This window comes from Streptomyces sp. T028 (assembly GCF_048159505.1).
Classification (GTDB): Bacteria; Actinomycetota; Actinomycetes; order Streptomycetales; family Streptomycetaceae; genus Streptomyces.
The window spans coordinates 104395-160040 of the sequence record NZ_JBLRVZ010000021.1 but is presented as its reverse complement, the minus strand read 5'-3'; the positions used below and the strand labels follow the sequence as shown (position 1 = coordinate 160040).

Below are 55646 nucleotides of genomic sequence, written 5' to 3'. Positions count from 1 at the left end.
GGGCGGGAGCGTCGTTCACACCGTCGCCGACCATGGCGACGGTGCGGCCGCCGGCCTGGAGCTCGGCGACCTTGGCGGCCTTGTCGCCCGGCAGGACCTCGGCGATCACGGTGTCGATGCCCAGCTGTTCGGCGATCCGCTCGGCGGTGGCCCGGTTGTCGCCGGTGAGCATGACCACGTCGACGCCGAGGGCGTGCAACCCGGCCACGGCGCGGGCCGAGGTCTCCCGGGGGGCGTCGGCGATGCCGAGCAGACCGGCGGCCCGCCCGTCCACGGCGGCGATCACCACCGTACGGCCGGTGGCGGCCAACTCGTGCCGCGTCGCCGTGAGTTCCGTCAGGTCGACGTTCTCGCGTTCGGCCAGGCGGCGGTTGCCGACCACGACCCGGCGGCCGGACACGGTGGCGACGGCGCCGTGGCCGGGGACGTTCTCGAAGCCGTCCGCGCGTGCCGTGGCGAGCCCCCTGGCCTCGGCATGCCGTACCACGGCTTCGGCGAGGGGGTGTTCGGACTCCCGCTCCACCGCCGCTACCAGACGCAGCAGCTCGTCCTCGTCGACACCGGGAGTGGTGACCACGTCGGTGACCTCCGGCTCGCCCCTGGTGAGGGTGCCGGTCTTGTCCATGACGACGGTCCGCACGCGGGCGGCGGTCTCCAGACCCATGGCGTTCTTGAACAGCACGCCGCGCTTGGCGCCCAGGCCGGTACCGACCATGATCGCGGTGGGTGTGGCCAGTCCGAGCGCGTCCGGGCAGGTGATGACCACGACGGTGATCGCGAACAGCATGGCGGCGCCGAGCGAGCGGTCGGTCGCCAGCAGCCAGACGGCCAGCGTCACGGCACCGCCGACCAGCGCGACCAGGACCAGCCAGAACGCCGCCCGGTCCGCGAGCCGCTGTCCCGGGGCCTTGGAGTTCTGGGCCTGCTGGACCAGCTTGACGATCTGGGCCAGGGCGGTGTCCGCGCCGACCTTCGTCGCACGCACGCGCAAGGTGCCGTTGGCGTTGATGGTGGCGCCCGCGACCTGCGCGCCGGGCTCCTTGTGCACCGGCAGGCTCTCACCCGTGACCATCGACTCGTCGACCTCGCTGGTGCCCTCCTCGACCATGCCGTCCACGGCGATCTTCGCGCCGGGGCGGACCAGCAGCAGGTCACCGACGACCACCTCGGCGGTGGACACCTCCACCGGTTCGCCGTCGCGCAGCACGAGCGCCTTCGGCGGGGCCAGGTCGAGGAGCGTGCGGACGGCGTCGTTGGCGCCACCTCGGGCGCGCATCTCGAACCAGTGGCCGAGCAGGACGAAGGAGGCCAGCACGGTGGCCGCCTCGTAGAAGACGTCCCCGCCCCCGGTGAGCGTGACGATCAGGGAGTACAGCCAGCCGGAACCCACGGCGACCGCGACCAGCACCATCATGTCCAGCGTGCGGGCACGCAGGGCGCGTACGGCGCCGTCGAAGAAGATCACGCACGAGTAGAAGATCACCGGAAGGCTCAGCAGCAGCGCCCACACGTCCTCCCGCAGCCCGAACGGCACGGGCACGTCCAGCTGGAAGACGTCCTCGCCGATCGGCGACCAGATCACGATGGGGATCGAGAAGAGCGCCGCGACGAGGAAGCGGTCGCGCATGTCGGCCACCATGGCCGCCATCGACATGGCGCCGTGCCCGCCGTGGCCCGTCACCTCGTGAGGCTCACGAGGCTCACGAGGCTCATGGGGCTCATGGGGCTCATGGGGTGAGGGCGTCACCTCGGGCGCGGCTGTCGTCCCGGGCGGATCGGGCTCGGCCATCGGGTCGCAGACGTGCGCCGGGACGGACTGGCCCGCGCAGTGCAGGCCGCACTCCCGCACCCAGTCGCGCAGCTCCACCAGGGACGTACGCCGAGGGTCGAAGACCACCGTCGCCGTCTGCGCCACCGGATTGGCCTCGACATCGAGCACGCCCGGCCGTCGGCCGAGCACGGCGGTGACGGTGCTCTGCTGGGAGGCCCAGTTCAGGCCCCGTACGTCCAGCACCGCGGTACTGCGCTCCTTGGGAGGGTGGGCGTGCTCCGCGTGATGCCCGCGCACGGTCACCTCTTGGTGAGAGGGCCGGAGCGCAGGGCGTCGCTGCGGCGCCGGTACTCCTCTTCGTCGATCTCCCCGCGGGCGAACCGCTCGTCGAGGATCTGCTGCGGTGTGGGTGCGGTGGGTGTGCTGGGTGCGCTGGGGGTGTGGGTGTGTTCGTGGGGCTGGCTTGCGGCACGGAAGATCAGGACAAGGGCTGTGATGATCAGCGCCCAGAACAGGACCATGCCGATCGACATTCCGAACCAGCCCCACCCGCTGACGTCGTGGTCGTACCAGAACATCATCGCTACTCACCTGCTTCGGCTCTGCACGGCGGAGGGCTGCCCTCACCTTCGATTGTTCCCTTCCACGTCCGGTCGTCACGGGGCCGGACGGTCCAGGACGGGTGGGCCGGTCAGCCCGGATGCCGGTGGTCGCAGGTCACCGCCGGCCGACGGCCCACGGCGTCAACTCCCGGGGAACACCCTCGTGCGAAACGCTTTCGGAAACGTGCTCGTGACACGGCGGTACCGCGTCCCAATACTGACTCCAGCCGCCTCAGGACACGCATTGAGCCGCATTCGTCATGCGTGTTCCCCCGTCTTTCCCTGAACAGCGGGGCGCGAAAGGGTTTCGGTATTCATGAAGAAATGGGCGAGAAACTGTCTCGCGGCCGTGACAGCCGGCACCATGGGCCTGGCATTCGCCATGGCCTCCGCCTGGAACGCGTCGGCATATCAGCCGAGCACCGCCAACCTGTACGTCGCGGCGAATCCCGCCGCCTGCAACAAGAACCCCTGTGTGCTCTACCCGAAGTCCGCCCAGCTGCCCAGCGGCCGGATCGCGGCGACCTTCGAGGACAGTGAGAGCGCGCCGGTGGGGCAGACGATGCCCGTCTACAAGAGCGACGACCACGGCACCAGCTGGTCGAAACTCGCCGACTTCGAGGCACCCGCGTACATGTCCGGTGACTCGCAGTACGCGAAGTACACGAGCAACTGGACGAACCCCTGTCTCTACGTCCTCCCGCAGAAGGTCGGGAACCTCGCCGAGGGCACCCTCCTGCTCGCGAGCGTCGTCTCCGGCGACGACTACTACTACCAGGAGCAGAAGGCCGCGAACTCCAGCTGGACGCCCTCCGGCGACGGCGACCGCAAGGACGTCGCCCTCGCCCTGTACGCGCTGTCCGGCGGGGGAGTGGGGGATCTGCACGGGCAGCTTTCCGCTGAAGTTCGCGGTGTCCGCCAGGAGTTCGGCGACCGCCCGCCCGCCCTCCTCGCCCGGCAGGAAGACCTGCGCCAGGGCCGCCGTACCGGACGCGAACCGGCCCACGGCGTACGGCCGCCCGCTGCCGACCACCAGCATGACAGGGGTCCCCGTCGCCAGCACGGCCTCCACGAGTTCCTCCTGCACCCCGGGCAGCCGCAGGTCCTCCACGTCACAGCCCTCGCCCGAGGTGCCGATGCCGAACATGCCGGCCTTGTCGCCGACGACCACCACGGCGACGTCGGCCCCGGCGGCGGCCGCGACCGCACCCGCGATCCCGGACCGGTCCGCCTCCCGCACCGGGCAGCCCTGGGCGAACTCCCACCGCACACCCGGGAGTTCGGCGGCCAGCGCGGTGCGCAGCGACATCGCCTCGACCCCGTCGCCGAGGTCCTCGCGGTCGGAGAGGACATGGTTGGGGAAGCTGTAGCAGCCGAACATCGTGCGGACGTCGTCGGCGCACGGCCCGATCAGCGTGATACGCCCGGCGGAAGGCAGCGGCAGGCCCCCGGCGTTCGCCAGCAGCACGGCGCTCGACCGCGCGACCGCGTGGGCCAGCCGCCGGTTCTCCGGCTTGTCCAGCTCCAGCTCCCCCGCGCGCAGCGCGGCCGGCACCGGATCCCAGTCGGCGTCGAGCAGCCCGAGCGCGAGCTTCTGCCGCAGCACCCGGCGCACCGCCCGGTCGACGTCCGCCTCGTCGGCCTTCCCGGCGCGCACGGCCTCCACCAGCGCCGCACCGAAGCCGCGCTGGTCCGGCAGTTCCACGTCCAGGCCCGCCCACAGCGCCAGTCCCCGGCGCCGTCCACGACCATCGCCTCGAACAGCGAACGCGGTACGTCCCGCAGGAAGCTGACCAGGATCATCACCGTGACCGGCAGCGCGAACGCCGCCGAGGGCAGCACGAGGGGTTGCCGACGATCGCCTTCGGGTCGCCCGCGCCGCCGGACACCGCCGGGAAGGCGACATAACCGAGGTCGTTCTTCACGAAGTCCGGCGCGGCCTTGACCAGGTTGGCGTACTCCCAGGTGCCCATCAGCTCCATGCCGGCCTTGCCGGTGTAGAGGAGGGCGGTGGAGGCGCCCTGGTCGTAGGCGACGGAGGAGGCGTTGTCGCCGAACGCGGCCGCCTTCGCGAGCTCCTGCAGGCGGGTGTTGGCCTCGGTGACCGCCGGGTCCTTCCAGGCCGTGGCGTCACCGGCGGCGATCTTCTCGAACACCTGGGCGCCGCCTTCAGGACCTTCTTGTTGTAGTAGAGGACGACCGGGGCCAGCCCGTTGGCCGGTATGCCGTAGACCTTGCTGCTGAACGTGGCGCTCTGCAGCACGCTCGGCGTGAACCGCTCCAGACCCACCTGGGAGTCGGTCAGGGCGTCGACCTTGCCCGCCTTGACGTAGTCGTTCAGCGCGCCGCCGCCCCAGCCGAAGAAGATGTCCGGGGCCTGGTCCGCGCCGAACGCCACGCACAGCTTCTGCTTGTAGTCGTCGTTGGCGAACAGCCGCAGGGTGATCTTCTCGTCCGCCGTCGCGGTGACCGCGGCCAGGACCGCGCGTCGCGTTCTCGGAAGGGAGCGAGTGCCCGAAGGTCCGAGGACCGGGATTCCGCGCATGCTGTGCCTCTCTTCTTCTCGGCATGCTCGGCATGCCCTGTGCGTTCGGCAGGCGGCCGGGCGGCTCGCACGAAAGGTTTTCGATCACCTTCGCCGCGCACGGCCCGCCTGCTGGACCGGGACACTGGCACGGCCGTCACAGCCAGGACAAGGAGGGGAAAACCGCCGGTTACGAAACATTTTCGCGAGACCGGGGCAGACCGGTCGGGGGCAGGAGACCAGGATCACGTCGGCTCGTGCGGTATTGGCCAGTTCGGCCGGGCAGGGTACCTTCACTCTGATATCGACGACGGAAACACGGAAGCCGGTGGAAATCCGGCACGGTCGCGCCACTGTGAACGGTGCGCTCCCCTCCGCGGGGGCGGGCCGCGAGTCAGACCCGGGGCCGTCGTCCTGTGCACCACCGAGATGGGACGCGAACTCCCAGAGGAGGCCCTGCCATGGCGCAGCACGTCGCCCAGCCGACCACCGCCGCACCCGCCGTTCCGGCCGTTCCCGAAAAGCTGCCGCTGAAGGACATCGCCCCCTGGGCCGTCTTCTTCGGCATCCTCATGCTCGTCCTGCTGTACTTCGTCGGCGCCGAGCAGGGCGCCACCTCCGTCGTCTCCGGCGAGGGAGTCCACGAGTGGGTGCACGACGCCCGCCACCTGCTCGGCTTCCCCTGCCACTGACGAGGGACGCCGCACCGCCATGAACTCCGCAACCGTGCGAAACCTTCTCGTGCGGGGCATGCTCGCCGGCCTCGCGGCCGGCGTGCTCGCCCTCGTCGTCGCCTACTTCCTGGGCGAGCCCAGCGTCGACAGCGCCATCGGCTACGAGGAGTCCCACGCCGCCGCCCACGAGCACGAGGTCGAACTCGTCTCCCGCTCCCTGCAGTCCACCGCCGGTCTCGCCACCGGCGTTCTGGTCTACGGGGTCGCCTTCGGCGGCATCGCCGCCCTCGCCTACTGCTTCGCCCTCGGCCGGATCGGCCGCTTCGGCCCCCGCGCCACGGCGCTGCTGCTCTCGGGGGCCGCGCTGCTCGCCGTGTACGTCGTACCGTTCCTGAAGTACCCGGCCAACCCGCCCGCCGTCGGCGACCACGACACCATCTCCCAGCGCACCACGCTGTTCTTCCTGATGATGCTGCTCGGTGTGCTCCTCGCGATCGCCGCGGTGATCACCGGCAAGCGGCTCGCGCCGAGGCTCGGCACCTGGTACGCCACCGTCGTCGCCGTGCTCGGCTTCGTCGCCCTGATCGGTCTGGCGTACGCGTTCCTGCCCGCCGTCAACGAGGTCCCGGCGGACTTCCCGGCCACCGTGCTGTGGCGGTTCCGCCTCTCCACCCTCGCCCTGCAGATCACGCTGTGGACGGGCTTCGGCCTCGTCTTCGGCGAACTGGCCGAACGGCTCCTGAACCCGAGGCCCGCGAGGGTGCCGGCGGTGGCCGTCACGCAGTAGACCGGCCCGACCGGCACAGGGCCCCCGGATCCGTCCGGGGGCCCTGTCATGCGGACTGTCCTTCGGCGGGGTCGGGCCCCAGGGCCTGCCCGAGCCGTACGTTCCACCGGCCGTCGCGCCCGCTGACCGAGGTGGCCGTCAGCGGCGGTACGTCGAGCCGCCAGAAGGCCGCCGCGGGCGCCCCCAGCACCTCCGTCACCACGGCCCGTACGATCTCCGGCTCGACCACCACGACGGTGTGACCGTCCGTCTCCGACGCCGCCCGCAGCCAGTCGCCCACCCGTGCGCACAGGTCCACCACGGACTCCCCGCCGTGCGGCGCCGACTGCGGATCGGCCATCCAGCGGCCCACCTCCTGCGGCTCGGCGGCGCCGGCCTCGGCGAGGGTCAGCCCCCGCCAGCGCCCCACGTCCAGCCCCGCCAGCGGCTCCTCCTCGACCCCGTCGAGACCGAGGGCGGCCGCCGTCTCCCGGCAGCGCGCACTGGGCGAGACCACGACCCGAACGGCGGGAGGCAGGGACCCGGCGGCGGCCCGCGCCCGTGCCCGCCCGCCCGCGTCGAGCGAGCACCCGTCGTCGAAACGGGCCTGACGCAGGGAGTCGTTCATCGCGGGCGAGACGAAGGTGACACGGCTGGTCACGGGAGGGCTCCTTCGCTGTTCGGGGGCGATACCCGCAGACGCGACGGCGTCCGGGTCGACCGCGATGGCCGGCCCGGACGCCGCTCAGCTGCTTACCGGTCGAGCAGAGGTCAGACCAGGTCGAACCGGTCCAGGTTCGAGACCTTGACCCACGCCGCGACGAAGTCGTTCACGAACTTCTCCTTCGCGTCGTCGCTCGCGTAGACCTCGGCGAGGGCGCGCAGCTCGGAGTTGGAGCCGAAGACGAGGTCGGCACGGGTGCCGGTCCACTTCAGGTTGCCCTCGTCGTCGCGGCCCTCGAAGGTGTGCTGGTCCTCCGAGGTGGACTTCCAGGTCGTGCCCAGCTCGAGCAGGTTGACGAAGAAGTCGTTGGTCAGCACGCCCGGGGTGTCGGTGAACACGCCGTGCTTGGACTCGCCGCTGTTGGCGCCGAGGACACGCAGACCGCCGACGAGGACCGTCATCTCGGGGGCGCTCAGGGTGAGCAGGTTCGCCTTGTCGATCAGCAGGTACTCGGCCGGGAGGCGGGTGCCCTTGCCGGTGTAGTTGCGGAAGCCGTCCCAGTACGGCTCCAGCGCCGCGAACGACTCGGCGTCCGTGTGCTCGTCGGTCGCGTCGACACGGCCCGGCGTGAAGGGGACCTCCACGTCGACGCCGGCGTCCTTCGCGGCCTTCTCGATCGCGGCGGCACCGCCGAGGACGATCAGGTCGGCGACGGAGACCTTCTTGGCGCCGGAGTTGAACTCGGCCTGGACGCCCTCGATGACGCTGAGGACGTGACGGAGCTGGTCGGGGTCGTTCGCCTCCCAGCCGCGCTGCGGCTCCAGGCGGATACGGGCGCCGTTGGCACCGCCGCGCTTGTCGCTGCCGCGGAAGGTGGAGGCGGAGGCCCAGGCGGTGGAGACCAGCTGGGACACGGTCAGCCCGGACGCGAGGAGCTTCGCCTTGAGGGCCGTCACGTCGGCCGCGTCGATGGCCTCGCCCTCGGCCTCCGGCAGCGGGTCCTGCCAGATCAGGGTCTCCGCCGGGACCTCCGCGCCGAGGTACAGAGACTTCGGGCCCATGTCACGGTGGGTCAGCTTGAACCAGGCGCGGGCGAACGCGTCCGCGAACTGGTCCGGGTTCTCCAGGAAGCGGCGGGAGATCTGCTCGTAGACCGGGTCGAAGCGCAGCGCGAGGTCGGTGGTGAGCATGCCCGGCGCGATCTTCTTCGAGGCGTCGTGGGCGTCCGGCACCGTGCCCGCGCCCGCTCCGCCCTTCGGCGTCCACTGCTTGGCGCCGGCCGGGGACTCGGTCAGCTCCCACTCGAAGCTGAAGAGGTTCCAGAAGAAGTTGTTGCTCCACCTGGTCGGCGTGGAGGTCCAGGTGACCTCCAGGCCGGAGGTGATGGTGTCGCCGCCCTTGCCGGAGCCGTAGGTGCTGGCCCAGCCGAGGCCCTGCGCCTCGATCGCGGCGGCCTCGGGCTCGGCGCCCACGTTCTCCGCCGGGCCGGCGCCGTGGGTCTTGCCGAAGGTGTGGCCACCGGCGATGAGGGCGACGGTCTCCTCGTCGTTCATCGCCATGCGGCGGAAGGTCTCACGGATGTCGCGGGCCGCGGCGATCGGGTCCGGGTTGCCGTTGGGGCCCTCGGGGTTGACGTAGATGAGGCCCATCTGGACGGCGCCGAGCGGGTTCTCCAGGTCGCGGTCGCCGCTGTAGCGCTGGTCGTCCAGCCAGACCTTCTCGGGACCCCAGTAGACGTCCTCCTCGGCCTCCCAGACGTCGGCGCGGCCGCCGCCGAAGCCGAAGGTCTCGAAGCCCATCTGCTCCAGGGCCACGTTGCCGGTCAGGATCATCAGGTCGGCCCAGGAGATGCTCTGGCCGTACTTCTTCTTGACCGGCCACAGCAGACGGCGGGCCTTGTCCAGGTTGCCGTTGTCCGGCCAGCTGTTCAGCGGCGCGAAGCGCTGCTGGCCGGCGCCGGCGCCGCCGCGGCCGTCGGAGATGCGGTAGGTGCCCGCGCTGTGCCAGGCCATACGGATCATCAGCGGGCCGTAGTTGCCGAAGTCGGCCGGCCACCAGTCCTGCGACTCGGTCAGCACCGCGGCGATGTCCTGTTTGACGGCCGCCAGGTCGAGGTTGTTGAACGCCTCCGCGTAGTCGAAGTCCTCACCGAGCGGGTTCGCCACCGCGGGGTTCGTGGCGAGGATCTTCAGGTTGAGCCGCTCCGGCCACCACTGGCGGTTGCCACCGCCCTGGGTGGGGTGTGCCGCACGGTCGTGGGCGACCGGGCACTTCGCCTCGGACGAGGGGGTCTCAGACATGGGGGTTCCTTCCGAGCTGGGGGAAATCACGGTGCTGCTGCGGGAAATCGCGGTGTTGCTCAGGTACCGGCGGTGGAAGCGGTGTCAGCGGTGTCAGCGGTGGAACAGGCAGGGCACAGGCCCCAGTAGATGACCTCGGCCTCGTCGATGGCGAAGCCGTGGTCGTCGGACGCGGTGAGACAGGGGGTGTGACCGACCGCGCAGTCGACGTCGGCGACGACGCCGCACGAGCGGCACACGAGGTGGTGGTGGTTGTCCCCGACGCGTCCCTCGAACCGCGCGGGGCTGCCGGGCGGCTCGATACGGCGTACGAGTCCGGCCGCGGTCAGCGCGTGCAGCGCCTCGTACACGGCCTGTACGGAGATGTGGCCGACGCGGTCGCGCACTCCGGCCGCGATCGCCTCGACATCGAGGTGATCGCCGCCGCGGACGGTCTCGAGCAGCGCGACGCGGGCGGCCGTCACCCGCAGGCCGGCACCGCGCAGCTCATCGGCGACGGGGCGGGGCTGGGGTGTGGTCATGGGGACAACCTAGCGGGCTAAACACGAAGAGTTCAAGAAAGCGAGGGCGACAAGTTTGGAGTGTCGTTTCGCGGCCCGGGCCGGGCGGGGCCGTGCCAGAATGGGCGTCCATCGTCGACCCTCCGCCGTCCGCCGTCCGCACCGATCCACCGAGGTTCCGCCGTGACCAAGCCCGTGGCCCGCGAGCCGCAGCGCCGAAATTCGCGGTCCAACCGGGCGCGCATCCTCGAGACGGCCCGCCGTGAGCTCGGCCGGAACCCGGACGTCACCCTGGAGGAGCTGGCGCGCGCCTCCGGTGTCGTACGGCGCACTCTGTTCGGGCACTTCCCCGGGCGGGCCGCACTGCTGGAGGCGCTCGCGGAGGAGGCGTCCGAGACGCTGCGCGGGGTGCTGGCGACGACGAGTCCGCCGGAGGAACCGGCCGAGCGGGCGCTCGCGCACTTCGTGCGCCGTATCTGGCCCGTCGGCGACCGCTACCGGCTGCTGCTCTCGCTCGCCCGGCGCGATCTGGGCATGGAGCGCGTCGGTGAGATCCTGGCGCCGGCCCGTGACGAGGTCACGTCCATCCTGGAGCGCGGTCAGCGCGACGGCGTCTTCCACGCCCAGTTGCCGCCCGCCGTGCTGGCCGCGGGCCTGGAGGGTATGCACTTCGCCCTGCTGGAGCAGGTCAACACCGGTGCGCTGGAGGACGACGGTACCCGGACCGCCGTCATCACTCTCATCGCGGCCGGGGTGCCGGCCGAGCGGGCGGGCGCGGTGGTCGCGGAGACGGCCGCCCCGGAGTAAGAGGCGGCGCACATGTGTCGAAAAGGCCCTCCCTGAGGGCCCCTTCGGCGTTTCCGTACCCGCCCGCGACGAGAACCCGCCCCGTTATTTGCACGCGACTGGGCAATCAATTAGTCTGCACATCGGTGGGCAATTATCTCGTCGGGCCCTTCTCGTGCTCTGCCTGCGTCTCTGATTGACTTAGGGACCCCCAGTGTTCCTCAGGGATGTGAGCCAATCGCCTTCGTGTCCTGGTGCTGAACGGCGGGAGCCGTCAGTCCTCGTGACGCGTCCCTCCGGACGCTGGTCGGTGAGGTCTCGCGATCTCGCCGAGGAGGGTGCCCGACGTCGCCTGGGCGCCGAGCGCGCGTGTGACAGTCTGTCACGGTATGGCTACGCATCGCTAATCTGGCTGGTGAGCCTGCTGGTCTTCGCGGGCGGCTCGGTGGCGGGCAGCCTGGTCGACGAGACGTCCCTGGTCATCGCGGCCCGCGCGGTCATGGGTGTCGGCGCCGCGGTGGTCATGCCGGCCACGCTGTCGCTGCTGGTCGCGATGTTCCCCAGGCGGGAGCGGGCGCGGGCCGTCACCGCCTGGACCGCCACCTCCGGTCTCGCCATCGCCGTGGGCCCGCTGGTCGCCGACTGGCCGCTGGAGGACCACGCCTGGGGCTCGACCTTCCTGATCAACGTCCCCATCGCGGTCGTCGCCGTCCCCTCGGCGCCCTCGCCCTGGTGCCGCCGTCGAAGGCGGCGGGCATGGGCCGGATCGACTACGTCGGCGGACTGCTGTCGATCGTCTCGGTCGGCTCCCTGGTGTACGCCACGATCGAGGGCCCGCACTTCGGCTGGGGCGCCGGCCCGGTCACCGCGGCCGTGGTCGCCGCGGTGGGCCTGGTGGCCTTCGTCGTCTGGGAGCTGCGCCACCCGCACCCCATGCTGGACGTGCGCAAGTTCGCCGGGCGGCCGTTCAGCGGGTCGATGCGCGCGGTGCTGTTCTTCTTCTTCGGCACCTTCGGCTCGATCTATTACTCCACCCAGTTCCTGCGGTTCGTCCTCGGCTACGACGCGCTGGAGACCGGCGTACGGCTGCTGCCGCTGGCCGGTATGGCCATCGGCAGCGCGGGCGTCTTCCTGCTCACTCGGATCGAGACCGGCTCCACGTACACCGACTTCCTGCCCTCGCTGCTGCTCGGCTTCGCGATCGGGCTGAGCGTCTCCCCGGCCACCGACACGATCATGGGCTCCTTCCCCGAGTCGGAGCTGGGCGTCGGCGGCGGCGCCAACGACACCGCGCCGGACGGCGGCGGTATCGCGGTCGCCGAGCGGATCGCGACGAACCCGGCCGGCGGACCCCGGCAGGCCCAGGCCCTGATGGACGCCGTCCACGAGGCCTTCGCCCACAGCGTCGCCCAGACCAGCCTGATCGGCGGGATCATCATGGCCGTCGGCACGGTGATCGTCCTCGTGGTCCTCCCCGGCCGCAGGGCCTTCGGCGAGAGCCACGTCGGGGAACCGGCGCGGACCGAGCAGCCGAAGGAACTGGCGGACGCCAGGTAGGCGAGACGCGCCTCAGCCCTCGGTCCTCAGTCGGAAGCGCCGACGGGCTCCGCCTCCCCGTCGGCCCCCGCTTCCGCTCCCGTCCCCGCTTCCGTCCCCGTCCCGGGCACCAGCCCGCTCATCGCCGCGCACTGTTCCGGGCCCATGACATGGCCCAGTGCCGCGGTGACCGTCTCGGCGAGGGCGCCGGAGGCCTCGCGCAGGAGGGTGCGGGCCTTGTCGGTGAGGGCGATCTCGACGCCCCGCTTGTCGCCGCAGACGGAGCGGCGGGTGACCAGGCCGGTGTGCTGGAGGCAGGCGACCTGGTAGGTCAGCCGGGTCTTGGGGCGGCCCAGCAGCTCGGCGACCCGCGTCATGCGCAGGCCTTCCTCGGGATGCTCCGCCAGCAGGCACAGGACCAGGAACTCGTCGTGCGAGACGTCCAGCCGCTCCTTCACCACCGCCCGCAGCCGCTGCTCCACGGCCCCCGTCGCGGCGAGCAGCACCATCCAGGCGCGCAGCTCGGGCGGCAGCAGCCCGGTGCCCCGGGCGGACGGGCATGCGGGCAGGTCAGGGCTGTGCTCCTCGGGGTCGGCCATGCATCGAGTGTAACCGTGGTCCAATTTTGGACGACGGGGGTTGTTCAGTTTTGGATAGTCGGCTAGCGTCGAGTCATCCAAATTTGAATCACCCTGACTCACCCTCTGGAACAGGAAAACGACCATGACCGTCGCCGTGGAAACCGGACTGTGGACGCTCGACACCGCCGCCTCCGCCGTCGCCCTCAAGCACAAGACGATGTGGGGCCTGGTGACCGTGAAGGGCACCTTCGGTGCCGTGCGCGGCGGGGGAGAGGTGGCGGCCGACGGCTCCGCCACCGGCACGATCGCCCTGGACGCGGCCTCCCTCGACACGAAGAACGCCAAGCGTGACGAGCACCTGCGCGGTGCCGACTTCTTCGACGCCGCGAACCACCCCGAGATCACCTACGCCGTGCGGTCCGCCGAACTCCGCGGCGCCGACACGGTCCAGGTGTCCGGCCAGCTCACCGTGCGCGGCATCAGCCGGCCGCACTCCTTCACTGCGAAGCTGACCGGCGCGAGCGCCGACGCCGTCACGCTGGACGCCGAATTCACCGTCGACCGGGCCGAGTTCGGCATGGGCTGGAACCAGATGGGCATGATCAAGGGCCTGGCCACGATCACCGGCACGCTCCGCTTCACACGCGCGACCGCCTGACGTACCGTCACTTCACCGTCGTACGGCAGTCATACGGCAGGAGTCCGCAGGGCCGTCCCGACGTCCGCGCTCGACAGCGTCTGCGGATCCGCCGTGAAGGCGCGCAGCCTGATCCGTACGCTCGGCCGGGGAAGGCGGAACGTCCCCTTCGGCGGCCGGAGTTCGTAACGGGCCGTGGTGTGGGCGGGCAGGATGCGCGGCCCCGCGACCACGATCCAGTACGGGTCCATGCCCTGGCCGGTGGTGAGCGTGAAGTGCGGAGCGAGCGCGCTGCCGCCGGTGTTGGTGACCCGCACGGTCATCAGCGTCACGGCGGTCGCCGAGGCGTGCCGGGCCGCCGTCACCCGCATCCGCGGCGGGGGCGACCCGGTGGCCGCCGCCGTCGCGCTCGCCAGGGCGGGCAGCAGTACCAGAACGGCCGCGGCGACCCGCGCCGGATGCCGCCCCGGACCCGCGAGCATGCGGCGCGGTGACCGCGGACGCCAGCCACAACGGCGTCAGCATCAGGTATTGACGCCCTCGCCTGCGTGAACGCAGGTGATTCCGGTCAGCACCGCTACGCGGTGCTCCCTCGGGTTCCTGCTTCACCGGCCCCTGCCACCCGAGGGCGGTCTTGCAAGGCCTCCACAGGCCTGACTTCCCGCCCGTCCGGCGGTAGGTCCGCCAACTGTGTTGTCGGACAAGGCGACTTCAGCGGTGGCGCTGCGCTCCTGCGGGCCGTCCGGGCGAGGATGTCCTACACCTCCACCCTGAAGGGTGGAGAACTGGACAAGTGTCCGGTAACCGTCCCGGGGGCGCGCGGCCAGCAGGAACGGCACCACGAACCAGGACAGTTGCTGTGCGGCGCAGGCCGCGCCCAGGCACGCCGCACGGGCCACGCCCGCCGGGCCGAGCGGCCCGCCCCGCCCGGTCCGCGGCCAGCGCACCACCGCCGGCAGCAGCAGCGCCAGCGCGAGGATCGCCGGGTAGCCCTGCCGCCCGTACATCGGCAGGAACGAGAAGCCGAGGCACGCCGTGGTCGCGGCCGGCCGACACGGCGCGGGCAGCATCCGCGGAAGTCGTACCCGCCGTACACGGTCGGTGTGAGGGCGGCCGTGCCGTGGCCGAACAGCCAGGGACACGGCCGGTCGTAGACGGGGCGCCCGGCGGCGATCTCGTGGGCGGCCCGGGTGGTGAGCACCGCGCCTCGTCGCCGCCCTGGCGGTACACCGCCCAGGCGCACAGCACCAGGACCACGGCGGTGACCAGCACACCAGGATCGACGCGTAACAGACCGAGATGACGGCGGCCACGACGACCTTGTGGCTCGCGGCCGTCGACCACACCGAGCGGGTGCCGATGAAGAGACTGACGGCGGAGAGCAGGGTCAGCACGCGATGCCACTGCGCGGGGGGTTCCGGGAGGGCGGACACCGCCGACCGTGTCCGCCGACCGGGTGTCACCAGCGAGGTATCTGGGGTAAGAAGCGCCGGTGGGACGCCCGAACCGGTCGCCGTCCGTGTCGTTGTTGGGCCGAACGGGTGACTTGGCGTAAGAATTGGCTGGTGCAGGCATTGAGTGCGAGTCAGTTCGGGGGGAGCCGGTGAACCGGTACGACGTCACCGATGAACAGTGGGAAGGGCTCGCCCAGGTCGTTCCCTTGCGGGGCCGGGACGCGTGGCCGTCGGCGGTGAATCACCGCTCGCTCCCCGACGACGTCACGGAGACCCGGCGGCGCTTCGTCGTGCTGCGGGTCAACGTCTTCGCCGACGCCCGCGAGGTCGCCGAGACACTGATGGCCGGCATCCCGGTCCTCCTCGACCTCAGCAGCGCGGAGACCGAGGTCGCCAAACGCGTCCTCGACTTCTCCACCGGCGTCGTCTTCGGCCTCGCCAGCGGCATGCACCGCGTCGACCGCAACGTCTTCCTCCTCACCCCACCGGGCACCGAGGTGAGCGGGATCATGGAGGGCGCGGGGGTCTGACGGGGCGGCGCTGCCCGTGAGGCGGCGGGGGGTGTCAGCCGGGCGTGTCGCTCGATCGTGGGAAGTCGGCGGGGCCGGAACGGTTCGCCCGGTGGACGCGGCCCTACGGTCCGGACATGACCGCGCCCCCCGCTTCGACCACTCCCGCCCACCCCGAGGGCTCGCCCGGCCCCGGTCGGCTCCTTCGGCCCTGTCTGACCGAGTTGCGGCTGGACGCGTTTGCCGGGCATCGGCGGGTTCGGTTGGCGTTGGGGGCGGTGACCGTGGTCGCGGGGGCCAGTGGGAGCGGGAAGACCACGGCGGTGCGGGCGTACGAGGCGCTGGCGCGGCTCGGCGGTGGGGCACGGGTCGCCGACGTGTTTCCCGATCCCCTTTCCTGTGTCCCTGAGCGGGCGCGCCCCGACGCCCAGCGGCGGCGCGGCTTCCGTATCGGCTGCACCGCCCACGGCCCCGCGGGCCAGGTCCGGCTCGATGTCGCCGTACAGGCCGAACCCGAGCTGCGGATCGTGGGGGAGCGGCTGAGCGGCGACGGGCTGGTGCTGCTGGAGACCGCGCTGCGGGATCCGGGACGCCGTACGGTGCAGGCCGCCTGGCACACCGGAGGAGCGGCGCCCGTCACCCGTGCGCCCCTCCCCGACGACCGCCTCGGCACCGCCCTGCTGCCACTGCGCGTCGCCGGCAGGACCGACGGGCAGCGGAAGGTGCTCGCCGCCGCCGAACAGATGGTGGTCGCGCTGCGGTCCGTCTTCGTCTGCGACCCCCAGCCGGAGTGGATGGGCGCCCCGGTGCCCACCGGCTCCGGACGGCTGCTCGGCGGCTGCGACAACCTCGCCGACGTGCTCTGGCGCACCCGCGAGGAGTGCGCCCGCCGGCACGCGCAACTGGTCGCCGCCCTCGACGCCGGCTGCGCCGGACAGGTCGTCGACCTGCGGGCGGAGCCCCTGCCCGACGGTACGGTCCGCGCGGTGCTCGACCGCGGCGACGGCACCGGCACGGAACTCGCCCGGCTCGGCTACGGCGAACTGCGCTACGTCGCCCTCGCCCTGGTCCTCCTCACCGGCCCCGGCGTCCTCGACCTGGACACGGCCGGCGAGGTGCCCTCAGCGATGCAGGCGCTCACCCTGCTCTGCGACAACCTCGACCGCGGCTTGGACGTACACCAGCGCGCGGGCCTGCTGAGGCTGGCCGTGCGCATGGCCGACCGCGGCCACATCCGTTGTGTCGCGGCGGTGAGCGACCCGTCGTACGCCGTCCGGACCGACGGGGTGACGGTGGTACACCTGGGAGGGTGACAGAACACCTGGACGTGGCGAAACTCCAGCGCAGGCTGGCCGAGTTCGCGGCCGCGCGGAACTGGCAGCCCTTCCACACCCCCAAGAACCTCGTCTCCGCGCTCAGCGTGGAGGCCTCCGAACTGGTCGAGATCTTTCAGTGGCTGACCCCCGAGGAGTCGGCGCGGGTCATGGACGACCCCGAGACCGCGCACCGGGTGAGCGACGAGGTCGCCGACGTCCTCGCCTATCTGCTGCAGTTGTGCGAGGTGCTCGGCATCGACCCGCTCGCCGCCCTGCACGCGAAGATCGACCGCAACGAACGCAGGTTTCCGGCGCCGTAGACCGACGGCGCCGTAGACCGCCGGGGCTGTGGACCGCCCGGGCTGTGGACAACTGCGGGACTCCCGCCGTCCGCTTTCACTCTCCGGAGTCGTTCACTGGCCCGAAACCGATTTGTTGTCCACAGATTTCCGTCTTCCTCTGGCTTTTCGCCCCACAGGCCTTCACTCTGGGTAGTGGAACGCTCTCTGTGCGCGAGGGCGGTGCGCAAGGGAGTTCGGGCGGACGTGCGAGGAGCACGTCGGACAGACGGGGGTGGCGCATGGACGCGGTGCGACTCATCCTGACCAGCAGGCACGCGCTCGCGGGCAGCGGGGAAAGAGCGGAGGTCCTCACGGAGGTCTGGCAGGCCCAGGCCCTGGCGCAGGCGATAGGGAGTCGTCTGGCCGTCTCGGGCCCGCCCGAACTGCGCGGCGAGGCCCTCGGACTGACCGAGCTGGCGGGCCGGGGCTGCGGGGTGCTGGACACCCCCGACCTCGACCACGCCGACCTGCGGGCCGCCCAGCTCACCGCGCTGGACGACGCCCGCGTGGCCCTGATCGACCTGGGCGGTCTGCTCGGCGAGGTCGGCATCGCCCTCGTCGCCGTCGCCAGCGCGGCGGACGACCAGGGCACGTACTGGCAGTGCATGGAGGCCATCGACGCGGCCGACGAGTCCAGGGACCGCGTCCTGGAGATGCTGCGCAAGCTGGCGGCGAGGGAGGAGCGGGAGGAGAGGGAGGTGCGGGAGGAGAGGAGTGAGAGGGAGGGGGTTGTGTTACCGGAGCGGTGACGTCCGGGGCCCGGGGGACCGCCGGGATCGACTCCACCTACGACACCCCCCATCGTGGCGAAGGCCCACGACCTCGGCACCACCGGCAAGCTCGGCGTCGGCGCCTGGAAACGGGCGGAGCGGTAGTCGGAAAATCGCACGCCCTCGCGCCCGCGGCTCTGTACGTTGGAGCTGCGCACAAGCGCACGACCAGCGCTTTCGCTCCTTCCCGACCCTTCGAGGCACCCACCGTGTTCCTGACGATCACCACCACCGGCACCCCGGAACGCCCCGCCACCGACCTGGGCTACCTGCTGCACAAGCATCCCGGGAAATCACAGGCGTTCTCCACGTCCTACGGCACGGCGCACGTCCTCTACCCCGAGGCCGACGCCGAACGCTGTACAGCGGCGCTGCTGCTGGAGGTGGATGCCGTGGCGCTGGTCCGGCGCGGCAAGGGCAAGGGCCGCGGCGGCGCACCCGACGCGGCACTCGCCCAGTACGTCAACGACCGCCCGTACGCGGCCTCCTCGCTGCTGGCCGTCGCGCTGAGCGGCGTCTTCTCCAGCGCGATGCGGGCCGTGTGCACCGCGAAGCCCGAACTCCCCGCGCAGGCCCGGCCGTTGCGCATCGAGGTGCCCGCGCTGCCCGCTCGCGGCGGCCCCGGGCTCGTACAACGGCTCTTCGAGCCGCTGGGCTGGACGGTGACCGCCGACCCGGTGGCCCTCGACTCCGCGTTCCCGGAGTGGGGCGACTCGCGGTACGTACGGCTCGTCCTGGAGTCGGAGGCGCTGACCCTCGCCGAGGCCCTGCGCCACCTGTACGTACTGCTGCCGGTCCTCGACGACGCCAAGCACTACTGGGTCGCCGAGGACGAGGTCGACAAGCTGATGCGCGCCGGCGGGGCCTGGCTGTACAACCACCCCGAGGTCAAGCTGATCACCAGCCGGTTCCTCTCGCGCCGCTGGTCGCTGACCCGGCAGGCGATGGAGCGGCTGGAGCTGGTGCGGCTCGCCGAGAGCGACGACAGCGCGGTCGAGGACATCGACAACGCGGTCGGGGCGGAGGCCGAGACCGAGGAGAAGCCGACCCCGCTGGCCGTCCAGCGCCGCGACGCGATCATCGAGGCGCTGCGGGCCTGCGGTGCCGCCCGGGTGCTCGACCTCGGCTGCGGCCAGGGCCAGTTGGTGCAGGCGCTGCTGAAGGACCCGGCGTTCACCGAGATCGTCGGCGTCGACGTGTCGATGCGCGCGCTCACCATCGCCGCCCGCCGGCTGAAGCTGGACCGGATGGGCGAGCGGCAGGCGTCCCGCGTCCGGTTCGTGCAGGGCTCGCTCGCCTACACCGACACCCGGCTCAAGGGCTACGACGCGGCCGTGCTCAGCGAGGTGATCGAGCATCTCGATCTGCCGAGGCTGCCCGCCCTGGAGTACACGGTGTTCGGCGCGGCCCGCCCCCGCACGGTCGTCGTGACCACCCCGAACGTCGAGTACAACGTCCGCTGGGAGTCCCTCCCGGCCGGACACGTGAGACACGGTGACCACCGCTTCGAGTGGACCCGCGAGGAGTTCCGCGCCTGGGCGGCCGCGGTCGGCGAACGGCACGGCTACACCGTGGAGTTCGTGCCCGTCGGCCCGGACGACCCCGAGGTGGGACCGCCCACCCAGATGGCCGTGTTCACGGCCCGCACCACGAACGAGAAGGAGGCGAAGGCGGCATGACCGAGAACCGGGACAGCGAGAACCGGGACACAGCGAAGCAGGGACGGAAGCAGGGGCGGGTCCTCCCCGTCACCGACCTCTCCCTCGTCGTGCTGGTCGGCGCCTCCGGCTCCGGCAAGTCCACCTTCGCGCGCAGGCACTTCAAGCCCACCGAGGTCATCTCCTCCGACTTCTGCCGGGGCCTGGTCTCCGACGACGAGAACGACCAGAGCGCCACTCGGGACGCCTTCGACGTCCTGCACTACATCGCGGGCAAGCGGCTCGCCGCCGGGCGACGCACGGTCGTCGACGCCACCAGCGTCCAGCAGGACGCCCGCCGGCAGCTGGTCGACCTGGCCAAGCAGTACGACGTGCTGCCCATCGCCATCGTGCTCGACGTGCCGGAGGAGGTGTGCGCCGAGCGCAACGCGGGCCGCACCGACCGCGCCGACATGCCGCGCCGGGTCATCCAGCGCCACACCCGCGAACTCCGCCGCTCCCTGCGCCACCTGGAGCGCGAGGGCTTCCGCAAGGTGCACGTCCTGCGCGGCGTGGAGGACGTCGAGAACGCCGGCGTCGTCACCGAGAAGCGCTTCAACGACCTGACCCATCTCACCGGCCCGTTCGACATCATCGGCGACATCCACGGCTGCGCCGCCGAACTGGAGTCCCTGCTGGGCAAGTTGGGCTACACCGACGGCGTGCACCCGGAGGGCCGTACGGCCGTCTTCGTCGGCGACCTCGTCGACCGGGGCCCGGACAGCCCGGGTGTGCTGCGCCGTGTGATGGCCATGGTGAAGTCGGGCAGCGCCCTGTGCGTGCCGGGCAACCACGAGAACAAGTACGGTCGTTACCTCAAGGGCCGCAAGGTCCAGCACACCCACGGACTCGCCGAGACCATCGAGCAGATGGAGGACGAGAGCGAGGAGTTCCACGCCGAGGTACGGGAGTTCATCGACGGTCTCGTCAGCCACTACGTCCTCGACGGCGGCCGGCTGGTGGTCTGCCACGCCGGTCTGCCGGAGAAGTACCACGGCCGCACCTCCGGCCGGGTCCGCTCGCACGCGCTGTACGGCGAGACCACCGGCGAGACCGACGAGTTCGGGCTGCCGGTGCGCTACCCGTGGGCGGAGGACTACCGGGGCCGGGCGGCGGTCGTCTACGGCCACACGCCCGTCCCGGAGGCCACCTGGCTGAACAACACCATCTGCCTGGACACCGGCGCGGTCTTCGGCGGCAAGCTCACCGCGCTGCGCTGGCCGGAGCGCGAGCTGGTCGACGTACCGGCGGAGCAGGTCTGGTACGAGCCGGTGAAGCCGCTGCGCTCCGAGGCGCCCGGTGGGCACGACGGGCGGCCGCTCGACCTGGCGGACGTCCACGGCCGCCGGATCGTCGAGACCCGGTACGACGGCCAGATGCGGGTCTCGATCCGTGAGGAGAACGCGGCCGCGGCCCTGGAGGTCATGAGCCGGTTCGCGGTCGACCCGCGGCTGCTGCCGTACCTGCCCCCGACCATGGCCCCCACCGCCACCAGCCATGTTGATGGCTACCTGGAGCACCCGGCGGAGGCGTTCGCGCAGTACGCGGCGGACGGGGTCGAGCGGGTCGTGTGCGAGGAGAAGCACATGGGCTCGCGGGCGGTGGCCCTGGTGTGCCGCGACGCGGAGACGGCGCGCAGGCGCTTCGGAGTCGACGGTCCTACGGGATCGCTCTACACCCGTACCGGACGCCCGTTCTTCGACGACGTGTCGGTGACCGAGGAGATCCTCGGCCGGGTACGGGCCGCCGTGGACGCGGCCGGACTGTGGGCGGAGCTCGACACGGACTGGCTGCTGCTGGACGCCGAGCTGATGCCGTGGTCGCTGAAGGCGTCGGGCCTGCTGCGCTCCCAGTACGCGGCGGTCGGCGCCGCCTCCGGGGCCGTCTTCCCGGGCGCGCTGGCCGCGCTGGAGGGTGCGGCGGCCCGGGGCGTCGACGTCTCGGACCTGCTGGCCCGGCAGCGTGAGCGCGCCTCGGACGCGGCCGCGTTCACGGAGGCGTACCGCCGCTACTGCTGGACCACGGACGGCCTGGACGGCGTACGCCTGGCCCCCTTCCAGCTGCTCGCCGTGCAGGGCCGCAGCCTCGCGGGCCTGCCGCACGACGGGCAACTGGCCCTGCTGGACCGGCTGGTGGAGCACGACACCACCGGACTGCTGCAGACCACCGGCCGGCTGTACGTCGACACCGCCGACCCCGAGTCGGTGCGGGCCGGCGTCGACTGGTGGCTGGAGATGACCGGCCGGGGCGGCGAGGGCATGGTCGTCAAGCCGCTCGGCGCCCTGGTGCGCAGCAGCGAGGGCCGCCTGGTGCAGCCCGGCATCAAGTGCCGGGGCCGGGAGTACCTCCGGATCATCTACGGCCCGGAGTACACCCGCCCCGACCACCTGGCCCGGCTGCGCGGACGCTTCCTGAACCACAAGCGGTCGCTGGCGATCCGCGAGTACGTGCTCGGCCTGGAGGCCCTGGACCGCCTCGCCGACGGCGAACCGCTGTGGCGCGTCCACGAGGCGGTGTTCGGGGTACTGGCCCTGGAGTCGGAGCCGGTGGACCCGAGGCTGTGACGTCAGCGTCCCGTGACGACCGGAGGGTCGAGGGCTTCCAGGGTGGCTACCGGAACGAGGTTGTGGTAGCCACCGGAGACGTAGACGCAGTTACCGGTGGCTCCGGGTGGGCAGGGCAGGGCCGCGGCGGCCGCCGCGTAGCGGGATGTCGGCAGGGCCGGCAGGGTGGTCCAGGCGTTGGAGAGCGGGTTGTACGACAGGGCCGTGTCCTGGTCGGTGATGTTCGTGCCGCCCAGCGCGTACACGCAGGTGCCCGTCTGGCCCGGTGGGCAGGTCGTGGAGGCCACGGCCTGCGACGACCGCTCGACGGGGAGCCGCGCCACCAGGCTCCAGGCCTTCGAGACGGGGTTGTAGGACTCCACCGTGTCGGAGTAGCCCGACGAGTCGAATCCGCCGACCGCGTAGACGCAGGTTCCCGTCTGACCGGACGGGCAGGGCGCGGCCGCCGCCCCGAGGTTGCTCCGGGCCTGACTCAGTGACGAGAGAGTGGTCCAGGTCAGGGTGGCGGGGTTGAAGGACTCCACGCTCGCCAGGGCGCCGCTGGTGCCCGTACCCCCCACGGCGTAGACACAGGTACCGGTCTGACCGGACGGGCAGGGCGCGGCCGCCACCCCGAGGGCCGAGCGGGCCGTGTTCAGCTGCGTGATCGTGCTCCAGGCGAGGGTCGCGGGGTTGTAGAACTGCACGGTCTTCAGGATGGTGCTGCCCTGCTCACCTCCGACGGCGTACACACACGTCCCGCCCAGTCCCGACGGGCAGGGGGCGGCCGCCGCGCCGAGCCCGCTGCGGGGCGTGGGCAGGTTCGACAGTGTCGTCCACTGGTTGGTGGTCCGGTTGTACGACCGCGTCGTGGCCAGCGGCGAGGTGCCGTCGTAACCGCCTACGGAGTAGAGGCAGTTACCGGTCTGCCCACTGGGGCAGGGGGCGGCGGCGCCGGCCGCGTCCGCCCGGGCCGACGGCTCGGACGTCAGAATGGTCCAGGTCAGTCCGGTTCTCGCACCGGCGGGCAGCATCCCGCAGAGAACGGCGACGGCTGCGAGGACCCCGGTCAGGGCGCAGCGGGCGCGCCACCTTCCCGGGATCGTACGTATGGGAGGCAAGGCAGGCTCCTGTCGCAGAGGGGGCGTTTACCAGAGGTGTCCCACGCCTCGGCCGACGACCCGCCGTCACAGCCGCACATTTCCCTCTATCGGCCCAGGGGCCACCGCGTCACCCCACGAGCCGCAGCCGCTCCCCGCACACCCCCACCCGCACCGTCTGTCCCCAGGTCAGCTCCACCGCGTCGCTCTCGATCCCGTCCCCGAACGCGATGATCCGCTCGGACTCGACGGTGAGGGTCAGCCGGCCCCCGGCGGTCAGCTCGCCCGCCACGCAGGACGTGCCCGTCGCCGGTGACGGCCAGGCCTCCCGTACGAACCACACCAGCCGTTCCTCCGTCGGCGCGGGCAGTCTGAGGCTCCCGCCCCGCTCCTGCCAGACCGAGCGGATCCAGCCGGTGGCGCCCGTGCCGGTGCCGACCAGCACCCCGGAGGAGGCCTGGGCCTCGACGACACCCCCGTCGTCCTCGAGGCCCAGGCGGTAGCGGGCGGTCTGGTGACCGGCGGCGCCCAGATAGATCTCGTTGAGGGCCAGCAGCCGCTGGGTGTCGTCGGCGACGGCCTCGACCATGGTCAGCTCGGACACCCCGGTCGCGGAGGCGAGCGCCGAGGGCAGCAGGGCGCCCGCGTCGGCGGGGCGGTGGCGGACCAGGACGCCCGGGTTGCGGCCGGGGTCGGTGTCGATGCCGACCACGGGCTGCCCGGCGAGGTACTTGGCGACGTTCGCCACCAGACCGTCCTGGCCCACCACGATCACCACGTCCTCCGGCGCGAACAGGAAGCGGTCCAGGTCGGCCCGCTCCACCTGGCTCTGACGCCAGGTCAGGGGGATCGCCGAGGTCACCTCCGCCAGCGCGCGCCGGGTGCGGCGGTGCCGCTCGGCGACCTCCTCGATGTCCCGGCCCCGCGAGGAGAGGAAGAAGGCGGCCTGGCCGTGCGTGCCGTGCCGGGCCACCAGCTCCTCGTACTCCGTGGTGCGATGGACCAGCACGGCCCGCGGGGCGAGACTCACCGCTGTGCCCCGAGCTTGGCGAGCAGCCCGGTCAGCACGTCCGGCGAGATCGTCACGCTGTCGATGTGCGGCAGGTTCTCCGCGAGCCGGGTGCCGGTGAGGGCGTGCAGGGTCGCGACGTCGACGTCGGCGTGGACGCGCAGCCAGGCCGCCTGTGCCTGCGCCCGGGCCTCGCCGACCCCGCGGGCCGCCTCGGCCTCCGCCTCCGCGAGCTTCACCGTGCGTGCCGACTCCGCCTCGGCCAGCCGCTCCGTGCGCCGCGCCTCGGCGTCCGCGAGGTGCACCTGCTTGGCCGCCTCGGCCTCGGCGAGCTTCACCGAGCGCGCGGCCTCCGCCTCCGCGAGCCGGACCGTCCGGGTCGCCTCGGCCTCCGCCCTTACCCGGTCCGCCGCCGCGGTCTCCTCCGCCTCGCGGCGGGCGTTGGTGCCGCGCTGTTCGACCAACTGCTCCTCGCGCCGGGCGAGTTCGATCCTGCTGGCGAGCTCGTTCTCGGCGATGGTCCGCTCCCGCTCGACCGCCACCGCCCGCCGTTCGTACGTCGCCCGGTCCGCCTCCTGCTGGATCTGCTCGCGGGCCGGGGTGCGCAGCGCCCGCTCCACGTCCGGCTCCGGGCGCAGCGCCATCACGCGTACGGCGACCACCTCGATGCCCGTGGCCGGCAGGCGCGGTTCCGCCGCCAGCCCCGCCGCGACCCGCTCCCGTACCGCCGTCACCCCGTCGACCAGCGCCTCCGACAGCGGCGTACGGGCGAGGACGTCCAGTGCGTGCTGCTGGGCCGTCTCGGTGAGCAGGGTGCCCAGCTGCTCCAGCGGCGCGCCGCGCCAGACGCCGGTGTCCGGGTCGATGGAGAAGTCGAGGCGGGCGGCGGCCACGGCCGGGTCGCTGATCCGGTAGGTCACCGTCGCCTGCACGGTGACGTCCTGGAAGTCGACCGTGCGGGCGTGGAAGGTCATGGCCAACTCGCGGTCGTCGACCGGCACTTCGGAGAGCGCCGCGGTGAGCGCGCGGAACCAGAAGCTGAGCCCCGGGCCGTCGTGCACCAGCGTGCCCGAGCGGTGGTGGCGGATGTGCGCCGTCGGGGCGCCGCGCAGATGGCGCCAGCCCAGCCGCCGGGTGATGTCGGCCATGAGAGGTCCCCCTCGCCTTGATTTCGTCACTGAGACGATAATCGGAGGAGTCACTTGTCGTCAAGAGGACGAAAACAAGCGGTTGCGAAACGACACAAGAGCGGGTGAAGGCGGGCGCCGATGGTCAGGATGGAGGCATGGGATTCCATGTCGACTCCGAGGCCGGGCCACTGCGCCGCGTCATCCTGCACCGGCCGGATCTCGAGCTCAAAAGGCTCACCCCCAGCAACAAGGACGCACTGCTCTTCGACGACGTGCTCTGGGTGCGCCGGGCGCGCGCCGAGCACGACGGTTTCGCCGACGTCCTGCGCGACCGTGGCGTCGAGGTCCATCTGTTCGGCGACCTGCTCGTCGAGGCCCTGGAGATCCCGGAGGCCCGCGCGCTCGTCCTGGACCGCGTCTTCGACGAGAAGGAGTACGGGGTGCTCGCCACCGACCACCTCCGGGCCGCCTTCGCGAACCTGTCCGCGGCCGACCTGGCCGAGAGCCTCGTCGGAGGCATGACCAAACGGGAGTTCCTGGAGGCCAACCCCGAGCCGACCTCCGTGCGCTTCCACGTCATGGAACTCGACGACTTCCTCCTCGCCCCGCTGCCCAACCACCTCTTCACCCGCGACACCTCCGCCTGGATCTACGACGGCGTCGCCGTCAACGCCATGCGCTGGCCCGCCCGGCAGCGGGAGACCGTGCACTTCGAGGCGATCTACCGGCACCACCCCCTGTTCCGGACGGAGGCGTTCCATGTCTGGTCCGAGGGGCAGGCCGACTACCCCTCGACCATCGAGGGCGGTGACGTCCTCGTCATCGGCAACGGCGCGGTGCTCATCGGCATGAGCGAGCGGACCACCCCGCAGGCCGTCGAGATGCTCGCGCACAAGCTGTTCGCCGCCGGTTCGGCGCGGACCATCGTGGCCCTGGACATGCCGAAGCGGCGCGCCTTCATGCACCTCGACACCGTGATGACGATGGTCGACGGCGACACCTTCACCCAGTACGCCGGCCTCGGCATGCTCCGCTCGTACACCATCGAGCAGGGCGTCGGCGAGAAGGAGCTGAAGGTCACCGACCATCCGCCGGAGCACATGCACCGCGCGATCGCCGCCGCCCTCGGTCTCGACGAGATCCGGGTGCTCACCGCCACCCAGGACGTGCACGCGGCCGAGCGCGAGCAGTGGGACGACGGCTGCAACGTCCTCGCCGTCGAACCGGGTGTCGTCGTCGCCTACGAGCGCAACGCCACCACCAACACCCATCTGCGCAAACAGGGCATCGAGGTGATCGAGATCCCGGGCAGCGAGCTGGGCCGGGGCAGGGGTGGGCCGCGCTGCATGAGCTGCCCGGTCGAACGGGGAGCCGTGTAGGGAACAGGAGGGCGGGCGGGGCTGTATAGAAATGCTATTCGTCGTATAGAGTTCCACAGTCCCGTTCACGTACCTCTGGAGCGCCCCCATGGCGACTGTCCCGACCGCCCTCGCCGGCCGCCACTTCCTCAAGGAGCTGGACTTCACCGGGGAGGAGTTCCGCGGCCTGATCGAGCTGGCCGCCGAGCTCAAGGCCGCCAAGAAGGCCGGGACCGAGGTGCGGCACCTGCGCGGGAAGAACATCGCGCTGATCTTCGAGAAGACCTCGACGCGCACCCGCTGCGCGTTCGAGGTCGCCGCCGCCGACCAGGGCGCCTCCACCACCTACCTCGACCCGTCGGGTTCCCAGATCGGCCACAAGGAGTCCGTCAAGGACACCGCGCGCGTCCTGGGCCGGATGTACGACGGCATCGAGTACCGCGGCGACAGCCAGCAGAAGGTCGAGGAGCTCGCCGCGTACGCCGGGGTGCCCGTCTACAACGGCCTCACCGACGACTGGCACCCCACCCAGATGCTCGCCGACGTCCTGACGATGACCGAGCACACCGCCAAGCCCCTGACGGACATCGCCTTCGCCTACCTCGGCGACGCCCGCTTCAACATGGGCAACTCCTACCTCGTCACCGGCGCCCTGCTCGGCATGGACGTGCGGATCGTCGCCCCCAAGACCTACTGGCCGGCCCAGGAGATCGTCGACCGGGCCCGTGAGCTGGCCGAGACCAGCGGCGCCCGCATCACGCTCACCGAGTCCGTCGCGGAGGGGGTGCTCGGCGCCGACTTCGTCGCCACCGACGTCTGGGTGTCCATGGGCGAGCCCAAGGAGGTCTGGGACGAGCGGATCGCCGCCCTCGCCCCGTACGCCGTGACCATGGACGTCCTGCGTGCCACCGGCAACCCGGACGTCCGGTTCCTGCACTGCCTGCCGGCCTTCCACGACCTCGGCACCAAGGTGGGCCGCGAGATCCACGAGGCCCACGGCCTGGACTCGCTGGAGGTCACCGACGAGGTCTTCGAGTCGTCCCACTCGGTCGTCTTCGACGAGGCGGAGAACCGACTGCACACCATCAAGGCCGTCCTGGTCGCCACCCTCGCCTGACGCGGCTCAGCGGCTCATTCGGGCCGAGGCCGCCACTGCGGTGGCACCACGGCCAGTCGGAACCACACTGCCTTGCCCTTGTCGGTGGGGCGGTGCCCGCACGACGAACTCAGCGCGCGGATCAGCAGCAGCCCCCGCCCGTGCTCCAGCCACGGGTCGGGCTCCGCGCCGGAGGGCCGGGTGAGGTCACCCGGCGGCATCGGATCGTGGTCGTGCACCTCGACCTGGCAGCCGGACGGCCGCAGCTCCACCACCAGCTCTATCGGGGCGTCCCCGGCGTCGGTGTGCTCCACGGCGTTCGCGACCAGCTCGGCCGTCAGCAGCTCCGCGGTGTCGCTGTCCGCTCCGTGCTCCAGCTCCGCCAGCGCCGTACGGACCAGTGCACGGGCCACCGGCACGGCCGCGGCGGAGTGCGGCAGTGCGATCCGCCAGGAGGCGGCCGAATCGGAGGGGCGATCTTGCAAGGCGAGTCCGTTCTTGGCGCAGGGTCCGGTGATCGACATCAGGCGGTCCTGCTTTCAGCTTCAGGAATGGTACGGCTAACAGGTGGCTTACCCCGCCCAACGCTCCGTCTCGCCTGCCTGCTCCCGTTGTTACCGCGTTATTGACGAGCGGTGACACTGCGCGGGCCGCGCAGAAAAAACCGCCCTCCTGGAGGGGAGGGCGGTTTGAAACAGGAGGTGAGAACGCCTACCTCAGCCGAACGCGTACCTCAGTCGAGCTCCACCATGCCCGCCGTGAGCGTCGCCCCGTCGGCCGGGTCGATCAGGATGAACGCACCCGTGCGCCGAGACACCCCGTAGTCGTCCAGCGCGAGCGGCTCCGCGGTGCGCAGGGTGATCCGGCCCAGGTCGTTCACGGCCAGCCCGGACGCCCCGCCCAGGTCCTTCACCAGTGCCTTGACGGTCCTGGTGGTGTGCTTGAGCAGCACCCGGTCGCCGACCCGCAGCGGACGGTCGGCCAGATGGCACACGGCCGCCCGCACATCCTGCGTGAGCGTCGGCGCGCCGGCGCCCGCCGTGATCATGTCCCCGCGCGAGACGTCCCGTTGGTCCGCCAGCCGCACCCCGACCGACTGCGGCGCGTACGCCACCCGGACGTCCTCGCCCAGTACGTCGATGGCGGCGACCTCGGAGGTCTCGCCGGACGGATGGACGGTCACCCGGTCGCCGACCCGCAGGGAGCCCGACGTCAACTGGCCTGCGTAGTGGCGGACATCGCCGTGCCGGATGACGTACTGCACCGGGAACCGGGCGGGCGCGTCGGCCGCGTCGGTGCCGACGGGAACGTTCTCCAGGAACTCCAGCAGGGCCGGACCGGTGTACCAGTCCATGTGCGCCGACCGCTCGACCACGTTGTCGCCGACGAGCGCCGACACCGGGATCGGGGTGAAGCCGGGCAGCCCGAACTCGGCGGCGTCGGCGGCGAACTCCTCGACGATCCGCTCGAAGACGTCCTGCCGGTAGTCGACGAGGTCCATCTTGTTGACGGCCAGCACGACCTGCGGGACGCGCAGCAGCCCGGCGACCGCCGCATGCCGCCGGGTCTGTTCGACCACGCCGTTGCGGGCGTCGATCAGGACGATCGCCAGCTCGGCCGTCGAGGCGCCGGTGACCATGTTGCGGGTGTACTGCACATGGCCCGGGGTGTCGGCGAGGATGAACCGCCGCTTCGGCGTGGCGAAGTAGCGGTACGCGACATCGATCGTGATGCCCTGCTCGCGCTCCGCCCGCAGCCCGTCCGTGAGGAGAGCCAGGTCGGGCGCGTCCTTGCCGCGGTTGCGGGAGGCGGTCTCCACGGCCTCCAACTGGTCGGCGAGGACCGACTTGGAGTCGTGCAGCAGCCGTCCCACGAGGGTGGACTTGCCGTCGTCGACGGAACCGGCGGTGGCGAACCGCAGGGTGTCCACTGTCAGATCCGTCATCTCTAGAAGTACCCCTCGCGCTTGCGGTCCTCCATGGCGGCCTCGGAGAGCTTGTCGTCGGCACGCGTGGCGCCGCGCTCGGTGAGCCGGGAGGCGGCGATCTCGGAGATCACCTTCTCGATGGTGTCGGCGTCGGAGTCCACCGCGCCGGTGCAGGACATGTCGCCGACCGTGCGGTAGCGGACCTGCCGCTTCTCGACGGTCTCACCCGGCTTGGGCCCGCCCCACTCGCCGGCCGTGAGCCACATCCCGCCCCGCCGGAACACCTCGCGGTAGTGCGCGAAGTAGATCTCGGGCAGCTCGATGTCCTCGCGGGCGATGTACTGCCAGACGTCGAGCTCGGTCCAGTTGGACAGCGGGAACACACGGACGTGTTCGCCGGGTGCGTGGCGGCCGTTGTACAGGTTCCACAGCTCGGGCCGCTGGCGGCGCGGGTCCCACTGCGAGAACTCGTCGCGCAGCGAGAACACCCGCTCCTTCGCCCGGGCCTTCTCCTCGTCGCGGCGCCCGCCGCCGAAGACGGCGTCGAACCTCTCCGACTGGATCTTCTCGGTGAGCGGGAGGGTCTGCAGCGGGTTGCGGGTGCCGTCGGGCCGCTCGCGCAGTACACCACGGTCGATGTAGTCCTGCACGGACGCCACATGCAGCCGCAGTTGATGCCGCCGGACCGTACGGTCCCGGTAGTCGATGACCTCGGGGAAGTTGTGCCCGGTGTCGACGTGCAGCAGCGAGAAAGGGACCGCGGCCGGGGCGAACGCCTTCAGCGCGAGGTGCAGCATGACGATGGAGTCCTTGCCGCCGGAGAACAGGACCACCGGGTTCTCGAACTCGCCCGCCACCTCGCGGAAGATGTGCACCGCCTCGGACTCCAGCGCGTCCAGATGCGAGAGCGTGTACCCGCTCACACCAGCCCCCGCTCCGCCAGCAGCGCGTACACCGCGTCCGCCGACTCCCGAGGGGTCTGCTCCTGCGTCTGCAGCACGAGCGCGGGGTCCACCGGCACCTCGTACGGGTCGTCGACCCCCGTCAGCCCGGTCAGCTCGCCCGCCGCCTGCCGGGCGTACAGCCCCTTCACGTCCCGCTCGCTGCACACCTCCACCGGGGTGGCGACATGCACCTCCAGGTACGGGGTCCCGCTCTTCTCGTGCCGCAGCCGCACCGCCTCGCGACTGTCGGCGTAGGGGGCGATGACGGGGACGACCGACAGCACGCCGTTGCGCGCCAGGACCTCGGAGACCAGCCCGATCCGCTGGACGTTGGTGTTGCGGTCGGCGCGGCTGAAACCGAGACCGGCGGACAGGAAACGGCGGATCTCGTCGCCGTCCAGGACCTCCACCCGGTGTCCCCCGGTCCTCAGCCGCTCACCCAGGAGGCGGGCGATCGTCGTCTTGCCGGCGCTCGGCAGTCCCGTGAGCCAGACCGTGGCCCCCTGGGCCCTCGGAGCGACGGCCCTTGGCGTACTGGTCATCCTCAACAGTCCTCTTTCCTACCCGGCGTACAACCCGTCGAACGGTAGGTAAGGAGTCTGAGAGGAGTTGTTAAGGAGCCTGAGGATTAGCTGAGTGACGCCTGATGTGCATGAGGTCACAGCGCGGCGGCCCCGAAGCAGAGCGTCGCGAGGTCGTGCGACCCGCGAGGTCACACCCCGGCGAACTCCGCGCCCGCGTCCCGCAGTCGCTCGTGCAGCCCGTGGAACACGGCCGCCGAGCGGGCTCCGGGCCAGTTCTCGGGCAGCAGCCGGGCGGGCAGGCCCGGGTCGGAGTACGGCAGATGGCGCCAGGAGTCCAGGGCGAGGAGGTAGTCGCGGTAGGCCTCCTCCGGCGGGGTGTCCGGCCGCCGCTGCCAGGAGTGCAGCACGCTCGCGTGGCGGTCGAGGAACGCCTCGTGCTCCTTGGCGACGGCCGTCAGGTCCCACCAGCGGGTGACCGCCTCGACGGTCGGCGCGAAGCCGAGGTGCTCACCGCGGAAGAAGTCGACGTATCCGTCGAGCCCGAGCCGCTGGAGGGTGTGCCGGGTCTCCTCGTACAGCCGGGCCGGGGCGATCCACACGCCCGGGGCGGCCGTGCCGAAGCCCAGTCCGGCGAGCCGGGAGCGCAGGACGTGCCGCTTCTGCCGCTCCGACTCCGGCACCGAGAACACCGCCAGCACCCAGCTCTCGTCGGTGTCCGGCGCCGAGGCGTAGATACGGCGGTCCCCGTCGTCGAGCAACTGCAGGGCTTCGGCGGAGAGTTCGTACCCTGCCGCGCCCTGCGCCGTACGGGCCGGCAGCAGCAGTCCGCGCCGCTTCAGCCGCGACACCGAGGAGCGTACGGAGGGCGCGTCGACGCCGACCGCGGCAAGCAGCCGGATCAGCTCGGCGACGGGCAGCGGACCCGGCGCGAAGCGGCCGTAGGCGCCGTAGAGCGTGACGATGAGAGACCGAGGTGCGGGCTGGTCGGACACGTTGATCATTTTAGTTCGTCGCCATCACGGCTGGTCATGATCGGTGCTCTGGCCGGTGTGACCTTCGTCGTGTCCCGCCGGTGCGGCTTCGCCGAGTCCGTCGGCGACGGACCGCGAGCAGGCGTCGGACTCAGGCGGCGACGGTCAGGCGCTCGGCCGGGACGCGGTGGGGGGCCACCACGCGGCCGTCGGGCAGGAGTTCACCGGAGTCGTCGAAGACGATCGTGCCGTCGCACAGCAGGTTCCAGCCCTGTTCGGGGTGGGCGGCGACGACGTGCGGGGAGCGGGCGTCGGCCGAAGCGGCGGCGAAGGAGTGGGAACACATGGCGCACCTCCACGTCGGTGGGGGCCGGCCGTCCGGTCGGCCTCGCATGGAACGACCATGCGCCCGCCGCCTCGGGCACCGCCAGAGGGTGTCCCGAAGCGTGACAGCACCAGGACAACTCCAGGACCGTTCGCCGACGACCGGTGCGGACTCGCCACCGAAGGGGTGACGGTCACGGCTGTGGGCCCGTCCGCCCGGTACCAGTGGAATCCCCCCACCACAGGAGGTCTTCCATGTTGCTTCGCCCCGCACTGGCCGCGGCGGCCGGTGCCGCCCTGTTCCTGCTCGCCCTGCCGGGCCAGGCCGCCACCGCCGCCCCGGTCGAGACCCTCACCGTCGACGCGGTCGGCACGGTCGCCGCCGACGGTACCGTCACCCTCTCCGGAACCTACAGCTGCGTCGGCAGCACGGGACCGGTCTTCATCAGCTCCAACGTCCAGCAGGGCACGAACACCGTGCGCTACGGCATCGGCGGCAGCCGTGCGGTGTGCGACGGCGCCCTGCACACCTGGCGGAACACCGGCAGGATCGTCACGGACACGCTGAAGGCCGGCCCCGCCCACGTCGAGGCCACGATCACCGAGCTCGAACCCCGCGGCGGTCTGCCGCTGCCCCGCTTCCACGCGGTACGGCAGCAGGAGGTCACCCTCAGCCTGCCCGCCCAGGGCCCCGCTCAGGGCCCCGCCCAGAGCCCTGCCCAGGGCCCCGCTCAGAGCCCCGCCCAGGGCCCCGCCCAGGGCTGACCGTCCCGCCGTACGCCCCGGCGAGCAGGACGGCCGGGGCGTACGGCGTGGGAGGACGCACCTCGTCATCGGCCTGCCGGGACCGGAGCCGGCCGTTCCCCCGATCCCCGGACGATCAGCCGGGTCGGCACGGTGATCGTACGGGCGCGGGAGCGGTCGCCGTCGAGGCGGGAGAGGGCGGTGGTCGCGGCGGTGCGGCCGATCTCCTCGGGGTCCTGCGCGACGACGGTCAGCGCCGGTTCGAGCGCGTCCGCGAGTGCCACGTCGTCGAAGGCGACGACCGCGACGTCCTTGCGCCGGCTGCGGGCGAGTTCGGTCACTATGCCCAGCGCGACGATGTTGTTGCCGGCGAAGAGGGCCGTGGGCGGATCGGGCAGGTCCAGCAGCCGCGCGGTCGCCGCCGAGGCGCCTTGCTGGTCATGGGCGTTGGTGACGAGGGAGCGGTCGTCCGGGAGGCCGGCCTCCCGCAGGGCCTCGCGGTATCCGGCCAGACGCTCGCGGCGGGTGTAGAGCTTGGTGGGCAGGTCCCCGATGAAGCCGATACGGCGGTGGCCGTGGGCGATCAGATGGGCGACGCCGTCGTGGGCGCCCGAGCGGTTGGTGCTGACGACGCTGTCCGTGGCGAGGCCCGTGCCCGGCCGGTCGAGGAAGACGACGGGCAGCCCGCGGGTCCGGTGGGCCTTGAGGTGGGAGTGGTCGGCGCCGACGGACGGCACGACCATCAGGACGCTCACGCGGCGCGCGAGGAACTTGTCGGTCAGCGCGCGTTCGCGCTCGGGGTCGTCCGCGGAGGAGCCCATGAGCAGGGTCAGCCCCCGGTCGCGGACCGTGTCCTCGATGCTGCTGGCCACCGCCCCGAAGAAGGGGTTGCCGAGGTCGGGGATGACCAGTCCGACGGTGGTGTCGGGTCCGCCGACACGGATGTTGCGCGCCATGAGGTTCGGCTGGAAGCCCAGCCTGGCCACGGCGGCGAGTACCTGTTCCCTGGTCTGCGCGGAGGCGGGCCCGTCCTCGTTGAGGACGCGGGAGACGGTCTTGGCGCTGACACCCACTTCACGGGCGACATCGGCCAGGGTGGGGCGGCGGTTCGCTGCCATGGAGGTGCGGATCTCCTGTGCTCGTCGGTTCCGCCCGCGGCCTCGGGCAGAACCTTGGAGTCGAATCGTGTCGCGAGAACCTGTGCGAACAGGCGCTAGCCGGCCTGGACTCCGGCGGCCTTGGCGGCCTCGGAATCCGTCACGACAGTATCTCCGGCCGCGTCGATGGTGAGCGCGCCGGTCATGACGGCGACGACCTCGGCCATCGAGTAGTCGGACGGCTTGATCACGGCGGCCCGCCGGCCCAGCCGGTGGACATGGATCCGGTCCGCGATCTCGAAGACGTGCGGCATGTTGTGGCTGATCAGGACGACCGGCATGCCACGGTCCCGGACCCGGCGGATCAGGTCCAGCACCTGACCGGACTCCTTGACGCCGAGCGCGGCGGTCGGCTCGTCCATGACGACGACGGAGCGGGCCCAGGCGACGGACCGGGCGACCGCCACGGCCTGCCGCTGTCCGCCGGAGAGCGTCTCCACCGACTGGGTCAGCGAACGCAGCCCGATCTTCAGATCGGCCATGTGCTCGGCGGCCTCCTGCCGCATCCGCTTCTTGTCCAGCATGCGGAAGACACTGCCGAGGACACCGGGGCGGCGCAGTTCACGTCCCAGGAACATGTTCGAGGCGATGTCCATGGAAGCCGCCACGGCGAGGTCCTGATAGACCGTCTCGATGCCGTGGGCGCGGGCGCTCTGCGGACCGGAGAACGTGATGGGCTCACCGTTCAGCCGGATCTCGCCCGCGTCCGGCACCACCGCGCCGGTGAGCGCCTTGATCAGACTGGTCTTGCCGGCGCCGTTGTCGCCGATGACGGCGAGGACCTCACCGGGCAGCAGATCGAAGTCGGCGCCGTCGATGGCGGTCACATGGCCGTAGCGCTTGACCAGACCGCGGGCCTGGAGGACGGGGGTGGGGGAGTCCGTGGTGGTCATCGGGCCTTCTTCCGGGAGATCTGGTCGACGGTCACCGCGAGGATCACCAGCACACCGGTGATCAGGGTCTGGTAGATGGAGGCGACGCCCATCAGCTGCAGCCCGTTGCGGAAGACACCGACGATGAGCACGCCGATGAACGTGCCGAGGACCGAGCCCCGGCCGCCGAAGAGGCTGGTCCCGCCGAGGACCACGGCGGTGATGCTGTCGAGGTTGTCGGTCTGGCCGGCCTGCGGGTCACCGACCCCGGTGCGCGAGATGAGCAGCAGGGCGGCGACACCGTAGAGCAGACCCGCCACGGTGTAGATGCCGATGGTCAGCCGGGAGGTGCGGATGCCGTTCAGCCGGGCCGCCTCCTGGCTGTTGCCCAGCGCGTAGACGTGCCGGCCCCAGCCGGTGCCGCTGAGCGCGTAGGCGAACACCAGGAACAGGGCGACGGTGACGAGGGAGCCGTACGTGATGTCGGTGCGGCCGAGCGGGAAGGTCTCGCCGAGCGCCGTCAGCGGAGCGGGCAGACCGGTGACCGTCTGCTCCTCGGAGTAGATGTGGGTCAGCGCGAACGCCACGTTGAGCATGCCGAGGGTGACGATGAACGGCGGCAGCGGGATCTTCTGCACCAGCAGTCCGTTGAGCAGCCCGAAGCCGCCGCAGACCACCAGGCCCAGCGCGATCGCGAGCAGCGGCGGAAGCGAACCCTGCGCGGCCATCTTGGCGATCACGATGCTGCCGAACGCCATGACGGCACCGCAGGACAGGTCGATGCCGGCGGTGAGGATGATCAGGGTCTGTCCGATGGCCAGGGTGCCGACGACCATGACCTGCTGCACGATCAGCGAGAAGTTCCCGCCGGTGAGGAACTGGTCGGTGGAGAAGGAGAAGAAGGCGCAGGCCAGGAGGAGGGCGACCAGCGGACCGGTGGTCGGTGCCGTGAGCAGCCTGCGGGCGGTGGTCGGTGCCTTGAGCTCGGCGTACGGCGTGGTCGTGGCTGTCATGCGAGTCCTTGTCGGAAGACCGAAGTAGGAGACGAGGGGGCGGCCGTCCCGGGTCGGGGAGTGGTCGGGGCCGGCCGCCCCCATGAGGGGGAGAGGCGTGTCGTACGGTCCTTGGGAGCGCCCTAAAGGGGCGCGGGGCTGTGTCGATATGCGGCTCCGCCGCGTGGGCACGACCAGCCACGACGGAGCCGCAGACGATCGACGGCCTGTCGCGGCAATCCCGCGGAGCGCTCGCGCTCAGCCCCAGCAGTTCTCCAGGCCGAAGGCGGTGTCCTCGGACGTGACCCCGTCCTGCGCCTTGTCGGTGATCAGGGTGACGCCGGTGTCGGTGTACCCGGAGGCCTTCGTGCCGTCCTTGGCGTACGTCACCACGGCCTTGACGCCCTCGGCGGCCATCTTCAGCGGGTACTGCTGCGAGGTCGCGGCGATCTTGCCGTCCTTGACCGCCTGGGTGCCGGTGCAGCCGCCGTCGACGGAGACGATCAGTACGTCCTTCTCCTTGCCCTTGGCCTTCAGCGCGGTGTACGCGCCGAGCGCGGCCGGCTCGTTGATGGTGTAGACGACGTTGATGTCCGGTTCCTTCTGGAGGCAGTTCTCCATCGCCGTCTGGCCCTTGGCCTGGTCGCCGCCCGTGTCCTGGGCGCAGACCACGTCCTTGTCGGTGGCGCCGAAGCCCTTGAGGAAACCGTCGTGCCGCTGGACGCCGACGGAGACGCCCGGCGCGAGGTCGAGGGCGGCTATCTTGGCGGTCTTGCCCGCCATGGCCGCCTTGGCGTACTCGCCGATCAGCTCGCCGGCCTTGAGGTTGTCGGTGGCGAAGAGGGCGTCGACCGCGCTCTCCGGCTCGGTCGGGGTGTCCAGCGCGATCACCAGGACACCCTTGGCGCGGGCCTTCTCGATCGCGGGCACGATGGCCTTGGAGTCGCTCGGGGTGATCAGGATGCCCTTCACCCCCGAGGCGACCATGTTCTCCATCGCGGTCACCTGACCGGCGTTGTCCCCGTCGAACTTGCCCGCGGCGGTGACCAGTTGGGCGCCGCTGTCCTTGGCGGCCTGCTCCGCGCCCTCCTTCATCTTCACGAAGAACGGGTTGGTGTCCGTCTTGGTGATCAGACCGACCTTGACCGTGCCCGAGCCGGAACCGGAGCTCGCGGAGTCCGAGCCGGAGCCGGAACCGCAGGCCGTCAGGGTGAGGGCCGCGACGCCCGTGACCGCGGCGGCTCTGAGGAGGGAGGAGGAGAGACGAGTGGTGCGAGACATGAACGACTCCTGCGGGATTGCGAGCGGCGCGGTCGGCATCGAGGGATGCCGTCCCGAGTTGTCATCGTTGACTTATGTCATCGTTGACACTGCATGGCGAGGATGATGGACTCCGTCTCCCGGAAACGTCAATGCCCCGTACTCGTCACGAATCGGCAACGTCCGGCGGCCGTCGGCACAGTCCCACGGCCGCCGTCCAGCGCTGCCGTCCACGGTCGCCGGCAGAGAAGAGCAGCCCATGAGCCCGTGTCAGATCACCGTCCTGGGAGAGTGCGTCGCGGACGCGTTCACCGAGCCCACGAGCGCCCCGGACGAACTCGCCCTGCGGGTCCTGCCGGGCGGCGGGCCGGCGAACACGGCCGTGTCGCTGGCCCGTCTGGGCACCCCCGCCCGCTTCCTCGCGCGCCTGTCCGGCGATGTCTTCGGCCGGCTTTTCCGCGCCCGTCTGGAGGCGTCCGGGGTGGACCTGTCGTACGCCGTCGAGGCCGCCGAACCCAGCACCCTCGCCGTGGCCGAACTGGACGAGAAGGGCCAGGCCGCGTTCTCCTTCCACGCCCAGAACACCGCCGACTGGCAGTGGACGGCGGACGAACTGGCCCGGGTCGACCTGTCCGGCACGGCCTGCCTGCACACCGGCTCCCTCGCCCTGGTCCGCGAGCCGGGCGCGGCGGTGGTCGAGGACTTCCTCGCGACAGCCACCTCCCGGACGACCGTCAGCATCGACCCCAACGTCCGGCCGCTGCTGGTGCACCCCGACGTCTACCGCGCCCGCCTGGCGCACTGGTGCTCCCTCGCCGACGTCCTGCGGCTGAGCGAGGACGACCTGGAACTCCTGCTCCCCGGCACCCCGCCCGAGCAGGCCTGCGACAGCTGGCACGCCGCCGGGGCCCGGCTCGTCGTGATCACGCACGGCGCCGCGGGCGCCCTGGCCTCCCTCGACGGCGAACGGGTACGGGTGCCCGCGGTGACCACCCAGGTCGTCGACACCGTCGGCGCCGGTGACTCCTTCACCGCCGGACTGCTGCACCACCTCGGCGCCCACGGCCACCTCGGCGGCCGGCTCGACCGGCTGAGCCTCGACGACGTCACGGAAGCCTGCCGGTTCGCCGCCCAGGTCGCCGCCCTGACCTGCTCGGTCGCCGGCCCCAACCCTCCGTGGCGGACCCAGGTGGAGGAACTCGTACCCCCGTTCATCACGTCAGCCCGCGACTGACGAGCACCCGAGACCCCAAGGACCCGAGACCCCAAGGACCCGAGACCATGACGAAGACGCTGCTCGCCGAGTTCACCGCCCGTGAGGGCGCCGAGGACGAGGTCGCCCGCCTGATCCTGGAGTACGCCCGCACGGTGCGCGAGGAGGAGGGGAACCTCGCCTTCGACGTGTACACCAAGGCGGAGGCCCCGCGCGCCTACTGGATCTTCGAGGTGTACCGGGACGAGGACGCCTTCCAGGCGCACCTGCGGGCCCCGTACGGCGGCCCGTTCAACGCGGCGCTCGCCCCGCTGATCGAGGAGGAGGCCTCGGTGCTGACGTTCCTGGAGAAAAAGTCCCCGGAGGAAGAATTCCCGGAGAAAAAGAAAGAGGCGGGAGACCCACCTCCTGCCACTCTCAACATATAGCGCACCGGGGGGCTTGCGGCAAGGCCCCCGTCGTGCCGCAGAATCCCTGGTCGTGGCCAGGATTCCGCGGGAAAGAGAGATTCACGAAGTGGTTGTGCTCAGCGCGTTCGACCTTCCCCACCAGCTCTCCCAGAAGGCCGACCCGGCGCTGATCGCCGCCGACGAGCGGCACTTCGCGGCCGTCGCGGAGTGCCTGGAGGAGTCGATCGCCGAACTGTCCGACCGGCTCGACGCCGAGCTCAGGGCGCCCGGCGGCACCGGCCGGCAGGCGATGGACCGGGACATCGAGGTCCACCGCCTGACCGGCCGGCTGCGCACCCTGCGCCGGTTCGGACTGGACCTGTGCCTCGGGCACATGGTCGGCGCGGACGACTCCGAGCCGGTGTACGTCGGACGGCTCGGCCTCACCGACAGCGAGGGCCGTCGGCTGCTGATCGACTGGCGCTCCCCGGCGGCCGAGCCGTTCTTCGCCGCGACCCACGCCGACCCGATGGGGCTGGCCAGCCGCCGCCGGTACCGCTGGACCCGGGGCCGGATCAGCGACTACTGGGACGAGGTGTTCACCGCCGAAGGCCTCGAAGGGCATGCCGCCGCCCTCGACGACCAGTCCGCCTTCATCGCCAGTCTGGGCGGCGACCGGTCGGAGCGGATGCGGGACGTCCTCTCCACCATCCAGGCCGACCAGGACGCCATCATCCGGGCGGGCTCGCGCGGTGCCCTGGTCGTCGACGGCGGCCCGGGCACCGGCAAGACCGTCGTCGCCCTGCACCGCACCGCCCACCTGCTCTACTCCGACCCGCGCCTCGGGCACCGCCGGGGCGGGGTGCTGTTCGTCGGCCCGCACCGGCCCTATCTGTCGTACGTCGCCGACGTCCTGCCGAGCCTCGGTGAGGAGGGCGTGCAGACCTGCGTCCTGCGCGACCTCGTCCCCGAGGGGGCCGGGGCGGCCGTGGAGTCCGACCCCGAGGTGGCGCGGCTGAAGGCGTCCGCGGACCTGGTGAAGGCGATCGAGAAGGCCGTCCGGTTCTACGAGGAGCCGCCCGCCGAGGCCATGACGGTCACCGTCGACCTGACCGACGTACGGCTGACCGCCGCCGACTGGGCCGAGGCCTTCGACGCGCCCGAACCCGGCACCCCGCACAACGAGGCCCGCAACCAGATCTGGGAGAGGCTCGTCGAGATCCTGCGGGACCGCTACGACGGCGACGACCTCCCGCCCGAGCAGTTCCGCAGGGCGGTGCGCCAGAACAAGGAACTCGTCGGGACCCTCCAGCGCGCCTGGCCGCTGCTGGAGCCGGCCGACCTGGTCGGGGACCTGTGGTCGGTGCCCGCGTATCTGCGGATGTGCGCTCCCTGGCTGAGCCGTGACGACGTACGACTGCTCCAGCGCGCCGACGCCCAGGCCTGGACGGTGTCCGACCTGCCGCTGCTGGACGCGGCACGGCAGCGGCTCGGCGACCCGGAGGCGGCGCGGCGCCGACAGCGGAACAAGGCCGTCCTCGCCGCCCAGCGCGAGCGCATGTCCCACGTCGTCGACAACCTGATCCACGCCGTGGCCGACTCCGGCGCCGACGGGGACGACGGCGAGGGCCTCGTGACCATGCTGCGCGGCGCGGACGCGCAGGTCAGCCTGGTTGACGAGTCCGAACTGCCCGTCCCCGACCCGGATCTGCTCGCCGGCCCGTTCGCCCACATCGTCGTCGACGAGGCCCAGGAACTCACCGACGCCGAATGGCAGATGCTGCTCTCGCGCTGCCCGTCCCGGAGCTTCACCATCGTCGGGGACCGCGCCCAGGCCCGGCACGGATTCACCGAGTCGTGGCGCGAACGCCTGGGGCGCATCGGACTCGACCGGATCGACCTGGCCTCCCTGAGCATCAACTACCGCACCCCGGCCGAGATCATGGCGGAGGCCGAGCCGGTCGTCCGGGCCGCGCTCCCGGACGCCAACGTCCCGACCTCCATCCGCAGCAACGGCGTCCCGGTCACCCACGGCGCCGTCTCGGACCTGGACACGGTCCTCGACGGCTGGCTCGCCGCCCACGCCGAGGGGACCGCGTGTGTCATCGGCGCCCCCGGCTTCCCGGCGACACCCCGCGTCCGCTCCCTCCCCCCGGAGCTGACCAAGGGCCTCGAGTTCGACCTGGTCGTCCTCGTCGACCCCGAGAAGTTCGGCGACGGGGTGCGGGGCGCGGTCGACCGCTACGTCGCGATGACCCGCGCGACCCGCCAACTCGTCGTCCTCACCGGCTCCTGACGGCGGACGGGCCGGCGTGATCAGGCGAGGTCCAGGAGGACCTTGGAGGCGACGGACCGGTCGTGGGCGAGGTCGAAGGCGGCCCGGCTCACCACGAGCGGTGATCGTGTCTATTCCCAAGTGATGTTCCAGTCCGACGACCTTGAGGGGATCGTGCACGACCGAGCCGTGTGGTCACCGATCTACGCGATCTCAGGAACGCTGGACAAGACCCTGAGCGAGATCTTCATACCCGACTATGGCCCACGGCTTGGGGCAGCCAAGGAACGGCTCCGCGCCGACCTGTACCCATCGGCCGTCCGCCCAGGTCAGCACCCAACCCGCCCCCAAATGCCCGCAGCTTCCCAAGCTGCGGGCCTGAACCCCGTATGCTCCGCGCCATGTCGGACGAAGAACCGCTGACCTGCCCCCAGTGCGATGGTCGCCTCACGGTTGGCGCCATGGTCCTCAGCAAGCGGGAGGAGGACGGCCAGCGCGTCTGCCGCGTGGTCTCGGCCTGCGACAGCCGACACATCTGGTGGAGGTGGTCGGACGGGCTCTACGGCGGCTTGGAACCGTGCCCGTACCCGAAGCTCCTCACTGGCTGACATCCACAGCTGACATCAACGACGCCGGACACGGGCGAACACCAGCGTCTCTGTCCGACCGTCGCACCAGTCACCGACAGCAGTTGGAGCAGGACCGGATCGAACTCCTAAAGCGGTGTTCGGTTCCAGCGAACTTCCTCGCCCTGGCTAACTGTCAAGATCCGGAGATCCGTAGCCGGAGAAGCTTGATCGCGGAGGGCGGTTCACCGGTCCCTGAGCAAGGCGTGTGTGCCGCGGATCCACCTGTAGGCGGGCGACGTTTATGAAGTGGAGACGTGCAGTCTCCATGGAGTCCCGCGCCTCGGCCCAATGCTCCTCACTCGTGGCCGTCCGCTGCACGAACTGGTCGCCATATTCCCAGAAGACCTCGTCAATCGCTGCCGCGGCGGCTACGACGGCCGGGGTGCCGACCATCCAGACGGTGCCTAAGGCAACGTTCCAGGGAATCCAATCCACTGTCTCGCCTTCACGCCAGGCTCGCCGCAGTGCCAGTTGAATGCGGGTGGACTCTGCGACCACGGAGGCACATGCCTCGATCTGTTTGTCACGTGACCAATGACTGCGCTCAGCCCGGCTGGTGAGCAGTGAGCCGGCCACTACGCCGATCAAGGCGGTCGCCACCCCTCCGATGATGGTGATCACCGTAGCCCAATCCACCGTAACCCCTCGCGTCGCTGCTCTGCGGACCTGCCTACTCAGCGCGCTTGCCCATACGCCTCCCGTTGCGAAACTCATCGGGGCGAAGTGGTCGTGCCAGACGTGTGCCAGGTCGTACGGGGAACCACGGGGAATGCAGGGGCATCAAGTGACGGCCCACCAGGGCGCCAGGCTCCCTCTTCCCAGGTCAGCGGGACGACGCATGTCGGGAGACCCAAGCTTCCCAAGCTGAAGGCTCGCGCACCGCCGTGATGGAGTTGGCCGTCGCGGCTCCTCTGGTCGACGACACAAGTCGGTAGCGTGGCTGAGGTCGGTGGGGGTGCAGCGAGGCATACGCGTGCGTGGTCGGCCGGTGCACCCGTCGTCGTGGCGGACTGTCGTCGGCTGAGGTTCGTGCCACTGCCGTGCCAGATGCAGGGGGCAGCCACGGTCAACGAGGGTATCTCGCGGCCGAGTTCTCGGCAGCCTGACCAAGTATCGAAGCCCAGCTCAGCGGCACGATCTCCCCGCCTCTCTTGGTGAGCGGGAAGGTGTGCGTCACGATCGCGTCGACGGGCAGGCCCCCGGCGAGCAGGGGCGGAGCACGCTCACCAGATCCCGTTCCTACTCGTTGTCGGCGACGTGGAACGGCGTCCTGATGCGCAGGTAGGGCCTGCGGAAGATGCCGGTCTCCGGGTGCCAGAGCAAGCGTTCGAGCGCGCTGCGGGTGTCCTTGTCGGTGAGGGCGTATGTCTCGAAGTGTCGCGAGAGTCTCAGCGACACGCCGCCAGCACGGCGTGTCGCTGAGACTGTGCACACACTTTGCTCAGCCGGCGGGACAGGTCAGCTCCGGCATCGATCGGTTGGGGGAGCAGGTCACGAGTGCCAGTGACAGATACGACGGGCGTTCGAGATAGAAGCCGAGTGATACATCAGCCCCGGAATCCAGTCGCTCCGCAACGGAATTGATCAGCGTTGCCAGACGGGTGGTGTCGCGGTCCTTGTCGCAGGCGAGCCGGGGCGCGTATTCGGCCAGCCGTTCTCCGAGCCACGATGCTCCTTCTTTCGCCTCGTCCCATGTGCCACGAACCAAGGAACGGGGTTTGATCAGCCAGTACGCCGTTTCCAGCGGTGGCAGATCGGACGTGGGGAACTCTGCGGCCACCTCGCGGTACCGCAGAATCAGTTCGGGCCTGCTTCCGGCAGGGGGCGGCTCAGGATGCGGGGGCCGTCGTAGCGCTTCCTGGTCGAAGCGATCTTTCGGGCCGGTCCACAGATAGCCATGGTGGTGCACGAGTCATTCCCGTTCGAAAGGTGCCAGCCGGACACGGTCCCTACACGGGGATGGGCGGCCCGGCTGGCGGACGGGGAGGATCAGACGTTGATGCCGAAGCGCGCCGGGTCGATACCGGCCGCGTCCAGTTCCTCCGTGGTGAACCGCAGCGGCTGCGAGTCGGGCCGCTTGCTGTCACCAAGGGCCCAGGCGTCGTCACCGATCCGGGCGAGGGTCACGCACCCCTCGGTGCAGGGGCCGCCGCACGCCTTCACGAACGAGGCCCCGTCGATGTCGAGTGCGTACAGATCACTTCCGTTCAGCATCACTGCACCTTCCTGCTCAACTGATCACGGTCATGACTGACCGCCGCCGCCCATACCGGGCGGGAGTCCAGGTCCCCCACAACTGCGGCAGGGGCTCTACTCGGCGCGAACGACCATGGCGAACGAGGTCCGGATACGTCGGAAACCGGCGTGACCGGACCGTCCTGCGTGGCTCATGCACTCCATGTCGACAGGCGCCGAATCATCGGCCGGAGTGGCTTTCCAACCGCAGTGCAGACATTCGGCCTCGAACGTCACATCTGTGTCGGGGTGCTCGGCGATCCTGTGGATCACGTACCGCATGGCCGCTCTGACGCTCACAGCCCACCCCGACGGCTCCGCGCGTTGGTTTCAGCGACTCTGCTGCTCAGTCCCTCGGTCGGCCTGATCGGCGGGGCCTCGAAGTCAGGACACTTCGCGAGCCCGCACTCGCACCGGGGCCATTGCAGGGCCGAACTGGGCGCCAGGTCCGCACCCTCGGGGCCAGGGGCGTTCTTCGGCACCATGAGCACGCCGTCCACGCCGAGTGCTCCGGAGAGACGGGAGAGGAACCGTCGGGCCTCACCGCTGCCCAGACGATCAGCCGCTTCGGTGCCCTGCGCCTTGCTATTGCCCATCGCACCGGACCCTCCCGATCGATTCCGCGTCGATGTGCCGACGGTAGGAAGTGGCGCGCGTCGGGCTCTACAAACTTGCATGAGCTTGCACGACAATTAGCGTGGCCGGTAGCGCTATTGACGCTGTCTCCGCAGTTCAATGAAGCTGATGCAAGCCCGAGCAAGCACCTATACCAGGGAGCCGGCCATGGCCGTAGAGTTCATTGGGATCGACCCCGACACGGACCGGGACCACTGCCCCACCGTGTGGGCGGACGCGGACGCTCAGGAGATCTTGTTGCAGGGGTGGAAGCCAAGCACCGAGACTCAGGCGGAGTGCGAGGCGAGCAGCCCCGCGAACGGCTCGGTACCCGACAGCGAAGCCATCGTCAGGATTCCGGCCCGGATGATCCCGATGATCAGGGAGGCGTGTGATGCCGTCGAGCGTGCCCAGCTTCGCTGAGTTGCTTGGCCAGTGCGAGCGGTCCGCCGTTCACCTGGAACTGCGTGACTCCTACGCCCCGACGGACCGGTTCGAGGCATGGAAGCGGGGCGAACGAATCAATTGGGAGGACCGCGAATCCTGGTGGCACTCCTATGACCAGTTGATCACGGATACCGTGGCCAGGGGCGTGGTGATCCGCCGAGCCCGGGTGGTCTCCGAGCCTGTGTCGGACTACATCCGTTGGGAACACTACGTGACCCGCGCCAACGTCACGGCGGGTGAGGAAGTGCGGTGGTTGCCACGGAGACAAGCCACGAGCATCGCCCTGCCGGGCAATGACTTCTGGCTCTTCGATGACACCCTGCTGCGGGTGCACCACTTCTCAGGTGATGGAGTGGTGGTGGAAGACGAGATAACGGCTGCCCCGGAAGCCGTGAAGCTGTGCTCCGCCGCCTTCGAAGCGGTCTGGGAGCGAGCGATCCCGCACCACCTGTACGAGATCTGACGAAAGCCAGCTCCATGCCCCTGCACCCCTCCTCACGCGTTCAGAAGGCCCGCGAAGAGCTGGCCGGCCGTCTGCGCGAGATCCGGCAGGACGCGGGGATCAGCGGGCGGGAGCTGGCCGTCAGGTGTGGCTGGTCGGAGTCGAAGTCGTCCCGTATCGAGAATGCCAAGACCCCTCCCTCCGACGCGGACATCAAGGCGTGGTGCAGAGCCTGCACCGCTGACGACCAGGCCCCCGACCTGATCGCTGCCAACAGGCAGTCCACAGACGCTCATGTGCAGTGGAGGCGCCTCCAGCGAAGCGGTCTGCGCCGCTTGCAGGAGTCGACTGGGGACCTGTACCAACAAACAAAGATATTCAGGGTCTACGTGTCCGACGTGATCCCCGGATTCCTCCAGACACCCGGATACGCCGCTGCCCTGCTGTCATCGATCGCAGACTTCCGGGGGACCCCGGACGACGTGAGCGATGCTGTGGCCGCCCGCATGAGGCGTAACGAGGTGCTGAGCAACGGCGCCCGCCGGTTCTCGTTCGTATTGGAGGAGTCGGTGTTGCGGTACCGGCTGTGCAGCGCGGAGACCATGGCGGCACAGCTTGGCCACCTGCTCGGGGTCATGGATCTCCCGAACGTGGCCGTGGGGCTCATCCCGTTCTCAGCTCAACGAGCCGTGTGGCCCATGCCCACTTTCACGGTCTTCGACGACACCAGGGTGCACGCGGACACCCTGGACGCTGCTGCTACCCTCACCCAGCCCAGCCAGGTCGAGCTGTACAGCCGGGCCTTCGAGCGGCTGTCACAGGGAGCCGTGAGGGGTCCGGAAGCACGTTCCCTCATAACCAGTGCGTTGGCGTCCCTGGACTGACTTCCTGCGCGTCACGGCAGAGCCCACCGGGCAGGCCTTCGTCCTACGGCGTTGGCGGGAAAGCGGTTGACCGGCGGTGACGGTACGGGTGTCTCGGCGGGTAGCCACAGCTCCGCCCAGATGGTCTTGCCGGGCCCGTCGACGCGCGGCGCGACCGCCCAACGCGACGCCATCCGCGCCACGATGAGCAGGCCCCGCCCCGATTCCTCGTCGCCGGGCGGCTCCTGTGGCGCGAGCGGTGGTACGCGTTCCGTGCGGGTGTCGGTGACCTCGATACGCAGGGTGCGCGGGCTGCCGTCGGTCTCGGTCAGCCGTAGGTGGAAGTCCCGTCCGGGCACGTGCCCGTGCTGTACGGCGTTCGCGGTCAGCTCCGAAGTGATCAGCGTCAGTGTCTCGTTGGCCCGGCAGGTGTACGGGTGACCCCAGGAGTCCAGCCGGTGCGAGACGAGGCGCCGGGCGAGGCGGGCTCCGCGCGTGGAGGACGTGAACCGCATCGCGAACTCGCGGACGGGGGAAGTTTCGTTGTTCATGTGGTCCACGCTGACGTGGTGGTTTTACCGTGACGAGATACGGCACGCACACGGACGGTCACTGTAGGTGGCCTGTCGGCGTGTGTAGGCGGGGTGGAGCGTGACGGTTGGCGCGGGGCTGCGTTGGCCGGGGAGAGGGTGAGGGACATGGGTGAATTGGCGGGACCGGCCGAGGACGAGTCCGGCACGGAGGAGGAGCGCGACGCGGGCGCCGGGTCGGGCATCCTGCGCGTCTTCGGACGCCAGTTGAAGCGGTTCCGGGTACGGGCGGGGCTGGAGCGGCCCGAGTTCGGGTCGATGACGGGCTACTCGGTGTCGACCATCGCCGCGTACGAGCAGGGTCGGCGGGTGCCGCCGCCGAAGTTCATCGATCGGGCGGACGAGGTGCTGGACGCGGGTGGCGTCCTCCAGGAGATGAAGGAGGAGGTTGCGCGGGCGCAGTATCCGGCGTTCTTTCGGGATGCGGCGAAGCTGGAGGCCGAGGCGGTTGAGCTTCACGTCTACGCGAATCAGGCGGTGCCGGGCCTGTTGCAGACGCCGGAGTACGCGCGGGCGGTGTTCGGGATGATGCGTCCGCCGCTAGACGAGGACTCCATCGCCGAACGCGTCGTGGCCCGCCTTGCGCGGCAAGAGATCTTCGCCAAGCGCCCTGAGCCGCTGATGAGCTTTGTCATCGACGAGTCCGTGCTGCGAAGGCCGATCGGCGGCCGAGACGTGCTGCGTGGCCAGTTGGAACAGATCCTGCTGGTGGGACAGAAGCGGACCGTTGAGATCCAGGTAATGCCCCTGGCCAGCGAGGAGAACGCTGGACTTGCTGGCCCGTTCACCTTGATCGAGACGAGTGAAGGGCGCAGGATCGCTTACGTTGAGATTCAGAACGTCAGCCACGTACACACTGAGCGGCGCCTCGTGAAGGGTCTTGAGGTCAAGTACGGGATCCTGCGTGCGCAGGCGCTCACGCCTCAGGCGTCGCTCACCTACGTTGAGAAGCTGCTGGGAGAGCTATGAAAGCCAACGTATCTGGGCTTGTTTGGGTCAAGAGCAGTTACAGCAGCGAGGAAGGCGGCGAGTGCGTCGAGGTCGCCGTCTGCCCTCACGTCATCCACATACGCGACTCCAAGGACATAGCTCGCCGTGGCCTTGCGGTCGATGCCGCCGCCTGGACCGCGTTCGTCGGCTTCGCCGTCAGGTAGGGCTCTGCCCCTGGCCAGGTGCCAGGGGCAGCTACACCTGTACGGCATCGCGGGCAGGCGGAGCCCGGTATCCGCTCAACGCGCGCTCAGATGTCCCGGAAGATCTCGATCTGCGCCCCGATCGAGTTCAGCCGCTCGGCGAGATCCTCGTACCCCCGGTTGATGACGTACACGTTCCGCAGGACGGACGTGCCCTCCGCCGCCATCATCGCCAGGAGGACGACCACGGCCGGGCGCAGGGCCGGCGGGCACATCATCTCGGCGGCGCGCCAGCGGGTGGGGCCCTCCACCAGGACCCGGTGCGGGTCGAGGAGCTGGAGGCGGCCGCCGAGGCGGTTGAGGTCCGTCAGGTAGATCGCGCGGTTGTCGTAGACCCAGTCGTGGATGAGGGTCTTGCCGGAGGCGACGGCCGCGATGGCCGCGAAGAACGGGACGTTGTCGATGTTCAGGCCGGGGAACGGCATCGGGTGGATCTTGTCGATCGGCGCCTCCAGCTTGGAGGGCCGCACGGTGAGGTCCACCAGCCGGGTGCGGCCGTTGTCGGCGACGTACTCGGGGGTGCGGTCGTGGTCGAGGCCCATCTCCTCCAGGACCGCCAGCTCGATCTCCAGGAACTCGATGGGGACGCGACGCACCGTCAGCTCCGACTCGGTGACGACGGCGGCGGCCAGCAGGCTCATCGCCTCCACCGGGTCCTCGGAGGGGGAGTAGTCGACGTCGGCGTCGATGTCCGGGACGCCGTGCACGGTGAGGGTGGTGGTGCCGATGCCCTCGACCTTCACCCCCAGCGCCTCCAGGAAGAAGCACAGGTCCTGAACCATGTAGTTGGAGGAGGCGTTGCGGATGACGGTCACCCCGTCGTGCCGGGCGGCGGCCAGCAGCGCGTTCTCGGTGACCGTGTCCCCGCGCTCGGTCAGCACGATCGGGCGGTCCGGGCGCACGGCACGGTCGACGACCGCGTGGTACTGGCCTTCCGTCGCCGCGATGTCGAGCCCGAACCGGCGCAGCGCGATCATGTGCGGCTCGATGGTCCGCGTGCCCAGGTCGCAGCCGCCGGCGTAGGGCAGCTTGAAGGAGTCCATACGGTGCAGCAGCGGGCCGAAGAACATGATGATGGAGCGGGTGCGGACGGCGGCCTCGGCGTCGATCGCCGCCATGTCCAGCTCGGCCGGCGGCACGATCTCCAGGTCGACGCCGCCGTTGATCCAGCGGGTGCGTACGCCGATGGAGTTGAGCACCTCCAGCAGACGGTAGACCTCCTCGATCCGGGCCACCCGGCGCAGCACCGTGCGCCCACGGTTGAGGAGGGAGGCGCACAGCAGGGCCACACAGGCGTTCTTGCTGGTCTTCACGTCGATGGCACCGGACAGCCGGCGGCCGCCCACGACCCGCAGATGCATCGGTCCCGCGTAGCCCAACGAGACGATCTCGCTGTCCAGCGCCTCACCGATTCGAGCGATCATCTCAAGGCTGATGTTCTGGTTGCCGCGCTCGATCCGATTGACGGCGCTCTGACTGGTGTTGAGCGCCTCGGCCAGCTGAGCCTGTGTCCAGCCACGGTGTTGCCGGGCGTCACGGATGAGCTTGCCGATGCGTACGAGGTAGTCGTCTGCCATGAGGCTGAGGTTATCTCAGATATGAGATGGCGCCTGTTGGCGGGTCCGTTCGGGTGACTCCCCGTCAACGGCGCCCATGGCGTACGTCCCGAGCCCTGCGCCACATCCTGACCTCGGTCGGCGGGATGTGCTCGGCGAAGCGGCCGTCGGCCGACTCCCGCAGGAGCGTCTCGCGCAGGTCCCGCTCGTAGTCGTCCAGCCGGTCGCCGAACAGATGCGGGGCGGAGTCGGACCGGGAGAACGCCCATGCCACGAGGTCGTCCACGGTGCGGACCACGACCTGCCCGGCCGGTACGACATGACGGCCGGCGTGCTCGAAACCGGCCCCGGCGAAGATGGCGTCCTCCCCGCCCGGGGTGCCGTTGACGAGCACCCCCTGCCCCGCGCGGCGGACCGGGCCCAGATACCGCCGCACCAGGTCGCCGATCAGCGAGTACGGGGGAGCGGGCAGCGGAAGCGGCTCCGTGGCCGGGGGCGGGTCCTTGAGGTCGCTGATGTGGACGAGCGTGCCGCCCGGCTCCAGCATCCCCAGTACGGCGGCGGCGACCCGCTCGCGCTCCGTCCAGTGGAAGGACTGCGCGAAGACCACGACCCGGAACTCACCCAGCCCGGCCGGCAGTACCTCGGCCCGGGCGGCCACCCAGCGCGCGTTGTCCACGCCGTCCCGTCCGGCCCGCCGCGCGGCCTCGGCCAGCATGTCCTCGTCCGGATCGAGCCCGACGGCCTCGGTGAAGAACCGCGCCAGCGGCAGCGTCACGATCCCGGGCCCGCACCCCACGTCGAGCAGCCGCCCCCGCCCGTCCAGCCCCAGCATCCCGGCCAGCGCCTCGCCGAACCCCGGGGCGTACGGCAGCCGCCCCCGCTCGTAGTGGATCGCGCTCCCCTGGAACAGCGTCCTGTCCCACTGCCACCCCTCGGGCATGCCGACTCCCCTCGTCATGGGAGAGCCTAGGGGGGTGACGAGTGCCCGGAAGCGGGTTGTGTACTAGAGTTATCTCGACATCGAGATATCTGCCGAGGCGCACCGCAGCCGCCATATTGGTAAGGGTTACCTAACTTAGCCTGACCTTAGCGGATCGGCCAAGCCCGCGTGGCGGCAGGATGCGGTGGTACGCGCACATCAATGAAGGAGACCGTCGTGTCGGCGAACAGCTTCGACGCCCGCAGCACGCTGCAGGTGGGCGACGAGTCGTACGAGATCTTCCGCCTGGACAAGGTGGAGGGCTCGGCCCGACTCCCCTACAGCCTCAAGGTCCTGCTGGAGAATCTGCTCCGCACGGAGGACGGCGCGAACATCACCGCCGACCACATCCGCGCCCTCGGCGACTGGGACTCGCAGGCCCGGCCCAGCCAGGAGATCCAGTTCACGCCGGCCCGCGTCATCATGCAGGACTTCACCGGTGTTCCCTGTGTCGTCGACCTCGCCACCATGCGTGAGGCCGTCGCGGCGCTCGGCGGCGACCCGGCGAAGATCAACCCGCTCTCCCCGGCCGAGATGGTCATCGACCACTCCGTCATCGCCGACAAGTTCGGCACCAACGACGCCTTCCAGCAGAACGTCGAGCTGGAGTACGGCCGCAACCGGGAGCGCTACCAGTTCCTGCGCTGGGGCCAGACCGCGTTCGACGACTTCAAGGTCGTCCCGCCGGGCACCGGCATCGTCCACCAGGTGAACATCGAGCACCTCGCGCGTACGGTCATGGTGCGGGGCGGTCAGGCGTACCCCGACACCCTGGTCGGCACCGACTCGCACACCACCATGGTCAACGGTCTCGGCGTCCTCGGCTGGGGCGTCGGCGGCATCGAGGCCGAGGCCGCGATGCTCGGCCAGCCGGTCTCCATGCTCATCCCGCGCGTCGTCGGCTTCAAGCTCACCGGCGAGCTGCCCACCGGCACCACGGCCACCGACCTCGTGCTCACCATCACCGAGATGCTGCGCAAGCACGGCGTCGTCGGCAAGTTCGTCGAGTTCTACGGCGAGGGTGTGGCGGCCACGAGCCTCGCCAACCGCGCCACCATCGGCAACATGTCCCCGGAGTTCGGCTCCACCGCCGCGGTCTTCCCGATCGACGACGAGACCCTGAACTACCTCAAGCTCACCGGCCGCTCCGCGCAGCAGGTCGCGCTCGTCGAGGCGTACGCCAAGGAGCAGGGCCTCTGGCTGGACCCGAAGGCCGAGCCGGACTTCTCCGAGAAGCTCGAGCTGGACCTGTCGACCGTCGTTCCCTCGATCGCCGGCCCGAAGCGCCCGCAGGACCGTATCGTCCTCGCGAACGCCGCCGAGCAGTTCCAGCGCGACGTCCTCAACTACGTCTCCACCGCCGACGAGGCGGGCGAGGAGTCCTTCCCGGCCTCCGACGCCCCGGCCGTCCACCCGAACGGCGGCCCGTCGAACCCGGTCACGGTGACCGCTCCCGACGGCTCGACGTACGAGATCGACCACGGCGCCGTCACCGTCGCCGCGATCACCTCCTGCACCAACACCTCCAACCCGTACGTCATGGTCGCCGCCGCGCTCGTCGCGAAGAAGGCCGTGGAGAAGGGCCTGACCCGCAAGCCCTGGGTCAAGACCACCCTCGCCCCGGGCTCGAAGGTCGTCACCGACTACTTCGACAAGGCCGGTCTGACCCCGTACCTCGACAAGGTCGGCTTCAACCTCGTCGGCTACGGCTGCACCACCTGCATCGGCAACTCCGGCCCGCTGCCGGAGGAGGTCTCCAAGGCCGTCAACGACCACGACCTCGCGGTCACCTCGGTCCTCTCCGGCAACCGCAACTTCGAGGGCCGGATCAACCCCGACGTCAAGATGAACTACCTGGCCTCCCCGCCGCTGGTCGTCGCGTACGCCATCGCCGGCTCCATGAAGGTGGACATCACGCGGGACGCCCTGGGCACCGACCAGGACGGCAACCCGGTCTTCCTCAAGGACATCTGGCCCTCCGAGGCCGAGGTCAACGACGTCGTGGCCAACGCCATCGGCGAGGACATGTTCAGCAAGTCCTACTCCGACGTCTTCGCGGGCGACCTGCAGTGGCAGTCCCTGCCCGTCCCGACCGGCAACACCTTCGAGTGGGACGCCGAGTCGACGTACGTCCGCAAGCCCCCGTACTTCGAGGGCATGGAGATGGAGCCGGCCCCGGTCTCCGACATCTCCGGCGCCCGCGTCCTCGCCAAGCTCGGCGACTCGGTCACCACCGACCACATCTCGCCCGCCGGCGCCATCAAGGCCGACACCCCGGCCGGCCAGTACCTCACCGAACACGGTGTGGAGCGTCGTGACTTCAACTCCTACGGCTCCCGCCGAGGCAACCACGAGGTCATGATCCGCGGCACGTTCGCCAACATCCGCCTGCGCAACCAGATCGCGCCGGGGACGGAAGGCGGTTACACCCGCGACTTCACGCAGGACGGCGGTCCCGTCTCCTTCATCTACGACGCCTCGCAGAACTACCAGGCCGCCGGCACCCCGCTGGTCATCCTGGGCGGCAAGGAGTACGGCTCCGGCTCGTCCCGCGACTGGGCGGCCAAGGGCACCGCGCTCCTCGGCGTCAAGGCCGTCATCACCGAGTCGTACGAGCGCATCCACCGCTCGAACCTCATCGGCATGGGCGTCCTGCCGCTCCAGTTCCCGGAGGGCGCCTCGGCCGACTCCCTCGGCCTGACCGGTGAGGAGACCTTCTCCATCACCGGCGTCACCGAGCTCAACGAGGGCACCACCCCGCGCACGGTGAAGGTCACCACCGACACCGGCGTCGAGTTCGACGCGGTCGTCCGCATCGACACCCCCGGCGAGGCGGACTACTACCGCAACGGCGGCATCATGCAGTACGTGCTGCGCAGCCTGATCCGCAAGTAAGGTTCCAGGTAGGCAGGTTGAGGGCCGCGTCCCCGGGCCACCGGAGACGCGGCCCTTCGCCGTGCAGGCTCACACCCACCCGCGCTGCGCCGCTCGCACCCCCAGCTGGAACCTGCTGGCCGCCCCCAGCCGCTCCTGCAGCTCACTCACCCGCCTCCGTAGGGTCCTGAGGCTCACCCCGAGATGCCGGGCCACCGCCTCGTCCTTCATCCCGGCCGTCAGCAGCCGGACCAACATCGCTTCCTCCTCGGACAGTTCACTGTCCTGCACGGGCAGGCCGAGGGGAGTCGCCTGCTGCCAGGCCATGTCGAAGAGCTGCTGAAGCGCCTCGGTCACCGCGGAGTGCCGCACCACCACACAGCAGTACCCGCCCGCCGCCGACGCGGTCAGCGGAAGCAGCGCCCGGGACCCGTCGACCACCAGCAACTTGACCGGCACCGAGGGCAACACCCGGGCCCGCTCGCCCAGTTCACCCATCCGCAGGGCCTGGGCCAGCACCTTCGGATCCTCCAGGGCGGTCGCCGCGTAGATCCCCCGGGAGATGATCCCGCGGCGGAGCAGATCCGCCTGGAGATCCTGTTGCGGGGCGGGCGGGGCGAGATACGGGGGAGTGTCGAAGAGGCACACCTCGCGCTCGGCCCGCGCGTACAGCTCCTCCAGCCGGGCCGCGATGGCGCCCTCGCCGGACACCACCTCGACCAGCCGGTCCGGCTCCTCGCGCAGCAGCCCCGCCTCGTACGCGGTCGCCAGTTTCTCGGCCGTCGACGCGAGCAGCTCGGACTCCGTCTCGCGCCGCCGGATCAGGGCCCGGACCGCCACCCGTGGGTCCACCGCCCGCATTCCGCCCATGGAGTCAGGCGGCTGCAGCAGCCCGAGCGCGAGTAACCGGTTGCAGGCCTCGCGGACCTGGGCCGCGGACCCGGCGCCCGTCAGCAACGCCCAGCCGGCCGCCCCGGCATCGGGCTGATGGAGGATCGCGTGGTAGACGAGTTCATCGAACGCGGAGACCCCCACCGCGGCCCAGGGGCCCGCGGCAGGGGTCTGCGTTGCCGTGTCGTATGCGGTGTTCACCATGTCCCGGCACGGTAGAGGATCTTTGTTAAGGCTGAAGGCGCATCCTTCAGGCCCGCTTCAGGCCCGCTTCAGGCCTTGAAGTAAGCCTGCTCCAGGCCTATTTCAGGCCGAACGCCCGCAGCACGGTCTGGTCGATCCCGTTGCCGTCGCGGTCGGTGGCCCGCACCCGCAGCGACACCGTCTCGGCGCCCTTCGCGGGCTTGAACCGGGCCTTGCCGTCCTCGACCTTCACTTCCTTCCAGGTCGTGCCGTCGTCGTAGGAGACCCAGGCCTTGAGACCGCGCGCCTTCACGCTGCCCAACTGGTTGGTGACCGGCAGCCCGACCTCCAACTGCCGCCCACGCTCGGCCCGGTTGAGCAGGTCGAGGCCCTTGGGGGCGATGCCGACCGTGAGCAGCGGCAGCGCCGTCTCGGTCGCCGTGTGCGCGGAGGCGAAGGTCCACTCGGTGTGCGTGCTCGTGGAGTACCTGGCCCAGGCCGCCCGGCGCTGCACGTCCAGGTCGAAGCGGTACGACGCGTTGTCCGCGTGCACGTCGAAGACGCCGTACCCGCCGAACGTCGAGTCACCGATCAGCTGCCCGTCCGCGTAGAGCTTGCCCTTCGCGGTGTTGTCGGTGCCGTCGATGTTGCCGTAGTGACCCGGCGTGGAGTCGGTCAACTCCGCCACCCGGAAGGTGAGTTTGTCACCGGTGCGCTGGGAGACGCCGTACTCCTGGCTGGTTCCCGGCCGGATGACCTGGCGCAGCCAGTTCTCGGACGGGGCCGTGCCCGGCTCGCTGAAGACCTGCAGCGGGCTCCACTGCCCCCGCAGCGTCGCCCAGTTCGGGTAGACGACGTGCCAGGTACGGGTGTCGGGGTCGGCGTAGTAG

At 70.6% G+C, this 55646-nt stretch carries 54 protein-coding genes, 2 pseudogenes and 1 riboswitch (2 of these 57 only partly in view); of the genes and pseudogenes, 24 read left to right on the top strand and 32 right to left on the bottom strand.

Annotated elements, in window-relative coordinates:
• From ACLZN2_RS21625 to ACLZN2_RS21605, 5 genes and pseudogenes are all read right to left on the bottom strand, one after another.
• Nucleotides 1-2068, bottom strand: partial view of a heavy metal translocating P-type ATPase gene (locus tag ACLZN2_RS21625; RefSeq protein ID WP_416980489.1) — the 5' portion only. 317 nt of this gene lie to the left of the window's left edge; 2068 of the gene's 2385 nt are visible here — the first part of the coding sequence; its start codon is at nt 2066-2068; the stop codon falls past the left edge of the window.
• A gap of 2 nt (nt 2069-2070) precedes the next feature.
• Nucleotides 2071-2352: an SHOCT domain-containing protein gene (locus tag ACLZN2_RS21620; RefSeq protein ID WP_416980487.1), complete on the bottom strand. Its 282-nt coding sequence runs from the start codon at nt 2350-2352 to the stop codon at nt 2071-2073.
• A gap of 253 nt (nt 2353-2605) precedes the next feature.
• Nucleotides 2606-4078 carry a glycoside hydrolase family 3 C-terminal domain-containing protein gene (locus ACLZN2_RS21615; protein ID WP_416980485.1) on the bottom strand — a complete coding sequence of 491 codons (1473 nt, stop codon included), beginning with the start codon at nt 4076-4078 and terminating at the stop codon, nt 2606-2608.
• Nucleotides 4079-4175: 97 nt separating this feature from the next.
• Nucleotides 4176-4529: an extracellular solute-binding protein gene (locus ACLZN2_RS21610; RefSeq protein WP_416980483.1), complete on the bottom strand. Its 354-nt coding sequence runs from the start codon at nt 4527-4529 to the stop codon at nt 4176-4178.
• Between the two features lie 17 nt (nt 4530-4546).
• Nucleotides 4547-4918: pseudogene (locus ACLZN2_RS21605) on the bottom strand (extracellular solute-binding protein); the annotation flags it as partial.
• A 299-nt stretch (nt 4919-5217) separates the two neighbouring features.
• Nucleotides 5218-5297, top strand: a riboswitch (cobalamin riboswitch).
• Nucleotides 5298-5358: 61 nt separating this feature from the next.
• On the opposite strand from ACLZN2_RS21605, the gene ACLZN2_RS21600 reads away from it, so the two are divergent.
• Together ACLZN2_RS21600 and ACLZN2_RS21595 are read left to right on the top strand one after the other, a co-directional pair.
• Nucleotides 5359-5589, top strand: a complete 231-nt coding sequence (locus ACLZN2_RS21600) for a CbtB domain-containing protein (protein ID WP_416980481.1) — start codon at nt 5359-5361, stop codon at nt 5587-5589.
• A gap of 19 nt (nt 5590-5608) precedes the next feature.
• On the top strand, nt 5609-6358 hold the full coding sequence (locus tag ACLZN2_RS21595; RefSeq protein WP_416980479.1) for a CbtA family protein: 750 nt from the start codon (nt 5609-5611) through the stop codon (nt 6356-6358).
• A 46-nt stretch (nt 6359-6404) separates the two neighbouring features.
• Here the strand turns inward: ACLZN2_RS21595 and ACLZN2_RS21590 are convergent, their stop codons facing one another.
• From ACLZN2_RS21590 to ACLZN2_RS21580, 3 genes are all read right to left on the bottom strand, one after another.
• Complete coding sequence (locus tag ACLZN2_RS21590; protein WP_416980477.1) at nt 6405-6998, bottom strand: histidine phosphatase family protein; 594 nt, start codon at nt 6996-6998, stop codon at nt 6405-6407.
• A 110-nt stretch (nt 6999-7108) separates the two neighbouring features.
• The gene (gene katG / locus ACLZN2_RS21585; protein WP_416980475.1) at nt 7109-9301 is read right to left on the bottom strand and encodes a catalase/peroxidase HPI; all 2193 of its coding nucleotides are present in this window, start codon (nt 9299-9301) and stop codon (nt 7109-7111) included.
• 59 nt (nt 9302-9360) lie between these two features.
• A complete protein-coding gene (locus ACLZN2_RS21580; RefSeq protein WP_416980473.1) occupies nt 9361-9822 on the bottom strand; it encodes a Fur family transcriptional regulator in 462 nt (153 codons plus the stop codon).
• Nucleotides 9823-9984: 162 nt separating this feature from the next.
• On the opposite strand from ACLZN2_RS21580, the gene ACLZN2_RS21575 reads away from it, so the two are divergent.
• Together ACLZN2_RS21575 and ACLZN2_RS21570 are read left to right on the top strand one after the other, a co-directional pair.
• On the top strand, nt 9985-10608 hold the full coding sequence (locus ACLZN2_RS21575) for a TetR/AcrR family transcriptional regulator (RefSeq protein ID WP_416980471.1): 624 nt from the start codon (nt 9985-9987) through the stop codon (nt 10606-10608).
• Between the two features lie 193 nt (nt 10609-10801).
• Nucleotides 10802-11797: an MFS transporter gene (locus ACLZN2_RS21570; protein WP_416980588.1), complete on the top strand. Its 996-nt coding sequence runs from the start codon at nt 10802-10804 to the stop codon at nt 11795-11797.
• Nucleotides 11798-12170: 373 nt separating this feature from the next.
• On the opposite strand, the gene ACLZN2_RS21565 is transcribed toward ACLZN2_RS21570, so the two are convergent.
• Complete coding sequence (locus ACLZN2_RS21565) at nt 12171-12722, bottom strand: MarR family winged helix-turn-helix transcriptional regulator (protein WP_416980469.1); 552 nt, start codon at nt 12720-12722, stop codon at nt 12171-12173.
• 124 nt (nt 12723-12846) lie between these two features.
• Between ACLZN2_RS21565 and ACLZN2_RS21560 the strand changes: the two genes are divergently transcribed.
• Entirely contained in the window at nt 12847-13362 is a 516-nt protein-coding gene (locus ACLZN2_RS21560; protein ID WP_416980467.1) for a YceI family protein, read from the top strand.
• A gap of 29 nt (nt 13363-13391) precedes the next feature.
• Here the strand turns inward: ACLZN2_RS21560 and ACLZN2_RS21555 are convergent.
• Nucleotides 13392-14774 (bottom strand): annotated as a pseudogene (locus ACLZN2_RS21555) (hypothetical protein).
• Between the two features lie 170 nt (nt 14775-14944).
• On the opposite strand from ACLZN2_RS21555, the gene ACLZN2_RS21550 reads away from it, so the two are divergent.
• The 6 genes from ACLZN2_RS21550 to ACLZN2_RS21525 all read left to right on the top strand — a co-directional run bounded on the left by ACLZN2_RS21550 (nt 14945) and on the right by ACLZN2_RS21525 (nt 21992).
• On the top strand, nt 14945-15325 hold the full coding sequence (locus ACLZN2_RS21550; protein ID WP_416980465.1) for a cell division protein SepF: 381 nt from the start codon (nt 14945-14947) through the stop codon (nt 15323-15325).
• 116 nt (nt 15326-15441) lie between these two features.
• Nucleotides 15442-16617 carry an ATP-binding protein gene (locus ACLZN2_RS21545; RefSeq protein ID WP_416980463.1) on the top strand — a complete coding sequence of 392 codons (1176 nt, stop codon included), beginning with the start codon at nt 15442-15444 and terminating at the stop codon, nt 16615-16617.
• Nucleotides 16614-16940, top strand: a complete 327-nt coding sequence (locus ACLZN2_RS21540) for a nucleotide pyrophosphohydrolase (RefSeq protein ID WP_416980461.1) — start codon at nt 16614-16616, stop codon at nt 16938-16940. The genes ACLZN2_RS21545 and ACLZN2_RS21540 overlap by 4 nt, the downstream gene beginning before the upstream one ends.
• Nucleotides 16941-17200: 260 nt before the next feature.
• The gene (locus ACLZN2_RS21535; protein WP_416980459.1) at nt 17201-17710 is read left to right on the top strand and encodes a DUF6099 family protein; all 510 of its coding nucleotides are present in this window, start codon (nt 17201-17203) and stop codon (nt 17708-17710) included.
• Between the two features lie 230 nt (nt 17711-17940).
• Entirely contained in the window at nt 17941-19410 is a 1470-nt protein-coding gene (locus ACLZN2_RS21530; protein ID WP_416980457.1) for a 3' terminal RNA ribose 2'-O-methyltransferase Hen1, read from the top strand.
• Nucleotides 19407-21992 (top strand): polynucleotide kinase-phosphatase, encoded by a 2586-nt coding sequence (locus ACLZN2_RS21525; protein ID WP_416980455.1) that lies wholly within the window; start codon nt 19407-19409, stop codon nt 21990-21992. The genes ACLZN2_RS21530 and ACLZN2_RS21525 overlap by 4 nt, the downstream gene beginning before the upstream one ends.
• Nucleotides 21993-21994: 2 nt before the next feature.
• On the opposite strand, the gene ACLZN2_RS21520 is transcribed toward ACLZN2_RS21525, so the two are convergent.
• The 3 genes from ACLZN2_RS21520 to ACLZN2_RS21510 all read right to left on the bottom strand — a co-directional run bounded on the left by ACLZN2_RS21520 (nt 21995) and on the right by ACLZN2_RS21510 (nt 25228).
• Nucleotides 21995-23092 carry a Kelch repeat-containing protein gene (locus tag ACLZN2_RS21520; RefSeq protein WP_416980453.1) on the bottom strand — a complete coding sequence of 366 codons (1098 nt, stop codon included), beginning with the start codon at nt 23090-23092 and terminating at the stop codon, nt 21995-21997.
• A gap of 109 nt (nt 23093-23201) precedes the next feature.
• A complete protein-coding gene (locus tag ACLZN2_RS21515) occupies nt 23202-24101 on the bottom strand; it encodes a hypothetical protein (RefSeq protein WP_416980451.1) in 900 nt (299 codons plus the stop codon).
• Nucleotides 24098-25228: an SPFH domain-containing protein gene (locus ACLZN2_RS21510; protein WP_416980449.1), complete on the bottom strand. Its 1131-nt coding sequence runs from the start codon at nt 25226-25228 to the stop codon at nt 24098-24100. The genes ACLZN2_RS21515 and ACLZN2_RS21510 overlap by 4 nt, the downstream gene beginning before the upstream one ends.
• Nucleotides 25229-25365: 137 nt before the next feature.
• On the opposite strand from ACLZN2_RS21510, the gene ACLZN2_RS21505 reads away from it, so the two are divergent.
• The gene (locus ACLZN2_RS21505) at nt 25366-26589 is read left to right on the top strand and encodes an arginine deiminase (protein WP_416980447.1); all 1224 of its coding nucleotides are present in this window, start codon (nt 25366-25368) and stop codon (nt 26587-26589) included.
• Between the two features lie 88 nt (nt 26590-26677).
• Nucleotides 26678-27685 (top strand): ornithine carbamoyltransferase, encoded by a 1008-nt coding sequence (argF, locus tag ACLZN2_RS21500; RefSeq protein ID WP_416980445.1) that lies wholly within the window; start codon nt 26678-26680, stop codon nt 27683-27685.
• Between the two features lie 14 nt (nt 27686-27699).
• Here argF and ACLZN2_RS21495 read toward each other — a convergent pair whose 3' ends face one another.
• The 6 genes from ACLZN2_RS21495 to ACLZN2_RS21470 all read right to left on the bottom strand — a co-directional run bounded on the left by ACLZN2_RS21495 (nt 27700) and on the right by ACLZN2_RS21470 (nt 32376).
• Nucleotides 27700-28188, bottom strand: a complete 489-nt coding sequence (locus ACLZN2_RS21495) for an ATP-binding protein (RefSeq protein WP_416980443.1) — start codon at nt 28186-28188, stop codon at nt 27700-27702.
• Nucleotides 28189-28397: 209 nt separating this feature from the next.
• The gene (locus tag ACLZN2_RS21490; protein WP_416980441.1) at nt 28398-29609 is read right to left on the bottom strand and encodes a sulfate adenylyltransferase subunit 1; all 1212 of its coding nucleotides are present in this window, start codon (nt 29607-29609) and stop codon (nt 28398-28400) included.
• Between the two features lie 2 nt (nt 29610-29611).
• The gene (cysD, locus tag ACLZN2_RS21485; RefSeq protein ID WP_416980439.1) at nt 29612-30514 is read right to left on the bottom strand and encodes a sulfate adenylyltransferase subunit CysD; all 903 of its coding nucleotides are present in this window, start codon (nt 30512-30514) and stop codon (nt 29612-29614) included.
• Nucleotides 30511-31077: an adenylyl-sulfate kinase gene (gene cysC, locus ACLZN2_RS21480; protein WP_416980437.1), complete on the bottom strand. Its 567-nt coding sequence runs from the start codon at nt 31075-31077 to the stop codon at nt 30511-30513. The genes cysD and cysC overlap by 4 nt, the downstream gene beginning before the upstream one ends.
• A 170-nt stretch (nt 31078-31247) precedes the next feature.
• Nucleotides 31248-32060, bottom strand: a complete 813-nt coding sequence (locus tag ACLZN2_RS21475) for a PaaX family transcriptional regulator C-terminal domain-containing protein (RefSeq protein WP_416980435.1) — start codon at nt 32058-32060, stop codon at nt 31248-31250.
• A gap of 121 nt (nt 32061-32181) precedes the next feature.
• On the bottom strand, nt 32182-32376 hold the full coding sequence (locus ACLZN2_RS21470) for a DUF5999 family protein (protein ID WP_416980433.1): 195 nt from the start codon (nt 32374-32376) through the stop codon (nt 32182-32184).
• A 233-nt stretch (nt 32377-32609) separates the two neighbouring features.
• On the opposite strand from ACLZN2_RS21470, the gene ACLZN2_RS21465 reads away from it, so the two are divergent.
• Complete coding sequence (locus ACLZN2_RS21465; protein ID WP_416980431.1) at nt 32610-33119, top strand: DUF6299 family protein; 510 nt, start codon at nt 32610-32612, stop codon at nt 33117-33119.
• Between the two features lie 65 nt (nt 33120-33184).
• Here the strand turns inward: ACLZN2_RS21465 and ACLZN2_RS21460 are convergent, their stop codons facing one another.
• The 4 genes from ACLZN2_RS21460 to ACLZN2_RS21445 form a co-directional block, all read right to left on the bottom strand.
• Nucleotides 33185-34216 (bottom strand): LacI family DNA-binding transcriptional regulator, encoded by a 1032-nt coding sequence (locus tag ACLZN2_RS21460; RefSeq protein ID WP_416980429.1) that lies wholly within the window; start codon nt 34214-34216, stop codon nt 33185-33187.
• 95 nt (nt 34217-34311) lie between these two features.
• Nucleotides 34312-35148 (bottom strand): ATP-binding cassette domain-containing protein, encoded by an 837-nt coding sequence (locus tag ACLZN2_RS21455; RefSeq protein ID WP_416980427.1) that lies wholly within the window; start codon nt 35146-35148, stop codon nt 34312-34314.
• Nucleotides 35145-36140, bottom strand: a complete 996-nt coding sequence (locus ACLZN2_RS21450; protein WP_416980425.1) for an ABC transporter permease — start codon at nt 36138-36140, stop codon at nt 35145-35147. Before ACLZN2_RS21450 ends, ACLZN2_RS21455 begins: the two co-directional genes overlap by 4 nt.
• Nucleotides 36141-36377: 237 nt before the next feature.
• Entirely contained in the window at nt 36378-37400 is a 1023-nt protein-coding gene (locus ACLZN2_RS21445) for a sugar ABC transporter substrate-binding protein (protein ID WP_416980423.1), read from the bottom strand.
• Between the two features lie 238 nt (nt 37401-37638).
• Between ACLZN2_RS21445 and ACLZN2_RS21440 the strand changes: the two genes are divergently transcribed.
• The 4 genes from ACLZN2_RS21440 (at nt 37639) to ACLZN2_RS21425 (ending at nt 41864) form a co-directional block, all read left to right on the top strand.
• Nucleotides 37639-38613 carry a carbohydrate kinase family protein gene (locus ACLZN2_RS21440; RefSeq protein ID WP_416980421.1) on the top strand — a complete coding sequence of 325 codons (975 nt, stop codon included), beginning with the start codon at nt 37639-37641 and terminating at the stop codon, nt 38611-38613.
• A 47-nt stretch (nt 38614-38660) separates the two neighbouring features.
• Entirely contained in the window at nt 38661-39020 is a 360-nt protein-coding gene (locus ACLZN2_RS21435; RefSeq protein ID WP_416980419.1) for a putative quinol monooxygenase, read from the top strand.
• Between the two features lie 79 nt (nt 39021-39099).
• The gene (helR, locus tag ACLZN2_RS21430) at nt 39100-41277 is read left to right on the top strand and encodes an RNA polymerase recycling motor ATPase HelR (protein ID WP_416980586.1); all 2178 of its coding nucleotides are present in this window, start codon (nt 39100-39102) and stop codon (nt 41275-41277) included.
• A gap of 380 nt (nt 41278-41657) precedes the next feature.
• Nucleotides 41658-41864 carry a dehydrogenase gene (locus ACLZN2_RS21425; protein ID WP_416980417.1) on the top strand — a complete coding sequence of 69 codons (207 nt, stop codon included), beginning with the start codon at nt 41658-41660 and terminating at the stop codon, nt 41862-41864.
• 147 nt (nt 41865-42011) lie between these two features.
• On the opposite strand, the gene ACLZN2_RS21420 is transcribed toward ACLZN2_RS21425, so the two are convergent.
• The 4 genes from ACLZN2_RS21420 to ACLZN2_RS21405 form a co-directional block, all read right to left on the bottom strand.
• Nucleotides 42012-42506 (bottom strand): hypothetical protein, encoded by a 495-nt coding sequence (locus ACLZN2_RS21420; protein WP_416980415.1) that lies wholly within the window; start codon nt 42504-42506, stop codon nt 42012-42014.
• 618 nt (nt 42507-43124) lie between these two features.
• Nucleotides 43125-43283, bottom strand: a complete 159-nt coding sequence (locus tag ACLZN2_RS21415; RefSeq protein ID WP_416980413.1) for a hypothetical protein — start codon at nt 43281-43283, stop codon at nt 43125-43127.
• A gap of 43 nt (nt 43284-43326) precedes the next feature.
• The gene (locus ACLZN2_RS21410) at nt 43327-43794 is read right to left on the bottom strand and encodes a hypothetical protein (protein WP_416980411.1); all 468 of its coding nucleotides are present in this window, start codon (nt 43792-43794) and stop codon (nt 43327-43329) included.
• An 80-nt stretch (nt 43795-43874) separates the two neighbouring features.
• Nucleotides 43875-44099, bottom strand: coding sequence for a DUF397 domain-containing protein (locus tag ACLZN2_RS21405; protein ID WP_416980409.1), 225 nt, complete (start codon nt 44097-44099; stop codon nt 43875-43877).
• An 804-nt stretch (nt 44100-44903) separates the two neighbouring features.
• Between ACLZN2_RS21405 and ACLZN2_RS21400 the strand changes: the two genes are divergently transcribed.
• From ACLZN2_RS21400 to ACLZN2_RS21390, 3 genes are read left to right on the top strand one after another with little or no spacing between them, the layout of a single operon-like run.
• Entirely contained in the window at nt 44904-45158 is a 255-nt protein-coding gene (locus ACLZN2_RS21400) for a hypothetical protein (protein WP_048586994.1), read from the top strand.
• On the top strand, nt 45130-45645 hold the full coding sequence (locus ACLZN2_RS21395; protein ID WP_416980407.1) for a DUF6879 family protein: 516 nt from the start codon (nt 45130-45132) through the stop codon (nt 45643-45645). Before ACLZN2_RS21400 ends, ACLZN2_RS21395 begins: the two co-directional genes overlap by 29 nt.
• Before the next feature lie 14 nt (nt 45646-45659).
• Nucleotides 45660-46508, top strand: a complete 849-nt coding sequence (locus tag ACLZN2_RS21390) for a helix-turn-helix domain-containing protein (RefSeq protein ID WP_416980405.1) — start codon at nt 45660-45662, stop codon at nt 46506-46508.
• Nucleotides 46509-46519: 11 nt separating this feature from the next.
• On the opposite strand, the gene ACLZN2_RS21385 is transcribed toward ACLZN2_RS21390, so the two are convergent.
• Entirely contained in the window at nt 46520-47038 is a 519-nt protein-coding gene (locus tag ACLZN2_RS21385; protein ID WP_416980403.1) for an ATP-binding protein, read from the bottom strand.
• Between the two features lie 147 nt (nt 47039-47185).
• Between ACLZN2_RS21385 and ACLZN2_RS21380 the strand changes: the two genes are divergently transcribed.
• Together ACLZN2_RS21380 and ACLZN2_RS21375 are read left to right on the top strand one after the other, a co-directional pair.
• Nucleotides 47186-48046: a helix-turn-helix domain-containing protein gene (locus ACLZN2_RS21380; RefSeq protein WP_416980401.1), complete on the top strand. Its 861-nt coding sequence runs from the start codon at nt 47186-47188 to the stop codon at nt 48044-48046.
• Complete coding sequence (locus ACLZN2_RS21375) at nt 48043-48231, top strand: DUF397 domain-containing protein (RefSeq protein ID WP_416980399.1); 189 nt, start codon at nt 48043-48045, stop codon at nt 48229-48231. Before ACLZN2_RS21380 ends, ACLZN2_RS21375 begins: the two co-directional genes overlap by 4 nt.
• An 86-nt stretch (nt 48232-48317) precedes the next feature.
• Here ACLZN2_RS21375 and ACLZN2_RS21370 read toward each other — a convergent pair whose 3' ends face one another.
• Together ACLZN2_RS21370 and ACLZN2_RS21365 are read right to left on the bottom strand one after the other, a co-directional pair.
• Nucleotides 48318-49847, bottom strand: coding sequence for a UDP-N-acetylglucosamine 1-carboxyvinyltransferase (locus ACLZN2_RS21370; protein WP_416980397.1), 1530 nt, complete (start codon nt 49845-49847; stop codon nt 48318-48320).
• A gap of 64 nt (nt 49848-49911) precedes the next feature.
• Nucleotides 49912-50769 (bottom strand): class I SAM-dependent methyltransferase, encoded by an 858-nt coding sequence (locus tag ACLZN2_RS21365; RefSeq protein ID WP_416980395.1) that lies wholly within the window; start codon nt 50767-50769, stop codon nt 49912-49914.
• 216 nt (nt 50770-50985) lie between these two features.
• On the opposite strand from ACLZN2_RS21365, the gene acnA reads away from it, so the two are divergent.
• Nucleotides 50986-53703, top strand: a complete 2718-nt coding sequence (gene acnA, locus ACLZN2_RS21360; protein ID WP_416980584.1) for an aconitate hydratase AcnA — start codon at nt 50986-50988, stop codon at nt 53701-53703.
• Between the two features lie 69 nt (nt 53704-53772).
• Here the strand turns inward: acnA and ACLZN2_RS21355 are convergent, their stop codons facing one another.
• Together ACLZN2_RS21355 and ACLZN2_RS21350 are read right to left on the bottom strand one after the other, a co-directional pair.
• Nucleotides 53773-54777: a helix-turn-helix transcriptional regulator gene (locus ACLZN2_RS21355; RefSeq protein WP_416980393.1), complete on the bottom strand. Its 1005-nt coding sequence runs from the start codon at nt 54775-54777 to the stop codon at nt 53773-53775.
• Between the two features lie 97 nt (nt 54778-54874).
• On the bottom strand, nt 54875-55646 hold the 3' portion of the coding sequence (locus tag ACLZN2_RS21350) for a S8 family peptidase (protein ID WP_416980391.1). Its footprint extends 2900 nt past the window's final position; only the last 772 of its 3672 coding nucleotides appear in the window; the start codon falls outside the window, past its right edge; it ends in the stop codon at nt 54875-54877.

Excerpts from the sequence above, each read along its gene's own strand:
- ACLZN2_RS21620 (WP_416980487.1), bottom strand. The coding sequence starts at position 2,352 with ATGATGTTCTGGTACGACCACGACGTCAGCGGGTGGGGCTGGTTCGGA.
- ACLZN2_RS21600 (WP_416980481.1), top strand. The coding sequence starts at position 5,359 with ATGGCGCAGCACGTCGCCCAGCCGACCACCGCCGCACCCGCCGTTCCG.
- ACLZN2_RS21595 (WP_416980479.1), top strand. The coding sequence starts at position 5,609 with ATGAACTCCGCAACCGTGCGAAACCTTCTCGTGCGGGGCATGCTCGCC.
- katG (WP_416980475.1), bottom strand. The coding sequence starts at position 9,301 with ATGTCTGAGACCCCCTCGTCCGAGGCGAAGTGCCCGGTCGCCCACGAC.
- ACLZN2_RS21580 (WP_416980473.1), bottom strand. The coding sequence starts at position 9,822 with ATGACCACACCCCAGCCCCGCCCCGTCGCCGATGAGCTGCGCGGTGCC.
- ACLZN2_RS21565 (WP_416980469.1), bottom strand. The coding sequence starts at position 12,722 with ATGGCCGACCCCGAGGAGCACAGCCCTGACCTGCCCGCATGCCCGTCC.
- ACLZN2_RS21560 (WP_416980467.1), top strand. The coding sequence starts at position 12,847 with ATGACCGTCGCCGTGGAAACCGGACTGTGGACGCTCGACACCGCCGCC.
- ACLZN2_RS21545 (WP_416980463.1), top strand. The coding sequence starts at position 15,442 with ATGACCGCGCCCCCCGCTTCGACCACTCCCGCCCACCCCGAGGGCTCG.
- ACLZN2_RS21535 (WP_416980459.1), top strand. The coding sequence starts at position 17,201 with ATGGACGCGGTGCGACTCATCCTGACCAGCAGGCACGCGCTCGCGGGC.
- ACLZN2_RS21525 (WP_416980455.1), top strand. The coding sequence starts at position 19,407 with ATGACCGAGAACCGGGACAGCGAGAACCGGGACACAGCGAAGCAGGGA.
- ACLZN2_RS21510 (WP_416980449.1), bottom strand. The coding sequence starts at position 25,228 with ATGGCCGACATCACCCGGCGGCTGGGCTGGCGCCATCTGCGCGGCGCC.
- ACLZN2_RS21505 (WP_416980447.1), top strand. The coding sequence starts at position 25,366 with ATGGGATTCCATGTCGACTCCGAGGCCGGGCCACTGCGCCGCGTCATC.
- argF (WP_416980445.1), top strand. The coding sequence starts at position 26,678 with ATGGCGACTGTCCCGACCGCCCTCGCCGGCCGCCACTTCCTCAAGGAG.
- ACLZN2_RS21495 (WP_416980443.1), bottom strand. The coding sequence starts at position 28,188 with ATGTCGATCACCGGACCCTGCGCCAAGAACGGACTCGCCTTGCAAGAT.
- ACLZN2_RS21490 (WP_416980441.1), bottom strand. The coding sequence starts at position 29,609 with ATGACGGATCTGACAGTGGACACCCTGCGGTTCGCCACCGCCGGTTCC.
- cysC (WP_416980437.1), bottom strand. The coding sequence starts at position 31,077 with ATGACCAGTACGCCAAGGGCCGTCGCTCCGAGGGCCCAGGGGGCCACG.
- ACLZN2_RS21475 (WP_416980435.1), bottom strand. The coding sequence starts at position 32,060 with ATGATCAACGTGTCCGACCAGCCCGCACCTCGGTCTCTCATCGTCACG.
- ACLZN2_RS21470 (WP_416980433.1), bottom strand. The coding sequence starts at position 32,376 with ATGTGTTCCCACTCCTTCGCCGCCGCTTCGGCCGACGCCCGCTCCCCG.
- ACLZN2_RS21465 (WP_416980431.1), top strand. The coding sequence starts at position 32,610 with ATGTTGCTTCGCCCCGCACTGGCCGCGGCGGCCGGTGCCGCCCTGTTC.
- ACLZN2_RS21460 (WP_416980429.1), bottom strand. The coding sequence starts at position 34,216 with ATGGCAGCGAACCGCCGCCCCACCCTGGCCGATGTCGCCCGTGAAGTG.
- ACLZN2_RS21455 (WP_416980427.1), bottom strand. The coding sequence starts at position 35,148 with ATGACCACCACGGACTCCCCCACCCCCGTCCTCCAGGCCCGCGGTCTG.
- ACLZN2_RS21450 (WP_416980425.1), bottom strand. The coding sequence starts at position 36,140 with ATGACAGCCACGACCACGCCGTACGCCGAGCTCAAGGCACCGACCACC.
- ACLZN2_RS21445 (WP_416980423.1), bottom strand. The coding sequence starts at position 37,400 with ATGTCTCGCACCACTCGTCTCTCCTCCTCCCTCCTCAGAGCCGCCGCG.
- ACLZN2_RS21440 (WP_416980421.1), top strand. The coding sequence starts at position 37,639 with ATGAGCCCGTGTCAGATCACCGTCCTGGGAGAGTGCGTCGCGGACGCG.
- ACLZN2_RS21435 (WP_416980419.1), top strand. The coding sequence starts at position 38,661 with ATGACGAAGACGCTGCTCGCCGAGTTCACCGCCCGTGAGGGCGCCGAG.
- ACLZN2_RS21425 (WP_416980417.1), top strand. The coding sequence starts at position 41,658 with ATGTCGGACGAAGAACCGCTGACCTGCCCCCAGTGCGATGGTCGCCTC.
- ACLZN2_RS21405 (WP_416980409.1), bottom strand. The coding sequence starts at position 44,099 with ATGCTGAACGGAAGTGATCTGTACGCACTCGACATCGACGGGGCCTCG.
- ACLZN2_RS21400 (WP_048586994.1), top strand. The coding sequence starts at position 44,904 with ATGGCCGTAGAGTTCATTGGGATCGACCCCGACACGGACCGGGACCAC.
- ACLZN2_RS21395 (WP_416980407.1), top strand. The coding sequence starts at position 45,130 with ATGCCGTCGAGCGTGCCCAGCTTCGCTGAGTTGCTTGGCCAGTGCGAG.
- ACLZN2_RS21390 (WP_416980405.1), top strand. The coding sequence starts at position 45,660 with ATGCCCCTGCACCCCTCCTCACGCGTTCAGAAGGCCCGCGAAGAGCTG.
- ACLZN2_RS21385 (WP_416980403.1), bottom strand. The coding sequence starts at position 47,038 with ATGAACAACGAAACTTCCCCCGTCCGCGAGTTCGCGATGCGGTTCACG.
- ACLZN2_RS21380 (WP_416980401.1), top strand. The coding sequence starts at position 47,186 with ATGGGTGAATTGGCGGGACCGGCCGAGGACGAGTCCGGCACGGAGGAG.
- ACLZN2_RS21375 (WP_416980399.1), top strand. The coding sequence starts at position 48,043 with ATGAAAGCCAACGTATCTGGGCTTGTTTGGGTCAAGAGCAGTTACAGC.
- ACLZN2_RS21370 (WP_416980397.1), bottom strand. The coding sequence starts at position 49,847 with ATGGCAGACGACTACCTCGTACGCATCGGCAAGCTCATCCGTGACGCC.
- ACLZN2_RS21365 (WP_416980395.1), bottom strand. The coding sequence starts at position 50,769 with ATGCCCGAGGGGTGGCAGTGGGACAGGACGCTGTTCCAGGGGAGCGCG.
- ACLZN2_RS21355 (WP_416980393.1), bottom strand. The coding sequence starts at position 54,777 with ATGGTGAACACCGCATACGACACGGCAACGCAGACCCCTGCCGCGGGC.